The sequence below is a fragment of the Microcoleus sp. BROC3 genome, from assembly GCF_036702515.1.
Taxonomy (GTDB): Bacteria; Cyanobacteriota; Cyanobacteriia; order Cyanobacteriales; family Microcoleaceae; genus Microcoleus.
In genome coordinates, this window is record NZ_JAUBTQ010000002.1 from 238,896 (window position 1) to 279,805 (window position 40,910).

Here is a 40,910-nt window from a genome sequence, read left to right on the forward strand (position 1 = left end):
CTATCGCCCGCGAAATTAAAGACCGCCAAGGAGAAGGTAGGGCACTGGGCAATTTGGGATTCACTTACCTCGATCTGGGCGACTCGGCCAAAGCCATTGAGTATGCACAGCAAAGTTTAGCGATTGCCCGTGAAATTAAAGACCGCCAAAGTGAGGGTATGGCACTGGGTAATTTGGGAGTTGCTTACATCGCTCTGGGAAACTCGGCCAAAACCATTGAGTATTCACAGCAGTGGTTAGCTATCGCCCGCGAAATTAAAGACCGCTCAGCGGAGGCTGCGTCACTGGGCAATTTGGGAATCGCTTACCTCTATCTGGAAAACTATGCCAAAGCCATTGAGTATTCACAGCAACAGTTAGCCATCGCCCGCGAAATTAAAGACCGCCGGGCGGAGGGTATAGCACTCAACAACCTCGGAGTGGCGTTCTTGAGAGCTGGCAAGCTTACAGAAGCCGAAAAAATGCTCGTCAATGGGATTCAAGTTTTGGAATCGAGGCGGCAAATGCTCGGCTCCAACGACGCGAATAAAGTCTCCATCTTTGAAGGACAAGCTATAACTTATAGCCTTCTACAACAAGTTCGAGTGGCTCAGAATAACCCGATCGCCGCTTTAGAAATTGCCGAACGGGGACGTGCTCGTGCCTTTGTCGATCTCCTGACAGAGCGCTTATCAACTGGTGATGCCAATCCGGTCATCGCCTCTGCTCCCAACGGCGAGCAAATCCGCCAAATCGCCAAAGCACAGAATGCCACTTTGGTCCAGTATTCGATCGTCTACGACGAGTTTCAGATTCAGGGCAAACAAGTATGGCGAGAATCCGCGCTCTACATTTGGGTGATTCAACCTACGGGCGAAATTACCTTCCGGCAGGTTGACCTCAAACCTCTCTGGCAGAAACACAACGCCTCTCTAGACAGCTTAATCGCGGGCAATCAAGAATTCCTCGCCGTCCGCAGTCGCAGCAGTCTTGGCTCCACCCAACCCCAACCAGACTTACCGACACTGCATCAACTGCTGATCGATCCCATTGCCAGCCTCCTACCCAAAGACCCTAATGCCCACGTCATTTTCATTCCTCAACGATCGCTTTTCCAGGTACCCTTTGGGGCCCTGCAAGACTCTGGCGGCACTTACTTAATCGAAAAACACACGATTCTTACCGCCCCCTCGATTCAAGTATTGGATTTGACTCGACAACAACGACAGAAGTTAGCACAGAAGCCAGTCAACAGCAGCAGGGCTCTAGTATTGGGCAATCCCACCATGCCAAGCGTGTCTCTCTCTCTGGGAGAGCCCAAACAGCAATTGTCTCCTCTACCTGGAGCCGAAGCTGAAGCTAGAGCGATCGCCCCTCTGCTCAACACTCAAGCCATCACAGGCGCACAAGGTACAAAAGCTGCGATCGTCCAAAAAATGCCCAAAGCATCGATTATTCACTTAGCAACGCATGGATTGCTGGATGATGTGCGCGGATTGGGAAGTGCGATCGCCCTGGCTCCTTCTGGTAGCGATGACGGCTTATTGACCGCAGAAGAGATTTTCGATATGAAACTGCAAGCAAATTTAGTCGTTTTGAGTGCTTGCAACACTGGAGAAGGCCGAATTACCGGGGATGGGGTGATTGGTTTGTCGCGCGCTTTGATTTCGGCAGGAGTGCCGAGTGTGATTGTTTCTTTATGGGCGGTTCCCGATGCGCCGACATCCGAATTGATGCAGGCATTTTATCAAAATTTGCAAAATAATCCCGACAAAGCACAGGCACTTCGGCAGGCAATGTTAACCACGATGAAAACTCATCCCCAGCCGCGAAATTGGGCAGCGTTCACGTTAATTGGGGAGGCAGAGTAAGGACGATCGCTCTAATCTGCTTGTCGCGATCGATCTGGTATATGTTGTGCATTGAAATTGTATATTTCAATCCCATATCAAAAATTGTCAAATCCTCTCCCCGTCTCCCCTTCTCCCCCTCTCCCCCTCTTCCCCTCTAATACCATAGACAATCTAGATCCACGACAGCTTACTGCCCCTATCGCGAAACGGGCGGTAGCAAAACTTTAGCATCCTTTGCTATTTCCGCTGACTCCAAAATCGGCTCTAAAACCGGAGAAGGAATCGGCACTTCTTCAACTACCTGATGCTTTTCCAAAGTCAAACGAGACTGGGACGAACCCGACAATCTTTTCAACAATTTTGGTGTCGGATCGTACAGCAAATAAATAATTCGATCGCCTGCTTGCCAAATCTGGGTCGCCGACACTACTTGCAAGTATCCTTGCCTTTCCAGCAGCAGCGGCGCCAACTCCCCAGCCTGAACCAAAGCTTGCAAGTGAGCAATCTGAAACTGCAATCCCTCACTTTTTAACTCAGTTTCCCCCAATTTCACTTCGCCGTCGCTCAGATATTCGTTCCAATCCTTCAGCGACAAATCGGATACAAAAGCTTGATTGATTTTAGCCTGATTTGCAGGCGTATTTGCTTGCGGATCTTTGGGGAATATTGCCAAAACCCTCGGCGGTGCAAACTCTTCGGCCGCCCGTTGAGCTAACACTAAGTTTACCTCGCCGTTGTTAGTCATTGCCAAAAAAGTTCCCATCGAATCCAGTCCGGCTTCTTCTAACACGCTGTGGTCGAGAGCACTGCTCAAAAACACCCGCAAACCTTCTCGTTCTGCTTGTGCGCAAGCTTCCGGGTTTGTGTCGATAATTGCCACAGATTCTCCGCGTTCTTGAAACAAGCGAGCAATTAATCTGCTCAAAGGATTTGACCCTACAATTGCTGCACCGGTTACAGATTTTGAGGTGATGCCCAAAAGTTGAGCCATCCATCCGGCCGTCAGCCCCTGCACGAAAACTGTCATAATAATTGTTAGGAAAACTAAGGCTTTAATCGAGTCGCCGCCGTTGATTCCCCGCTGAGTGAGCAAAATTGCAAATAAAGAGGCGATCGACGCTGAGACAATTCCCCTCGGCGCGACCCAACAAACAAATAATTTCTGCCGCCAATTCAGTCCGCTGTTCCAAGTACACAACCAAACATTGATCGGCCGCACTATCCACATTAAAGCTAAAACTGTAAACACACTTCCCCAACCGAGGGCGACCACACTAGCGAGGGATAAATCGGCCGCTAGCAGCACGAACAGCACAGAAATAGCAAGGACTGTGAGTTGACCTTTAAACCTCCTCAGCAGCCTTTCTTCCGGGACAGCAGCGGCTCTGAGGACGATGCCGGATAGGACTGTTGCCATCAGTCCCGATTCGCTGCGGATTTCTTCTGCTAAGCCGAAAAATCCCCACAAACCGGCTAAAACTACTAAGTTTTTGAGGTCTTCTGAGAGAAATTGCGATCGCTTGAGAATGAATCCCAGCAGCCAACCGCCGGCAACTCCGACGACTGCGCCAACGAAAAGCCGCACGATTAAATCTCGGAACAAAATCAGCAAATCAGGATTGCCGTTTAAAATAATATTCAGCACCAATACCGCCAGAATTGCTCCGACAGGATCGATTAAAACGCCTTCAGCTTCTAGCAAAGCGGCGACTTGTTTGTCAACGGATACTTGTTTGAGTAAAGGGCCGATTACTGTCGGGCCAGTAACGACTACTAGAGAAGCATACAGAAATGCGATCGGCCAGGGAAATTCCCCCAACCAGTGTGCGGCCATTCCGCCGCCAATTAGCGTAATTAAAGTGCCTACCGTAACTAAATTGCGGATGCTGCCGGAAACTTTGCCCAAATCTCGCAATTCCAAATTCAAGCCGCCTTCAAACAGAATTAACGCTACGCAAAGCGATACCATAACTTCCAAACCGCTGCCCAACAGATTGGGGTGCAGGACTCCCAAGCCGTCTGGGCCTGCTAAAATGCCGAACAGCAGCAAAAATACGATCGCCGGAACTTTCAGATAAGCGGCGAGAACTTGAGCGCTGATACCACAGGTGACGGTCATGACCATCAACAGGGTGATGTTAAAGGGGATTTCCATAGATACAATTGTTACAGGCTGCCCGCTTAGTTTTAAATGTTCGATCGCGGGTAAGTTGAGTGCAGGCGCTATTTTCGGCGCAGCTTACAAACTCGGCACGGCCCTAGATTTTTGCAAATAAGATTAAAAAACCTTGATATTGGCTCTAACTTTATCAGATAATTCTCTTGGCGTCAAAGACGGGAGTAAGCTGTAGCTAAGCAAGAGATTGTCTGTTAGGTTCGATAGTCCGATGGCATAGGGGTCCAGAGGGAGAGGATGGGACGAATTTTGATGGGGAGTCAATCTCAAATCTCAAATCCCAAATAACAAGATTTGCCGGCTTTCCAATGATAGAGTTCTTCTACCCCCAGATTCATCTGTAGAGTCAATATCCAATCTAAAATCTCACATTTCAAATCGATCGCCCCCAGACTCATCTTTAGAGTAGATTTCCAATCTAAATTCTCAAATCGCAATATTCATCTGTAGAGTCAATCTAAAATCTCCCATCTAAAATTTACAATCGATTGGCATTCTGCCACCTGCGAAAAAACTCCGAGAGAATTGCCGGCGAAATTCGCCCTTCCAGCCAATCTAAAGCCTGGTTTTGGTTGGGTGCTGCCCGATAAAATTTGCACGCATCTATCAGCCGAATCGGAGAATTAGTGACAGTAGATTGAGAGCGCCACTTTTTCGCAAACTCGGAAATCACAGCCTGAGAAATTTGTTGTTGCAGCCAATCTAAAGCTTGGTCTTGTTCAGCTAAACCTCGATAAAATTTGCCGACATCTATCAATCGCAAATTAGTGTCTTGAGGTAAGGTAGTTGCCCGCCATTTTTGAGCAAATTCCCCTAAAACAGAGGTAGAAACTTGGCTTTGCAGCCAAATTAAGGCAGTATCTTGGCTAGCGCTAGCTTGATAAGACGAGAATACCTGAGTCAGCCGCACGGCTGATATGGGAGTGGGAGTGGGAGTCGGAACAGGAGTCGGTCGGGGGGCGGGTGTCGGGGCTGGAGGGGGGACAACTACTTTGGGAGATTTTCGCATCAAAGCGGCCCAGGTTTTGATGCCTGCAATGCCGTCGGGATTGAGACCTTGAGATTTCTGAAACGAGATGAGCGCCGCTGTGGTGGTGGCTCCAAATTTACCGTCCATCGCGCCTTGATAGAAACCTTTAATTCTTAATTCCTTCTGGATGTCTGCAACTTTATAACTTTGGGCACCTTCTCGGACACTTTCAAAAATATTGGTATCTACATTGCCCGAGACGCCGGACACGCTGCCGGTGTCGCTGTACTGCCAAAAAGTCCAAGTTTTCCAGCCCCCGGGAACCCAAGGTTCCTCAGCAGTGGTATAGTGAGCAATCCACAGCGGGTAATCGGCAAACCGTTTTGTCCCCAAGTTGTCCCAGAAACCCGGGTAAGTGTAGATAATCGGCCGCATCAAGGTGGCTTTTTCGACTGCTTCTAACCAAATTGCGGCTCGATCGCACAATTGAGTCACACTCAAACCGCCTGTAGTTTCCAAATCCAAGACTGCCGGCAAATCCCCCGCTTCGAGTTTTACAGTTTTCAAGAACAAATCTATTTGTCCTTGAATGCTGCTTGCAGGTCGAAAAAAGTGGTAAGCACCGCGTTGAATCCCCGCCGCTTTCATAGCTGCCCAATTGCGGGCAAAAGTTTGGGAAACTAAAGTTGCACCCTCCGTCGATTTGACAAAAGCGAAGACTATGCCTCCCCGGGCAACTGCTTGCCAATTGACATTGGGCTGGTAGTCGGAAACATCTATACCGCGAATACTCATATTACGAAGAGTTGAGAAAAGCTGGTTTGGTCTGAAGCAGCGACTCGATTAAGGGTACATTAAATTGTAATGCTAAGTCGCTAAGTGTTTTTTTTTGCAGGGGAGATGATGCAAATGAACTTCGATCGAATAGATCCCGGCCCCGGTCAAGAGTCTGTTTGGGATTACCCGCGTCCCCCTCGTCTGGAGGAATCGACCAAACACGTACAGATAATTTTTAATGGAGTGACGATCGCCGACACGCGCCGTCCTCAGCGGGTATTGGAGACAAGTCACCCTCCTGCCTACTATATCTGCCCTGAGGACATCAAAATGGAATATTTGCACAAAACTTTACGGGGCTCTTGGTGCGAGTGGAAGGGACAAGCCGGTTATTACACTGTGACGGTGGGAGAAAAGGAAGTAGTAAATGCTGCTTGGTTTTATCCCAATCCCACCCAAGTCTTTGAGGCTATTAAAGATTATGTAGCTTTTTATCCGAGCAAGATGGATGCCTGTTATGTGGACGGGGAATTAGTGCAATCTCAACCAGGGGATTTTTACGGCGGCTGGATTACCAAAGATATTGTCGGCCCGTTTAAGGGAGGGTCAGGAACTTGGGGGTGGTGAGGGAGTTTTGAGTTTTGAGTTGAGGACAGGGGCAGACACCGCGTTTTTTTACGCAAAACCTCGTTACAGCCTCTACCCCGGTTTAACAATCAGGTTTTTTGAGTTTGTGTGCACCGTCAATGAGTTGAGCAATGGCACCGAAATCTGTTTTTTTACGCCGTAAAAAACCAAGAGTCAAAAATTGAGTAATAATTCAATAAATCTATAATTGAGTGAGGACGAATTAATGCAATGCAGGCACGGCAGAAACTAGCGCAGCTTAAATAAATAGTTTAGTAAAGAATACGGCCGCTGGTAATAAATAAATAATTATATAATTTAAGAGCTGACACTAGCTTTGTTGCTGGTTTATTGTTTATTCGGATCTGCGCTGTGTCTGTTGAATTTATTGATCCTTCTAACTCCCCAGAAAACTCATCAAAAAATTTATCTTTAGAGTCTACTCTTAAGGAGCTGGCTCTATTCAATTTTCAGGTTGACTCCTCATATCTCGCCAAAGAAATAGCGCGGTTTTTTCAAGCTCACCCGCTGCTTCCGGGAGTTATCTTGACCGTAAATGGCGAATTTTTAGGGATGATATCGCGTCGGCGATTTATGGAACGCATGAGCCGCCCCTACGGAGTAGATATATTTGCTTGCAGACCGATTATAGCCTTGTATCAAATAGCTAAAACCGATATTTTGATTTTACCAGGAGTAGCCCTAATTGTCCTGGCAGCTCAGCGAGCCGTGCAGCGACCGCCTGAACTACTTTACGAGCCAATTGTTGTGCAGTTAGAACCTCAAGTTTACCGATTGTTAGACGTGCATCAACTGTGGGTAGCTTTATCCCAAATTCACCAACAAGCTACTTGGTCTATGAGCGAACTTTATTACAACTTATCGCTCACGAAATGCGAGCTAGAAGCAGCTAATTCTCAATTAAAAGCAGCTAATTCCGAATTGTATCGCCTTGCCAACTTAGATGGCTTAACTCAGGTTGCCAACCGCCACTGTTTTAACGAATACTTAGAGAAAAAATGGCAAGAATTGGGAGAAGCAGCAGCAGAACTATCTTTAATTTTATGCGATGTTGACTTTTTTAAGAAATACAATGATACTTACGGACATCAGGCAGGAGATGCTTGCTTGCAGCAGGTAGCCCAAGCTATTTTGGCAGCCGTAAATTACTCAACAGGCGAAGTTTCGGGGGGGACTCTGGTAGCCCGTTACGGAGGCGAAGAATTTGCAGTAATTTTGCCTCGGACTTCGCCTGAAATAGCTGTCTGGATTGCACAGAAAATTCGAGTGTGGATCAAAGAACTAGAAATCGAGCACATTAATTCGGAGGTGTGTTCTCTCGTGACGCTGAGTTTGGGGGTAGCGAGTACGTTTCCCCAATCGTCCGCGACACAAAAAAACTTGATTGCAGCGGCAGACCGCGCGCTTTATCAAGCTAAAGACAAAGGGCGCGATCGAGTAATTTTAGATTTTAGATTTTAGATTGGAAAAAGTGATCCACGGATTTATCCGTGGGCTTGTTTAATGGTTTCGATCACAGATTGTCTGGCAAGTCCCCGATCGACCTCCCGATGCTAGACAGCAATTTCTCCAAAGCTTTCATCTGCTTGACGGTGAACGTGGGTACGTTCTTTCCCAACTCCCAACGGCTGATGGTTTGCGACGAAACGCCAAGCTCTCGCGCCAAATCTTCCTGACTCATCTCCAGTTCTTCCCTGAGCTTCTTCAAATGCGACTCTTCATCTTCAGGTCGCGGAACGGGCTTTTTCGGCATATCCTCGATCGCACATTTTTTCTATAAGATGCTTAAGCATCTTGACTAAACAATAAATTGATTAGACAATATGTTTAATAGCCAGCCCAGAACCGTGGAAAGTACAAGGACTGGCTCTAAAACCCCTTTGGAAAGGAGCATGAATCGATTATGCCTTACAAACAGCGTCTGAATTCCTGGATTATTGTTCGCCTGCTTCCCAATTTACAAAGAAGCGTTGTGGGTCGGTTTCGCAGTTGGTCGGATGCAGACGGTCAGATCCGCATTTTGCTGCAGTTACTGCCGGAGGCTCGCCTAATAGTCGTGTTCGATCCGGGCGATCGCTGGTAGAGCAGTTTTGAGTTTGGAAGCGATCGTGCAACGGTACGGCCCATTGCTGGAAAGGCGCGATCGCTCCTATTATCCTTTGAAATTTTATCGGGCGATCGTCCCCAGTCTACAAAGACTCGCACCAAGCACGTTCTACCGTCCAGTGTCTGTCTGAAGATTCATAAATCCTCAACCCATCCAACCCGGCATTTTCGATCATCTGCTCAACTTCATCCAGCGTAAATGCTGCTTGCAACGAATCGCTGAATAACTGTTTCTGATGCGCGTTGCAATCTCCCGCATACAGATTGACTAAATTATCCCTGATTTCCGCTTTTTCCGGCCGCAGCAAATCCCGCAAAAAAATTGCTCCCTGCGGCTTCAACACCCGCTTGACTTCCTGCAAAAACGGCAGCGGATCGGGCAAATGGTGGATAATGCTGTTGGAAATCACCATGTCAAAATAACTGTCAGGGTAAGGCATTGCCTTAGCATCAATTAATTCGAGATTAATTTGCGATCGCGCGCCGGCCTTTTCCACATTTTGGGCCCCGACTTTCAGCATATTTGCCGACAAATCGATGCCAGTCAATTTCCATGCTGGCCGGAGTTGAGAAATTGCGATCGGAATTCTCGCCGTACCCGTCCCCGCATCCAAAACGTTTCCAAAAACCGGCCCCAACGCCGCAGCACTATTAGCAAAAGCAGCATTAACCTCAGTAAAGTCCATCGAATCGTATTCGATCGCCTCTGCCAAGGAATCCATCACTTCCGGTTCCAAAACTCGCTGCATAAAATTTATCTCGTTATCTGGCATTTCCATATAGAGGTTCAGTTTCGCCTGCAAAAGCTCGACTAACTCCGGTTCCATATATTGGTAATTGTCCGGGATTTGCAGGCAAATAACTTTCTTGCCTTCGAGACTTTCGGGAAATTTGCTGCGAAGTCGATCGCCATGCTTCTTCTCCATCACAAATATCAAATCCGCCCAACCGACCAGACCCTCAGTGACTCTAATTCTTGCACCTTTTTCCGTTCCAGCCGATCGCACGCTGTAGCCGCTAACCTTCTGGCATATTTTCTCGGCAGTCAAACTTCTCCACTTATTCTGACTGCACACAAACAATATCTTGATTTTATCCATTCAGACACAAATACAAAATTCTATTTTATCTGCGTTCATCCGCGTTAATCCGCCCACATCTGCGGTTAAAAATCTCAATCCAATTTTCCCCCGATCGCACCTTACATACCACAACTACTGTATTTTGTCAAACTCGCCCAAATCTCCGTTACAATTCTTAAACCATAAAATGCGGATTTTGCATAAACAATTGTAGTTATTACATTTGCAGAGTTCGTTATTTTTACGATTTTAAAAGCTTTCAGCGTTAAAAACTTAAATTTGTCATAATGCCCCTGGATTGTGAAAATCGTACCACAAGCCTCAAAGCAAGTAAATAGGTAAAATAATTGAGAATGAAGTCAATAATTTTGGTCATCTTTAGATTTGCTTAAGAATTGAGAGACCAAAATAGATCGAACATTTAAAACTAAATCGACTTTTAGATTGTTTTTGCTTATTAAAGTAGCTGGAATTGCCCCGAAGACCGATCGACCCTCAAAAATAGATACAGATGCTCGATCGCCCAATGGCATCCAACCAAACTCGATCGAACTCTGCTAGAATTAGTAAAGCGAAGTCGTTATGAGTTTAAGTAAATAGCTATGACCAACGAAACCGTAGAAAACCTAGTAATTATCGGCTCAGGGCCCGCAGGCTATACAGCAGCAATCTATGCCGGGAGGGCCAACCTGAAACCCGTAGTGTTTGAAGGCTACCAAGCCGGAGGCGTCCCCGGCGGTCAACTGATGACCACCACAGAAGTAGAAAACTTCCCCGGTTTCCCCGAAGGCATCACCGGCCCGGAACTCATGGATCGGATGAAAGCTCAAGCAGCGCGCTGGGGTGCAGAATTATACACAGAAGATGTAATTTCGGTGGATTTGACCCAGCGGCCGTTTACAGTGCGCTCAGAAGACAGAGAAATCAAAACCCACACGATAGTAATCGCTACAGGCGCGACGGCGAAAAGGCTGGGGCTGCCTAGCGAACACGTATTTTGGAGTCACGGCATTTCTGCCTGTGCTATTTGTGACGGCGCTACCCCTATTTTTAAAGGCGTAGATTTAGCTGTCATCGGCGCGGGCGACACCGCAGCCGAAGAATCTATTTATTTGACAAAATACGGCTCTCACGTACATATGCTGGTGCGGCGCGATCGGATGCGCGCCAGCAAAGCCATGCAAGACCGAGTGCTGAGCAATCCCAAAATTACCGTGCACTGGAACACCGAAGCAGTGGATATCTTGGGCGAACCGGGCGGCAAAATGGACGGGGTGAGAATTAGAAATATCGAGACGGGTGCCGAAAGCGATTTGCTGGTGAAAGGATTGTTTTACGCGATCGGTCACACTCCCAACACTCAACTGTTCCAAGGTCAGCTAGAACTCGACGAAGTAGGCTATATCGCCACCAAACACGGTTCGGTAGAAACCAGCGTCGAGGGAGTTTACGCTGTCGGCGACGTGCAAGACCACGAGTTTCGCCAAGCCATCACCGCAGCCGGTAGCGGTTGTATGGGTGCGATGCTGGCAGAACGTTGGCTTTCAGTTAACGGTTTAACGCAGGAATTCCATCAAACCGAGGAATCCGAGCAACCCACAGCAGCGCCGGAAGCTCAAAAAGTGCGCAAAACCAGCGAGAACTTCGATCTCAAAGACACGCGCCACGAAGGAGGTTATGCTTTGCGGAAGTTGTTCCACGATAGCGATCGGCTGATTGTGGTCAAATATTCTGCTCCGACTTGCGGCCCTTGTCACAGCCTCAAGCCGATTTTGAGCAAAGTAGTAGATGAGTTCGAGGGCAAAATTCACTACGTGGAAATTGACATCGAAGAAGATCCAGAAATTGCTGAAAATGCTGGCGTGATTGGTACGCCGACGATTCAGTATTTCAAAGACAAAGATTTGGTGGCTGAGCTCAAGGGAGTTAAGCCGAAAAGCCAGTACCGCGAGTTAATTGCCAGTAATTTGTAGGACATTCGATCGATTTTAGATTTGAGATTCGCCCAGGGAGATTTAACCTAAACTCGACTTGCGTCCCGCCTGCCAAAAACACGGTTTCTCCCCTGTACGAAACTAACGCGCAGGGAAGAAATCGGTTTTTTTTAGCCACATCCCTCGAAAAAACCTAGTTTCTCGCGAGTGTTTGGCGGATAAGGGAAAGAATTTTTGATTGTTCCCGGTTTTTTAGCCTGAGTGCTACTAAAATCGAAAAGTCTCATATTTGTCGATCGTCATTATGGCTCAAAGCCGCCTCCGACTGCCGCGATTTCTCAACAGTACCTCACCGTCAAGCCTGTCCATGAAAATGATGTGGGCAGGTTTGACAATAACTGCCGTGTTTATATTGGTAGCCACCTTGTCTCCAGCTATGCAAGCTTGGGGATGGCTGCAAAATCCTACGGAGGCTTTGATTAACCCCATTCACGAACCGCCGTCGGCGAATTATTGGTTCGGTACTAGCCGCAGCGGCTACGATGTGTTTTCCCGCACGCTGTTTGCTTCTCGCGCGGCTTGGCAAGTGGTAATTTTAGCCACTGCTTTGAGTTTGTTTATCGGTGTGCCGCTGGGTTTGGTTAGCGGTTATTTGGGCGGCAAGCTCGATCGAGTGTTGTTATTTTTAATGGATACAATTTATACTTTGCCGGGGCTGCTGCTTTCTTTGACGCTAGCGTTTGTAGTGGGAAAAGGAGTTTTAAATGCTGCGATCGCCCTGAGCATTTCCTACATCCCTCAATACTACCGCGTCGTCAGGAATCACACCGTCAGCGTCAAAACCGAATTATTTGTCGAAGCCGCCCGAGCAATGGGTGCTGATACTTGGACAGTGCTTTCGCGCTACCTGTTTCTGAATGTGATTCAGAGCGTACCGGTGCTGTTTGCGCTCAACGCTGCCGATGCAATATTAACATTAGGAGGTTTGGGATTTCTCGGATTAGGACTTCCCGAAGCAACTCCCGAATGGGGACACGACTTGCGTTTAGCTTTAGATGCGCTACCTACTGGCATTTGGTGGACGGCTTTGTTTCCCGGTTTGGCGATGACTTTAATGGTGGTGGGATTATCTTTGGTGGGAGAAGGATTAAACGAGTTTGTTAACCCTCGGCTGCGGAATCAGCAGTAATTTGTCTCGCGGTCAAATTAAGTTCGCAGTCAGGACTTTAGTCTTTATTCACCAATATAAACAAAATGAAGTTCTGATTACAAACACGCCCTATAAAGAGAGGGTAATATCTGGCAGATTAATTACTAAATCTTTCTGTCACCAAAGTTAATTATGTCTAATAAACTTTTTTTGTTGTCAATTTATATACAGGTAGCGGAAATTTTTTCTGCTAGCTTCATCTCCTAACGGTCAACCCAGATAATTTAAACCAGACTAGAGGATAAAGGCGGGATAGGCGTTTTCTGAGGACACGCTCTCAATCAACTTAACACAATTTTTAGCGATCGCACTAGCGTCCTACCCCTCCACATCTTTAAGCGCATCCTGCAGCTTATGCCAGGGAGCATCTCATATTTGTTGTAAAAATACTTCTTTTGGCTCCTTCCTTTTTTCTCTTTCCTTCTGCCTCCTGCCTCAAAACTCCAATTTATAGCTGGGATGCAAAAGTGAGATGCTCCCTTATGCCTTCTCCAACAATAACAACCACATCGCTAATAGGGTAAATTTTCCTTCCTTTGGGGATTTATCATCTGTCGGCAGTTGCAGCAACGTCGGCTGTGGCTTTTGTTCCGTCTGCTTGAAATTATCAAGACAATTTGGGAATGCTACCTAAAATTGATGGAAGGGGTTTATTGAATCTTTACACTGTCACGATATATTTAAAGGAATCGTGAAGTTATACTTCCGGAAGATGGCAAATTGTGTTCTTTGTGAGATTGTGCGATCGCGCAAGTGCAAGCCGAAAGCCAACAAATTTTAGAGAAGTCTGCAGCCGGGAGTTGCGCACCGGGTTAACTCTCAGTAGAATTTATCCGGGTGGTTTTTGCCGCTGACGCGACAAACTCGTGTCAAACTGCTTAAATAAGAAAGTGACGTTAAGAACTTAATGTGATTTAACGTCAAAATTAAACCCAATTTCTGAGATTTGAGCTAACTTAACAATGAAAGCCCCTGTTGCACTACTAAACCCGCAACGCTTCATTTGGGGTCATCGTCGGTCTCTAATCCAGAGTTGCCGGCTTTACAACTAAAGCTACGAGCTTTATTCAATCGCAGATTGCGTATGATTCAATTCAGGGAAACAGGGTAAAGATGGGTGCATCTACACGGATTGTATTGGTCTCAATTCCGGCAAGTCAAAAATTGTCTGCTAACTGTCTGGCCAACTACGTCGCAGCCGTTCACCCAGATATGCGCAGAAAACAGCGCCGTTCGATCGTGCCAAAGTTTTTGCTGGGCATTCTCAGGATTTAGCAGAGCCGGAAATGAGTTAGTATTGTCAAGCTAAGCTGACAAAGTTTTCCTAGTTCTTGACAAAAAACGGAAAACAACTTCCATTTTTTGTGAGAAAGGCTACAATCGGAAAGGTCTTTGCAAGATCCGATTCTCACCCTTAGGTACTTCGACCCTCTGTTGTTGCATTTGAGGCAGCAGACCCGCATCCAAGGTGGCGAAAATTAGCCGTGCAACTGTGACGTCTGACAACCAGAGTGAAAGCAGCAGGCGAATCAAAAGTTCGACACCTCAAACACAAAAGTTAGAGGGTTCAGTGCCGGAAAACTTGTACGGGTAAAAGCTCGAAGTACCGAGTAAAAAAGCCACTATTTTTGAAGGTGCGATCGCTCGCATCTCTGGGTTCGCTTCTCAGGGCAAGGTATCGCAGATGATGCGGTAACTCGCTGCGAAAGAAAAAGCCCCACGCTCAATTCGAGGTCGCGACGTTCAAGTCAGCGATTAATTGAAGGCGCTCGCTCATTCAAACCAGAACTCAAACTTTGACTCGTAAAACTGGTGCAGTTTCGGTAACAGATTCAGTTAGCAGACCGAAAATCCCACTATTTTTTGCTGCGGGAATGCCAATATTGGCTAACTTGTCTAAACTACAAACAGACACTATTCCACTGTTATTTATTCTTCAATTCAGGAGCATGAGGAAGGCGGCATGATCCAGGCTAATACCGTACTCGAAACCACACTTAAACCCGAAATGGAAACAATCGAGTTGCTTCGGAACGCCGAAAGCGTTCTACCAGAAAACGAGTTGGAACTCTTTATCGACGAAGAAGACGATCGAGAAGATTTTCTAGACTCTCAATCTGAGGAAGACGACACTAAATCTGGCAAAGGCGTCAAAGCCCGCCGTCGGGCTCAGGCAAAGAAAAAGCATTATACTGAAGACTCTATTCGTCTTTACCTGCAAGAAATCGGTCGGATTAGACTGCTGCGAGCTGACGAAGAGATTGAACTAGCGCGCAAGATTGCAGATTTGCTGGAATTAGAGCGAGTTCGAGAACAACTGCTCGAAGAGTATAACCGCGAACCCAAAGACAGCGAATGGGCGAATGCTGTAGATATGGCACTACCTGCATTCCGTCACCGACTCCACGTCGGCCGTCGGGCCAAGGAGAAAATGGTGCAATCAAACCTGCGTTTGGTGGTGTCGATCGCCAAAAAATACATGAATCGCGGTTTGTCTTTCCAAGATTTAATTCAGGAAGGATCTTTGGGTCTGATCCGGGCCGCTGAAAAATTCGATCACGAAAAAGGCTACAAGTTTTCTACCTACGCAACTTGGTGGATACGTCAAGCCATTACCCGGGCAATTGCCGACCAATCCCGGACTATCCGCCTGCCGGTTCACCTTTACGAAACCATCTCGCGGATCAAGAAAACTACCAAACTCCTGTCTCAGGAAATGGGTCGCAAGCCTACGGAAGAAGAAATTGCTACCCGCATGGAGATGACGATCGAGAAGTTGCGGTTCATTGCTAAGTCCGCACAGTTGCCCATCTCTCTAGAAACTCCGATCGGCAAAGAGGAAGACTCGCGTCTGGGAGACTTTATTGAATCTGACGGGGAAACGCCAGAAGATCAAGTCTCGAAAAACTTGCTCAGGGAAGACTTGGAAAGCGTTTTGGATACTCTCAGCCCCCGCGAACGGGATGTACTGCGGCTGCGTTACGGCTTAGATGACGGACGGATGAAGACCTTGGAGGAAATTGGTCAAATCTTTAACGTCACCCGCGAGCGGATTCGCCAAATCGAGGCTAAAGCTCTGCGGAAGTTGCGCCATCCCAACCGGAACAGCATCTTAAAAGAATATATCCGCTAGAGTAATTTGCTAGCATCACCCAAAAGAGTGATTCGCACTCTTTTGGGGGGGGAACCCCCCGCCCCGGTGTGAGCTATAGCTGTTACATTTTGTGCTGGTAACTGCACGGAGCAAGTGGCTATTGGCTGCTCAAATCGCGCTGCTAAAATTTAGGGAGTCCGTTACGGAACTCCCAAGCTTTGCAGTTTCACAAAAGTCTTAATTAGAAAATTACATCAGGCCCCAAAAGTGCAGCAGGCCTTGACCGGAAACCAATTCGATGATGACAGCGGCAGAAAAACCAATCATCGCCAAACGACCGTTCCAATTTTCGGCTCCTTCGCTGAAGCCCCAGTTCCAAGCGTTGCGTTTTTGTTCTTGCATAGTGCGAACTCCTTTCGTTAACTTGTGTAAGGCTTATGTGAATAAATATAACATTCCTCGCTCAAAATGCAAGCTTGTGATTAGTGATATCGGTCATAACGGTCGATCGACCTTGATGATTTTACCTAACAGGAAAAATAGCCAACTCGGTATCGGGGTCAAACAAGTGAATTTTGTCATGGGCGATGGCCAACCAAAGCTCCTCGCCAACTCGGATCGATCGCTCAGGAGGAACCCGCACCTGCATCCGCACCGCCGGAGCATCCGTCAAACAAACCCCCAAATAAGTTTCGTGTCCCAAAGCCTCTACAATTTCCACTTGTACCGAAAGATTTTTGGTAGCCGGAGGGTTAATGCTCAGATGTTCCGGCCGAATGCCCAAAATTAGCCCTCGCCCGTCATATTGTTGTAGACTTTTTGCCCAAATATCGGGTAAAGTAAAGCGAAATTGCGGGTGAGAAATCAACAGCGGAGCACTAAATTCCACCGACAAGAAATTCATCGGCGGAGAACCGATAAACTCAGCAACAAACAAATTAGCCGGCTTGTTGTAAAGCTCTAGAGGTTGAGCTACCTGCTGAAGCTGGCCTCTATTCATAATAGCAATCCGATCACCCATAGTCATCGCCTCAGTTTGGTCGTGAGTCACATAAATAGTTGTAGTTCCCAACTGTCGCTGCAACTGCACAATTTGCGATCGAGTTTCCGCCCTCAATTTCGCATCAAGATTCGATAGCGGTTCGTCCATCAAAAACACCTCAGGATTTCGAGCCATCGCCCTACCCAAAGCTACCCGCTGCTTTTGCCCTCCCGAAAGTTGTTTCGGCAAGCGATTTAAAAGAGATTCTATTTGCAATAATTCAGCTACCTTCAGGACTCGTTCTCCTACTGCCTTTTCCCGTTCCGATAAATAGCGCAAACCCGGAGGCAGCTTGCGAGTTACTCCTCCTAAAAAGTCTTCAAACAAAGGATAGACTTGATGATTATTTAAAGAATTAGAAGCTAAATAATTAATAACTTCTTCTACCTGCTTGCGGATTCCTTTCGCATTCTGGCTTCTGCCTTCTCCTCCTCCTTCTGCCTTCTGCCTAAGGTCTTCCTTCTTCCGTTTTTCGTCTTCCTTCTTCCTTCTTCCTTCTGCCTTCTTCCTTCTTTCGTCTTTCTCCCTTTCGGAGCGGCGCAATCCAAAGGCGAGATTATCGTAAACTGTTAAGTGAGGATAGAGAGCATAATTTTGAAATACCATAGCGATATTTCGGTCTTTAGGAGGCAAATCGTTAAGGAGCCGATCGCCAAGCCAAATATTGCCGGCCGTCAAAACTTCCAAACCGGCGATCGAGCGCAGCAAAGTGCTTTTTCCGCAGCCAGAAGGCCCCACCAGCACCATGAATTCCCCATCTTCGACCGTCAGGTTAATGCGGCGCAAAACGCTGTTAGACGAAGGGCGATCGGCCACAGACGAGACACTTTCTGCGACGGTGTTTGCTTCTTTTTCCTGTTCACCTTGGCGGAGCGGAAAACTTTTGTAGATATTTTCTAATACAACTTGCGCCATCAAACAATTTTAGATTTGAGATTTGAGATTGGGGAATTGGAGGCAGAGCCTCCGGGTATGTATTCCCAGGCAGAGCCTGGGAACAAGGCTGAATGGGGAATGGAATTGGACGTAGACGCTCGAAGGCAACAAAGCCAAGCTTTAAATTGACTCACAGCGCATAATGACACAATTAATGACTCATGACCCATGACCGATGACTGAGGACTATTGACTGCTGATAACTTTGATAATTTTTTCACCCGGATTGAGGTCAAAAACTCGATCGCCCGCAGCATCTTTCCCCCAAAAAGCTATTGCATCAATAGCCGATCGCAGCAGGCGGCCAGAATTAGTAAAAAGTTTGACATCCGTACCCGGAACAGCCTGCAGCAAGCCAACTAAAGCATCTTTAGGCTCTGAGAAACGAAAAGCTTGAGTGCCAATTTCGCCCCGGTTAGTAAGTCTGACAGAACCTGCAGGCATTCGTTTTGCCCAACCCAACTCGGAAAATAGCACCAGACTGTCGTTCGGGTCGAGAGTGATGCAACCCACCAACTCTTCCTGCTTCCGCAACCTGGTTACTTGAGAACCCTGGGCGGCGCGGCCCATTGGCGGCAGTTGTTCATCATCAATCTCAAACCGGAGGACTCGGCCTCCTGAAGTTGCGATCGCCACTTGCTCGCCGACTTTACCCAGACTCGCACAGCGCAGCCGATCGTCCTCCTTGAGTTTAACAACAGTAACGCCGCGATTAGTCAAATCAGCAAATTCCTGCATCGGCAAGCGCTTAATTTTCCCTTGCTGAGTCAAAGTTACTAAATCTGCAGCTTCCAAATTTTCCGGCAAAATAAAGTGTGCAACTGTGATTTCCGACAAAGCGCGACCGGCACTTTCTTTAGTAGCACTCGGCGACAACAAACTAACGATCGGCGTTCCCCGGTCTTTGGCGCTACTACTAGGAATATCGGCCACTTTCAGCGGGTAAGCTTTGCCGTTAGGAGTTAAGACGACCAAAGTGCGATCGGTTTTCGTCAGATTTGCCGTCACAATAAAATCTTCATTTTTTTCTAAAGCTGAAACCGATTTTTCGCGACTTTTCGAGCGTGGCTTTTCCCCAGTCGGCAAGCGGCGCACGTACTGCTTGTGCGAAAATTCAACAATAGTTTCCTCAGCCTCTAGAACGGGCAATAAGTTAGGCTGAATCGTTGCCGGCGACAACTGCTTCACCGCAGAATTTTTCTTACCAGAAAATTGTGGTTCGGCTTTGGCTGCGCGTCCGGTTCCATTGGCGAATTTAGTGCGGCGGGGGTCAGCGTACTTGCGTTTGAGCGATCGAAATTCCTTCTTTAAAGCCTTCAAAAGTTCGCGCCTGTCGCTCAACAACCGCTGCAATTCTTGAATATTAGCCATCAACTCATCAAACTCAGACTGCAAATTTTGCCTTTCCAAACCAGTCAGCCTCCGCATAGGCATCGCCAAAATCGCATCAGCTTGACTTTCGCTCAAATTGAGGCGAACTTGCAAAGTTTGCTTAGCAGTAGATCCGTCAGGAGAATTTCTGAGAATGTCGATCGCGGTATCGAGATTTGTCAAAGCCAACATTAAGCCTTGGACAATATGACAGCGACGTTCCGCAGCCTGCAACTCGTAATTGTAGCGGCGGGTAAGAGTCACTTCCCGGAAATCCAGAAATTCCTGCAACAATTGTCTGAGCGTCAACTGTCGCGGTTGACCGTTAACAATTGCCAGCAAAATCGCGCCAAAATTTGTTTGCAGGTCAGTTTGTTGGTAAAGGCGAGCGAGAACCGCTTCTGGGGTAAATTCCCGCTTGAGTTCAATCACAACTCGAATGCCTTCGCGATCGCTCTCGTCACGCAAATCAGAAATACCGTCGAGGCGGCCAGCATTGACCAACTCCGCCACCTTTTCAATCCAAGCCGCCTTATTTACCTGAAACGGAAACTCCGTCACCACGATCGCCGTTTTAGTACGCACCTTGCGATTACCAGGCACCTCTTCCACCCCGGCCACACCCCTGACCGCAATGCTGCCTCGACCCTTAGTGTAGGCGTCAACAATGCCCTCTGTGGCGACGATTTCCCCTCCGGTTGGAAAATCCGGGCCCGGAATCAGTTCTATCAACTTCTCGTCGGATAGTTCCGGGTTTTCAATCAAAGCAATTAAACCGTCTACCACCTCCCCCAAATTGTGCGGCGGGATATTAGTTGCCATCCCCACAGCAATGCCCGTACAGCCGTTGAGTAACAGAAACGGCAACTGAGCAGGCAATGCCGTCGGTTCCTGCTGCGAATTGTCAAAGTTACCAGTAAAATCAACAGTTGCCTCGCCGACTTGGGTTAGCATAGCTTCGTGGGCGATCGGTGCCAGCCGAGTTTCCGTGTAGCGCATAGCAGCAGCCGGGTCATTGTCCACCGAACCGAAATTGCCGTGACCCGCCAGCAAAGGATAGCGGCTCGAAAACTCCTGAACCATGCGCACCAGAGCGTCGTAAACCGATTGGTCGCCGTGGGGGTGATATTTTCCCAAAACATCTCCAACGACCCGGGCGCACTTGCGGTAAGGTCGGTCAGGCGTCAGACCGAGTTCGTGCATCGCGTACAAAATTCGACGGTGAACCGGTTTTAAACCGTCGCGGACATCAGGCAAAGCTCGCCCGACGATCACACTCATGGCATATTCGAGGTACGATTGCTGCATCTCGGCGTGCAGAGGCGTAGAAATTACTTGCCCGGAAAGTAGGTTGAGTTGTTTAGCCATGAGTCCTTGTGTCCGTTAATTCCTGAGTGAAGACAGCCTAGGTCAATAATGCTGAGGTTGCCTGTCTCGAGTGAAAAGCGTTTGCCGCAGGCAAACCGAAAGTTCGACAAAACCGCCCAGCGGGAGGATAAAAATAAACTTAATTTGTCAAAGCAGAATCAGAGTGCCGAAGACGGGCAACACTTGCCTCTTACTCTCCACTCTTACCCTAACCTCTATGTTGCCTTCATTTGTGCCTACCTGTTTATTTACCTTCAGCCGTGAGTAAGGTTGATTCACAGTCCTGCTTTTCCTTATAATCGCTCACAAATGCCGATCGTTAAGAATTCAGCAGTCAAAAGCTCTCCTCGGCAGAAGGAGAGTCAGACCGCACCTCGATCGACGGAAGCCTAGATCTTTTCAGCCGTCTCGATGCTCAAAACTGAGAATTGGGAATCCCCCAAAATCCCCTGCTATATTCGCTACTCCGAATGCAGCAGCGGGAGTATATAAATAAACATTGCTTTATTCTAAGAGTATGAAAGAAAATAATTGTCACACATCCCGGACTCTCAGCCGGAGGCTTGACCGAAAGAGAGGATACTAGAAACCTGTTACCTGGGAATCTTGAGCCTCTGGCAGTGTCAGGTCTCATTCTAAAAAACAACTAAACTGTCTGTGTGTAGTAGTCTAAATGATGGTACAGGATGCTTCAGGGCATCTGTACACCCTCTCACGGCTAGTACCTCAAGGATATAAATACGGGTTTTGCAGGGTTCCCGGCTGATGGCGCTAAAAACTCTGCATTTTTGACGGGGAATGTAGTCCCCGTGCGGTGTTCTTCTTTGGACTAAAGTCGCAAAGTTTCCATACTTCCCATATTTATTTATGAAAACCGTTCTGATTGTAGAGGACGATTTGGTTAATGCTCGGGTTTTTTCCAAAATTCTGACTAAGCGGGGGGGCTTAGCCGTGAAGCACACGGAAAATGTTGAAGAGGTGATGCAGATTGCTGCGAACGGCGAAGCTGATTTGATTTTAATGGATGTGTCTCTTTCGCGGAGCGTGTACCAGGGAAAAGCTGTTGACGGCATCAAGATTACTCAACTGCTTAAAGCTGACCCGCAAACGGCCTCGCTGCCGATTATTTTAGTAACAGCTCACGCGATGGCCGGTGATAGAGAAACCTTTCTGGATCAAAGCGGTGCCGACGGTTACATCTCTAAACCTGTGGTAGATCATCAAGAGTTTGTCAATCAAATCAAGGCTTTGCTCCCTGACTGAGCGAACCGAAGGAAGAAGAAAGAAGAAAGAAGAAAGAAGGAAGAAGGAAGAAGGAACAAAGAGTTTTTTGTTTGAACTAACAAACCATTAAAACTCTTGAATTATAAATTATTCTCGAATTCTGACTTATGCCTTCTGACGAATACTTCCTACCTTATTCCTTCTTCTTTTGGATGTGCCGATGGCACAATGCTATGACTTCTGATTTTTAAGTTTTGAGAAAAAGAATTTAAAATTTTTCAACTCATGCTCTCGGGGCGTGCGATCGCGAAGAACCAAAAAATCTCCGCGCAGCTCACTCTGATTGTTTGCTGCGCGGCAATCTCAAAACACGAGATTAGTCTTCGTCCTCGTCGAAGTCGTAACCGATATCATCATCGTCATCGACCACTTCCCCTAAGGAATCATCATCAGTCTCAGGGACAAAATCGTCCTCATCAACCTCAACCTCCTCAAAATCCTCATCGGGTTCCATGTCAGACCCGCGCCCAATCTCAAAACCGCTCTCGATCGTATAAGCGCGGCGCGCAGTGCGATCGTCGAGCACCACATCCTCCTGCAAATCGTGGATTTCGTCATCAAACACAGCACCATCAAAAGCCGCATCCTGAACCCCAGCATCCTCATAGGCATTGAACCCAGTCCCCGCAGGAATCAGGCGGCCGATGATCACATTTTCCTTCAAACCGCGCAACCAGTCGGACTTACCCTCGATCGCAGCCTCAGTCAGCACCCGGGTAGTCTCCTGGAACGAAGCAGCGGAAATAAAGCTATCTGTATTCAGCGAAGCCTTAGTAATCCCCAGCAGCACCGGAGTATAATCAGCCGGAGCCCCGCCAGTAATCGACATCGCCTCATTCACCTGCTCAACTTGCCGCAATTCCACCAACTCGCCCGGGAGCATAGTAGTATCGCCGCCGTCCTCCATCCGCACCTTGTTGGTCATCTGGCGGACGATCACCTCGATGTGCTTGTCAGAAATATCCACACCCTGAGACTGGTAAACCGACTGCACCTCATTCACCAAAAAGGTCTGCACCTGTTGGAAACTCTCTAAAGCTGCCTCAAAAGTAGGCTGCCGCTCCTTGAGCACGTGGAAGAACACCTCCAGAATTTCGTGAGGATTAGCAGGCCCGTCCGTCAAAGCTTCGGCGACGCCGACGCGCTGGCCGTCGGAAACGATCGGGTTTTGACCGGGTAACAAAGGATACTCCTCAATCCGGCCGTCATCCTCAATCACCGCCAGCTCGACAACATCGTCATCCGTAACCACCCGAGCCGTCCCCGGCCGCTTGGCTAAAATACAAGCTTCCTTGGGTTTGCGCGCCTCCAGAAGTTCCTCGATTCTCGGCAAACCCTGAATGATATCCCCGGTTTTTGCCCGCTCGAACACCAGAATCACCAAATTGTCGCCCCGCTGTACCAAATCGCCGTCCTCTACGTGCAGCACCGCACCCCCGGAAACCCGGTAAGGGCGAGCCACCCTGAGCACAATTTTTGCCGATTCCTCCCCGCTTGCTGGTATAACCTTCACAACTTGACCCGACTCTTCCAAAATAATTCCCGGAGCTACTTCGGTACCTGCAACCAGCAGTTGACCGGGACTGACAGCAGGCTCAAGAGCCACAGAAATCGAAATAGAATCGGCATCGCGCATCACCAGCAGGCGGCGCACCGGTTCGTTGTGCCCTTCGCGGATGCCCCGGACGATGCCCGCTTCTTTGCAGAGAATCTCCGTGCGGGCCACGACTGCGCCAGGGGCGATCGACTGGCCGTCTTCCACCAACAGCCGCGTGTGAGTGCTGCCCTGAGTGGGGTCGGCGGACACGTCCCGCCGAATTACTAGCGATTCCAAAATCACCAACTGCAAGCGGAAAATCCTGGACGGAGGGGAGTTCTCGTCATCAAGAGGCAGGGCCAGTTCTTGCGATGCCACAACCGGCTCCTGCGAAGCCCAAGCAGGCCCGGAACCGTCTGCTCCAAAAGCCAGAGCCTCGGCCTCATCCGGCAGCAGCTCGATATCTGCGGCGAGTTGCGGAGCTCCGGAACCGATTTCCAAAATAAGCTGAGTCCGCAGCAATTCCAATCCCTCCACCGACTTGACGCGCTCCCCGTCCTTGTATGGCAGCCGCTGGACTGCTTTGAGGGAGATCGACTCGTTGAGCGCCGTCTGAGAAGGTACGGGCGGCTTGTCGGGCACTGGAAATTCCACGACCGGCCGCAGCAGCAAAGCGGGGCCTTCGGGAGTTTCGATATATTCTGCATAGCCCAATTTGTCGGCAACCAAGCCGGGGAAAATTTCCTGACCGGCGCTGACAATTTGACCTTCCCCAAAAGTCAGGGGCGGGCGATCGACTGCGTGGAGTTCCCCGGGCTTGATGACAATCTCGCGCAAGATGTCGTTTTTCTGAGTGACTTCTACCGCCCCGCTGGTTTGGCAGAAAATATCCTTAACTACTTCGGTACCGGCCTCGACGTACTGGCCGTCTTCCACCAGCAGCAGGGAAATATCTTTGTTGACCTCGTGGCACTCTTCGGGTATCCACAGCAGGGTGCCGCCTTTGACTACTTCGTAGCCGAGTTTTGCCTTGCCCCGCTTGTGGACTTCCACTCCCGCGTACTTGACAATGCCTCCGGTAGCGGTGCGGTAGCTGTCGTCGAGCAATTCCGCGACTACTTCGCCGTTGATGACTTTGCTCCCGGGGGCTGTTTTGAGCGAAAACCGCTGGTTAGAAGCCGTTTCGATCGTGTAGTGGTCGCGGCCGCCCGCGCTTTCGGCGCGCACGATTGCTTGGTCGAGCAGGACTTGGGCGGTGATAATTTCGATCTCTCTGGGGTCAGCGATGCGGACTACGCCGCCGTGTTCGGAGATGAGTTTAGTTTCGGCGATGACGCTTTCGGCGGGAATCCGATCGCCGTTTTTGACCGCAGGTTCGGCACCCGGGGGCAAGTTGTAGACTTCTCCCGAGAGAATCCAAATCAGCCCGCCTTTGCTGGCGGTGCGGGTAGTGTTGCCCTGGCGGTCGGTTTTTTCCTCCGGCACCAAGTCAGCAAATTTGGCTTCTCCCGCCAAGTCGGACGCTACGTCGGTAGTGACTTTTTCTGTGGTTTTGCGGGCGGCGCGGCCGGCGATGGGCACTTCGGCCAAAACTTGACCGGGAATTGCCCGCTGTCCGTCTTTGACCATCAAAGTAGAACCTTGGGCGATCGCCAGCTCAATCTTGAGTTTTTGATTTTTTGCCCCGGATTTGCCTTCTTCAAAGCCCTCGCCTTCAAATACGAGCTTGCCGTTGTTTTCTGCTACCAGTGCTTCTTCGCCGTGTCTGGTGCGGAAAGAGCGGGTGCGCAAGTTCTTAAACTTGACTGTGCCCGGGAAAGGTGCTCGTTCTTGTTTGGCGACTTCTCCGGTGAATACACCGCCGGTGTGGAAAGTACGCATCGTGAGCTGAGTTCCCGGTTCCCCGATCGACTGAGCCGCAATAATCCCGATCGCCTCTCCCATGTCCACCATTTGCAAGTGGGCGAGACTCCAGCCGTAGCAGTGCTGGCAAACCGAGCGCGTAGATTCGCAAGTCAGGGGCGATCGTAAATACACCTCTGCCACCCCTGCTTTACCAATTTCCGCCGCCAACTCCTCTGTAATCGGCTGATTTCGGACGGCTTTTTCGCTGCCGTAAGCCACGATTTCCCCAGTTTTGGGGTGCACCGCATCTCGGGCAAAAACGCGTCCCAGCAACCGTTCTTTTAGGGGAATCAGCACGGTAGCTCCGTCTGTCATCGCTCGTACCCGGATTCCCCGCTGAGTACCGCAGTCTACTTCGCGCACGATTACGTCTTGGGACACGTCCACGAGTCGGCGAGTCAAATAGCCGGAGTCTGCGGTGCGCAGGGCTGTATCTACCAAGCCTTTGCGCGCTCCGTAGGAGGAAATAATGTATTCGGTGACTGTCAGTCCTTCGCGGAAGTTGGTTTTAATGGGCAAGTCGATGATTTCTCCTTGGGGGTCAGCCATCAATCCGCGCATTCCCACCAACTGCCGCACTTGAGAAATGTTCCCCCGCGCGCCGGAGAAGGCCATCATGTAGACCGAGTTGAGGGGGTCTGTGGCTCGGAAGTTTTTTACTACTTCGTCTTTGAGGTCTTCTGAGGTACTGTTCCAGGTATCGATTACTTTTTGGAAGCGTTCGACTTCGGTGATTTCGCCTCTGGTGTATTTTTGTTCGGTAATGCGGATTTCTTCTTCGGCGGCATCTAGGAGCGATCGTTTTGACGGCGGCACTTGCAGGTCGTCTACGCTAATGCTGACTCCGGCTTTTGTGGCGTAGCGGAAACCCAAGTCTTTGAGTTTGTCGGCCATTTGGGCTGTACGGGCCGTTCCGTAGTGCATGAAAGACCAAGAGATTAATTTTTTGAGCTGACCTTTGTCAACAACTCGATTGCGAAAAACAATTTCCTTATTTTCTGTCATTTCTCTGGTGTTGGTAATTGGTAATGCGTAATTGGTAATCCCTAATTCATAATTCGTAATTGGCAATCTGTAATTCGTAATTGGTAGTTTTCCCTGATTCGGATGCTATTACTTTTTAGCTATTCTTTGTCAGTTATTACCAATTACCAATTACCGATTACCAATTACCAATTTCTAATTGTTAATTACCGATTCGATCGTTTGGTGATAGATAATTCTGCCCGGAGTAGTGCGAATAAACTGATTGATCAACTTGCCCTCTCCGTCTTCCCGAACCCGGCGGAACTTGTATTCTTTTGTCACTATACCGTCGGCCGAGCGTTCCACCTTCAGCGGTTCTCCTTCTGCTTCTATGTTTTCTATGGCACCTTGAAACCTCACCCACACGTAGGAGTGCAAGTCAACGACTCCTTGTTCGTAAGCTACAACCGCGTCGGTAAGGTTGGAGAAATAGTGACCGGCTCCTTTTTGAGCGTCAAGATTTTCGGCTGTCAAGTAATAGCAACCGAGCACCATATCTTGAGAAGGAGTGACGATCGGCCTTCCGGTTGCCGGCGACATAATGTTATTGGAAGCCAGCATCAGCAAGCGCGCTTCCGCCTGAGATTCCAGAGACAAAGGCACGTGTACGGCCATTTGGTCTCCGTCAAAGTCAGCGTTAAAAGCCGGACAGACTAGCGGGTGAAGCTGAATCGCCCTCCCGTCTACCAAAATCGGCTCAAAGGCTTGAATCCCCAAACGGTGGAGGGTCGGCGCGCGGTTCAGCATTACCGGGTGTCCTTCAATCACCTCCTGAAGCACGTCCCAAACGCTGGGATCGTTGCGCTGAATCAGTTTTTTCGCAGCTTTGATATTGTTGACCAATCCTTGGCGGATCAAGCGGTGGATGACGAAAGGCTGGAAAAGCTCGATCGCCATTTCCCTCGGCAAACCGCACTGATGAATTTTCAGTTTCGGCCCCACCACAATCACCGAACGCCCGGAGTAGTCAACCCGTTTCCCCAGCAAGTTTTGCCGGAAGCGACCTTGTTTCCCTTCAATGATGTCCGACAGCGACTTCAGCGGGCGGTTGTTTGCCCCCACCACTGTCCGGCCCCGGCGACCGTTGTCAATCAGCGCATCCACAGCTTCTTGCAGCATCCGCTTTTCGTTGCGGATGATAATCTCCGGTGCCAGAATTTCTTGGAGTCTCGCCAAGCGGTTATTGCGGTTGATGACTCTCCGATAAAGATCGTTGAGGTCACTGGTTGCAAAACGCCCGCCGTCTAGCTGCACCATCGGCCGCAAGTCCGGGGGAATCACCGGAATCACGTTGAGCACCATCCAATCTGGTTGAGATCCCGTAGCGATGAAGTTGTCAATAACCCGCAAGCGTTTAATTAACTTTGCCCGTTTTTGACCTTTAGCATTAGCAATATCTTCCCGCAACTTTTCCGCTTCGCTTTCTAGCGGAATATTTTGCAGCAAAACTTGCAAAGCTTCAGCACCAATCCCCACTTCTACGCCCGTCAGCGTGGAATCTTCGCTGTAAAGTTCGTCTTCTATTTCCAGCCAAGCATCTTCCGTGAGCAATTGCTTGTATTGCAGCTTTTCTGCATTACCTGCATTTAGGACAACGTAGGCGTTGAAATAGACGATTTGTTCGACATCTCGCAGGGGCATATCTAACAGAATTGCCATGTAACTCGGGATGCCTTTGAGATACCAAACGTGAGCTACTGGAGCTGCTAATTTGATAAAGCCCATGCGATGGCGGCGGACGCGAGATTCAGTGACTTCAACACCGCATCTTTCGCAAACAATGCCTCTATGGCGAACTCGTTTGTACTTCCCACAATGACATTCCCAATCTTTTGCAGGCCCAAAAATGCGCTCGCAAAACAAGCCATCCATTTCAGGTTTTAATGTCCGGTAATTTATTGTTTCGGGTTTTGTCACTTCGCCGGTTATCTGACCGTTGGGTAAAGTTCTCTCTCCCCACTGTCGAATTCTTTCTGGTGAAGCTAACCCTATCTTGACGTAATCAAAGCGTTGTTCTATCTTAGCCATTTTGACTCCAATTGATGATTTACAGTCGATTATTTGTGGTAATTTATCTTTTTTGTTAGCTTGTTTTGCGGCTTAAATCAATTTTATTCTCCTCTATATGTGACATTCCTTTTGATATCAGAAATGATATTTCTGGATACTCCAAATTCCTGAGCAATTTTAGCAATGGATTCTCCGGCTTGAATTCGTTCTCTGATTTCAAGAGCTTGAGCAAAAGTAAATTTGCGCTCGACATATCCACCCATGCGAGGAAGTGGAACCTGTTGACCTGCTTCCTTCCAAGTGACGTGATATTTAATATCGTGTATGGTTTTGCGGCCGACACTGTATTCCTGTGCTACATCTTTCATCCTCTTTCCTGCTGCTAGCTTTTGCCGAATTTCTCGCACCTTTTCCCAGTCTAATTTGGCATTGGAAAGGGGATGACTTTTGCCTTGGGTGCGTCCTTTCTTGGAAGCATCTAATGAATTTTGGGAGCGAGTACCAGCCCAAAGGTGTTCTGGATTGATGCAACTGGGATTATCGCAGGTATGACAAGCATCCATCAAAGCCGGAAGTTCGTATCCTAATTTCTCTGCTAAAATAGCACGAGTCACTGATTTTGATTTTCCATTTTTCAAGTACCTGCCATAACCTGGACCGTCTTTTGAACCTTGGAAAATGATGCAGCCGCTGTCTTTAATTTCTCCTAAAAAATTGGGTGAAACTGTAGTGAAGTTATCGGGAATATTTGTCTGAAGTATCTTAGTAATAGTTTCATGTTGTAATCCATACTCTTTTGCTAGGTGGTTCTTGATGGTTCCAGATAAATATTTAGTCTGAATTTCCCGTAGTTGTGCGATCGACAATATGCCAATACCGGGAATACTTTTGCGTCTGGGAGTTTTGCGATCGCGCCCAATCATCTGCCCGGTATTCTCAGCAGCAGTACCTACTACCAGATGTGCCGGGTTGATGCAGCTTCGATTGTCGCAGGTATGGCAACCAAAATAACCGGAACCGAGGAACCCTGCTATTTTCGATTCGAGGACTAAACGGTGGACTAATACTGTTTTGCCATCGATCCACTTGCGCGCGTAACCGTTGCCAAACTTGCTCCCTTGCCAATTAATACAGCCAGTCTTCAGGTCAACTTCTCCTTGAATTCCTGGGACAACTGTTACAATATTCATGTTCAGCGTCTCTCCTGTTTAGAGCGTTGATTCGCCTCAGCAGTGTTCGTACCACTGCTGAGGCATTTTAATTTGAGATTGTCGATTAAAGATTAAAGAATTGAATGCTGTCAAAAAATCTTTAATCTTTAATCTTTAATGCCTAATCCTCGTCAAGTTCGTCACGAGAAAGGGATTCGTAAGTAGGCCGGGAGGGCGATCGCTTGCCCCCAGCATCTGCCATCAAATCCACCTCAACGTGCTCGCTGCCCTCGTCGGACGTATTCACCTTGTGCACAGCAATATCCAAGCACAAAGACTGTAACTCCCGCATCAGCACCTTGAAAGATTCCGGCGTACCGGGGCGCGGAATAGCTTTGCCTTTGACGATCGCATTCAGCGCTTCATTCCGTCCCTGCATATCGTCCGACTTCACAGTCAGCAACTCTTGCAAGGTGTAAGCTGCGCCGAACGCTTCCAGAGCCCAGACTTCCATTTCTCCGAACCGCTGACCCCCCTGCTGCGCTTTGCCGCCCAAAGGCTGCTGCGTTACTAGCGAGTAAGGGCCTGTGCTGCGGGCGTGGATCTTATCGTCTACTAAGTGCACCAGCTTCAGCATATAGGCGATGCCGACTGTGATCGGGCGATCGAACGGTTCCCCAGTTCTGCCATCGTAGACAATCGTCTTGCCGGGGTGCTTTTCGTTAAATACCCACGGCTTGCCCGTTTTTTCGCGCGCCTCCTGTAACTTGCCGTGTACGGTTTCGCGAGACTTTTCAGCGCCGTGCATTTCATCAAAAGGCACCATCTTGAAGCGCATCGACAGATTTTCGCCGGCCCATCCGAGCAAACACTCAAAGATTTGACCTACGTTCATCCGCGACGGCACGCCCAAGGGATTGAGCACCAAATCAACCGGAGTCCCGTCTGGCAAGTAGGGCATATCTTCCATCGGCAGAATCCGGGACACGATGCCTTTATTCCCGTGGCGGCCGGCCATTTTGTCGCCGACTTGAATCTTGCGCTTTTGAGCTACGTAGACGCGGACGACCATATTTGCGCCGGGGGGCAGTTCGTCGCCCTGTTCGCGGGTGAAAACCCGCACGTCCACCACGCGGCCTTTTTCGCCGTTAGGAACTCGCAGGGAATTGTCGCGCACGTCGCGGGCTTTTTCGCCGAAGATTGCCCTCAGCAGTTTTTCTTCCGGCGGTTGGTCGGATTCGCCTTTGGGGGTGACTTTGCCTACTAGGATGTCGCTGGCTTCTACCCAAGCACCTTTGCGGATGATGCCCTGTTCGTCTAGTTGGCGCAGCGCATCTTCGCCGACGTTAGGAATTTCGCGGGTGATTTCTTCGGGGCCGAGTTTAGTTTGGCGGGCTTCGATTTCGTATTTTTCAATGTGGATCGAAGTGTAGACATCTTCGTACACCAAGCGCTCGCTAATGAGCATCGCGTCTTCGTAGTTGTAGCCTTCCCAGGGCATATAAGCTACCAGGATGTTGTGGCCCAGAGCCAGTTCTGCTCCTTCAGTGGAGGAACCGTCGGCGAGCACTTGACCTGCTACGACTCGATCGCCCTCATAAATCAGCGGACGTTGATTTAAGCAAGTATCCTGGTTAGAACGCTGATATTTTTGCAGTTCGTGTTCGATGCAGCCAGCGTATTTTTGCTTCCAAACCGAGGGCTGCTTGACTTTGAGTTCGTCGTATTCCCGAATCAGGAAATGTTCCTCGCTGGAACTCGACTCGGCATCGTTGGCCAGGGGTTTGACAATAATCCGGGTGGCGTCGATGTAAATCACCTCGCCGTTAATCCGGGAAACTACAACCATCCCGGAATCTCGGGCGGCCTGAGCTTCCAAGCCCGTACCGACTAGGGGCCGTTCCGGTTTCAGCAGCGGCACAGCTTGCCGCTGCATGTTCGAGCCCATCAGAGCTCGGTTGGCGTCGTCGTGTTCCAGGAACGGAATCAGCGATGTAGCGACGGAGACGATTTGCACCGGCGAAATCGCCATGTAGTCCACCTGCATCGGCGTAGTCGTCGTAAATTCTTGGCGGTAGCGGACGGCTACGGTTTCGCCCAAGAGGTTGTTGTTTTCGTCGAGGCTGATGTCTCCGGGGGCGACGCGCAAATCGTCTTCTTCGTCGGCTGTCATGTAAACGGGGGCTTTGTCGCGCAGCACCCGTCCTTTTTCTACTGGGTAAAAAGGAGTTTCAATGAACCCGTAGGGGTTGACTCGGGCGTGGGTTGCCAAGGAACCGATCAGGCCGGCGTTGGGGCCTTCTGGTGTTTCGATCGGGCAAATCCGGCCGTAGTGGGACGGGTGAATGTCGCGCACCGCAAACCCGGCGCGTTCCCGAGTCAGACCTCCAGGGCCCAAGGCGGAAAGCCGGCGTTTGTGCGTCAGTTCTGCCAGAGGATTCGTTTGATCCATGAACTGCGATAGCTGGGAGGAACCGAAGAATTCCTTGATTGCTGCTACCAGCGGTTTGGGGTTGACCAGAGAAGCCGGGCTGAGGGAGTCGGCATCCGAGACGGTCATTCTTTCACGGATGATCCGTTCTAAGCGGTTGAGACCGACGCGCACTTGATTTTGCAGCAGTTCTCCGACGCTGCGGACCCGACGGTTGCCTAAGTGGTCGATGTCGTCTGTCGAGCCGATGTCGAATTCGAGGTTTATAAGATAGTCGATCGCCGTCAAGATATCTTGCGATGTCAGCACCCGCATCGTATCGGGGACGGACAGCCGCAGTTTTTTGTTGAGTTTGTAGCGGCCGACCCTCCCCAAATCGTAGCGTTTGGGGTCGAAAAAGCGGGAGTTGAGGAGCTGTTCTCCCCCCGCGACGGTGGGGGGTTCGCCCGGGCGGAGTTTGCGGTAGAGCTCCATCAGAGCTTCTTCTTCGCCGAATTGTCCTTCTTTCTCGATCGTTTTCTGGAAGTATTCCGGGTGGCGGAGTGAGTCGTAGATTTCGCCGTCTGTGAGTCCGAGGGCTTTGAGCAGCACCTGAGCCGATAGTTTGCGGGTTTTGTCGATTCTGACCCAGACTAAATCGTTTTTGTCTGTTTCAAATTTCAGCCAAGCACCGCGGTTGGGGATCAGACTGGCGTTGTAGGAACGGCGACCGTTTTTGTCGGTTTCCGATTTGTAGTACACGCCTGGGGAACGCACGATTTGGTTGACAATCACCCGTTCCGCGCCGTTGATGATGAAAGTTCCGCGCTCGGTCATCAAGGGCAAGTCGCCGATGAAGACTTCTTGTTCTTTGATTTCCCCTGTTTCTTTGTTAATCAGGCGGGTGGGTACGTACATTTGCACCGAGTAGGTGCTGTCCCTGCGCTTGGCTTCGTCCACGTCGTATTTGGGGCGCTTTAGTTTGAAGTCTTTGCCCATGAAGTGGAGTTCCAGCTTGCCCGTGTAGTCTGTAATTGGGGAGAAGCTGTCGAGTTCTTCGATCAGTCCAGCTTCTAGGAACCAGCGGAAACTTGCCCGCTGGATTTCGATCAGGTCGGGCAAGGTGAAGGCGAATTCTGTGTAATCTTTAGTGGTCATGGGTGTCCTTTTTCCGCAGTGGCTCTAGCTTTTTACATGGCGTCAAGGCTTGGCTTTTTTTAGCTTGTTACCTTGTTGCGTTTTTTTGATGGATTGTGTGAGAGAATTTATATGATGTTTTCGATCGCCTACCAACTGCTGCAACGGTTATTTTTGCGGGTTGCTCGCAGTATTTTTGTGCGGATTTTGGTTTCGATCGAGATGCTTTTAGCTCCGATCTCGTGGTTTTCCTGGGTAAATCCCCTACACTTTTGACTCCTAAAATTGACTTGACAGCTATTGCCAAATTGCTGAGGTTCCAAGTTTCTTCTGATGTGTAAGTTTGAGTGTGTAAGTTTGAGGTATTTCGTGAAGTTGTGACCTATCCCGAAGGTTAGCGTACTCGCGTTGTGTTGGCCTCAAGCGGGCGACATCGCAGGATCGGATACTAAGCCAACGCCCGATGGTCGGTTCTTTTTATTATAGGACGCAAATCCGATCGCAACAGGCAACGCCAAAAGAATCTCCAATAAAGGATGAATCCGGTTTTTCTGGCAGGATAGAAATGGGATTGTCCCTATCGCTAGGCCCTAAATCGACCTGTTTTCCTCGTTTCTTTGTTCGGAATAAGCTAAACTGAAAAACCGAATAGCTGACAGGCATTTTCGGTTGTCTGCTGGGACAAAGTTAAGAGAGAAACTCCTCTCAATTTAGCAACTTGCTCGGCTACGTAGTAGACGTAGGCTGGTTCGTTGCGTTTTCCCCGCTGGGGTACGGGGGCGAGAAAAGGGCAATCTGTCTCGACCAGGATGCGATCGCTATTTACCATACAAGCTGATTCTTGTATTTGCAAGGCTTTTTTAAAGGTGACTGTTCCGCTAAAACTGATGTAGAAACCTAGGTCTAAAAACCACTGGGTTTCTTCGGGTGTGCCTCCCCAGCAGTGCATGACCCCGCGCACTGGCCCGCGTGTTTGCCAAAAGTTCCTCAGCATTTGGGCCATTGGGGCGGCGGCGTCGCGACAGTGGATAATGACTGGTTTGTCAAGTTCCTGGGCGATTGCAAGCTGTGCCTCAAACACTTTAAACTGGTGTTCTCGATCGTCAGCTTTATAAAAGTCCAGTCCGGTTTCGCCGATCGCCACTACCCTAGAGTCCGAATTCGCTAATTCCCTAATCTGGCTAGCAGTCTCGTCTTTCCACTTGTCGGCATCTAGGGGGTGGAGTCCAACCGCAAACGAAACTTCTGCAAACTGATTGGCGATTGCTTGAATGTCGGCAAACTCTTCTGGCTCTACACAAGAATGAACCAGCCGAACTACACCAGCTTCGCGCCAGCGTTCTCGAATGGCTTCTAACTCAGATTTGTAGGTCTCAAAGTTGATATGAACGTGAGTGTCGATGAGCTGCATGGGGGAAGCAGATTAGAGGTGATACGGGAGAGTCTTGGTGGGATAGGGCGAGGGGGGAGTGAGAGAGTCTGGGAGTGGGAGTGGCAGAGAGTGTATGGGAAAAATCTTCCGTCTTCTTTCTTCCTTCTTCCTTCTTCCTGCTTCACGCTTGACTTCTTCACGCTTGACTTCTTCCCTCAACATCCATCCCTTCAATCTTGTACACTGCTTCGTTGCCGAACTTTCTGCTTCCTTAAGATGCTACCGATACTTCGTGCGGCTTGAGGGTTCTTGCCAAGCGGGACTTTTTGCGAGCGCCGTTGTTGCGGTGGAGTACACCTTTTTTGACAGCTTTGTCAATTTTGCTGTAGGCCTCAGACATTCGCTGCTGGACTTCTTGCATTAATTCAGGACTCGGAGCTGCGGCGTACTTGTCAACGGCAGCGAAATACTTCTTCATCAAAGTTTTGACCGCTGACTTGTAAGATTTGTTGTACAAGCGGTTACGTTCGGCGATTTTGACTCGTTTGACTGCGGACTTAATATTTGCCATAGTTCAGTTGCTGGAAGTAGGTATTCATTGATACACCCTAGTCTCAAGAAAGTCTCAAGACGGGGGGATTTTGAAGGACAACCTTTTCGGGATCGATCCGCAAAAAGCTTGATATTAAAAGGCTGATTCAGACAGCCACTCTCCACTCGCTCAGATCGATCTGAGTCTGTGGCTATTTTTTGGCGATCGCCCGCGCAATAATTTTTTATTGACTCATTTAACTGCCTGTTTTTTACCCCTGACGATACCCAAAGGTATGACAGTGGTGTTACGGAGGCGTCTTGCGGTGTTTCCACCGTCACGAGTTAAAGTCACGGTTTCTTGCGCGCAATTTTCAAGTATACAATAATTTGGCGTTTTTTATAAAAAAATTATCAGGTGTTGGAAAAACTAATATAGCATTTATTCTGCTTAAAATCCCATTCCCTGAAAAATCCAAGTTAAGCTATAACAAAGAATACGGGTTATTTGGGCTTCTTGCCGAAGCACTGAGCGAAGGTAGAAGGTAGAAGGCACTTATGTAGAAGGTAGAAGGCAGCCGGATCAGAAGGTAGAAGGTAGAAGGCAGAATCAAAATTCTCCCGCTCGAACAATCTCCCTCTCGGATAATCTCTGGCTCGGACACTCTCCCCCTCTGCCTTCGGACCCTATCTCTTTGCACCCGGTTCTCTGGCGGGCAATTCCTAGAGAAGGTTGTGACTTGTCCTCAGTGTTGCAAAATCTTCGACAGAGATTTAAACGCTGCACTGAAGCCTTTGAAAATCCCGCGAGTATAGCGGTTTAAGCTTGTGGACTGGTGGTGGCCTACTTCTCTAGGAAAACCCCCACAAAAATCCCCAATTGTCAAGCAAATGTTAGTGAATTTATAGACGGCATTCCTAATCTCCATGCTGCGAATCATTACTCAGTGGGTTGAGGCACAAGCTGAACTGCGACGGATCTGCGATCGCACCCATGACGAACTTGTCGTTCACAAAGAAGCCACCGTGCGGGAGGTGCTGCAAGCTGTAAGGCGCAGAGGCGATCAGGCTGTGCTGCACTACACTGCTGAATTTGACCGCATGACCCTAAATGTGGAAGATTTACGGGTCAGCGGCGCCGAATTGGATGCTGCTTACCAGCAGGTGTCGAAAGAATTATTAAATGCCATCCGGCTGGCTTGCAAACAGGTAGAGGCGTTTCACCGACAGCGCGTACCCAAGTCTTGGGTGCAGTTTGGCGATGACGAGATTGTTTTGGGCAAGCGCTACACGCCGGTCGATCGAGCGGGAATCTACATTCCAGGCGGTCAGGCGTCCTATCCGAGCTCGGTGATCATGAATGCGGTTCCTGCGAAGGTCGCCAAGGTTCCGAGACTGGTGATGTGTACTCCCCCCGGACAGGAGAAGAAAATGAATCCTGCGGTGCTCGTAGCGGCTCAGGAAGCGGGAGTTGATGAGATTTATCGGGTAGGCGGGGCGCAGGCGATCGCGGCTTTGGCCTACGGTACGGAAACTATTCCGAAGGTGGATTTAATTACTGGGCCGGGGAATATTTACGTCACCCTGGCTAAAAAACTGGTTTACGGGACTGTGGGGATCGATTCTCTGGCTGGCCCGTCGGAAGTGTTGATTATTGCGGATGGTTCGGCGAATCCTGTGCACGTGGCTGCGGATATGTTGGCTCAAGCTGAGCACGATTCGATGGCGTCGGCAATTTTGCTGACGGCGGATTCGGTGCTGGCTAGGAAGGTGGTGGCTGAGGTAGACAGACAGTTGGCAAATCACCCGCGCCGAACTTTAACAGAAAAGGCGATCGCCAACTATGGTTTAGTCGTAGTAGTTGACTCGCTCAAAGCGGCGGCGGAACTCTCTAACGAGTTTGCGCCCGAACACTTGGAATTGCAAGTTGCAGATCCTTGGGCTTTGCTCGACCAAATTCGCCACGCTGGGGCGATTTTCTTGGGCGGCTCGACGCCGGAAGCTGTAGGTGATTATTTGGCTGGCCCGAATCACACTTTGCCGACTTCTGGGGCTCCGCGCTATGCGTCGCCGCTGGGTGTCGAAACTTTTATGAAGCATTCGAGTTTGATTCAATATTCGCCTGCTGCACTTAAAAAGGTGAGTAGGGCTATTAATGTTTTGGCAGAAGCAGAGGGGCTTCCTTCTCACGCTGATTCGGTGCGGCTGCGGACTGAAAATGAGGGAAAGGGTGAGTTTTAGATGGTAAATTTGAGATTGGCGATCGAGATGTAAGTAGATGATCGGCAAAATACATAGGTAGTCAAAAGTCAGTGAAATGCAGTGAAACGAAGCACTTCTCTTGCGATTATGGTAGCTTTACATTCTGTGACAAGCGACCCAGTTTATTTGCGCCTACCTACTTACGCAATGCGGGCTTAAGAAACCCGGTTTCTTCAAGTATCTTGCTTAAAAGACGCAATTATGTTAAGAAACCGGGTTTCTGGGTAGGTAATAATGATGTTGGTGGGAAGCGCGGAATTGTAGAAAGTAGGCGACAATCATCGAAAAATTTAAAGTCTAAATATCTGAAATTTAAAGGTGCATGGTATTGAATACTGTTTTGGTAGCGATCGACAATTCAGAGTTAGCGACTCAGGTATTGCAAGTTGTAGGACAATTTCAGCTAGAACCGACGGCAAAGGTGATTCTAGTTCATGTTGTGAGTTCTGGTACGTCGGATTTTGACGCGGTTGTCGATCGACCTCACGCTCAGGGAGATGAGATTGCTTACCGAGAGGTGGAGAAGTTGCTGCAATCTTATCAGGAAAAGTTGCCTTGCCAGAGCGAATTGGAAATTGTGTCCGGGGAGCCAGCGCCGGAAATTTTGCGTTTGGCTCATATCTATAAGGCGGATTTAATTGCGATCGGCTGTCGGGGTTTGACTGGTTTAAAGCGAATTTTGGAGGGTTCGGTGAGTGCTGAGGTTGTCGCTGAGGCTCCTTGTTCGGTGTTGGTGGTGCGGGCTAAGTAGGGGGAATTGAACCGCAGGGATGGACAGGCGAGACGCCTGTTCCACGGAGATTCACAGGCGAGACGCCTGTTCCACAGAGATTCAAAGTAGCTAAAACTTGTAGGGTGTGTCAGCCAAGAGTTATTGAAGCCGCAGATAATATAACGAGAGCTGACGCACCCAAATATAAATTTTTGTTTATTGAGAATGTTAATTGTTGTATAGATTTAAGACTCGTTTTGAAACAGCCGTTATGCTGTCAGCAGTATAAATGTTTGATGGGACAGTGGCTTGAGTCTCTGGAAGACACATGAGCGATCGTCTGGTAGATGTCGATCGCCTGTTAGGTATGTCTCGCAAAATCAACATTGACCTCATCAAAGGGTTGTGTAGTAATATCCGCCAATAGTTCTACACTCTTTGTTTTATTACGATATTTTGATAATTTCAAACACTCAGATATAATTGGGCGTAGTTTTTTAAACCGTTAAAAAAGCACTTTCATTAAAAGTCACTAACTGCAAAGGCTATGACTAAAAAACCGCATCGCTTGATTCCGCAAGTTCTGGCTGCTGGTTTGACCCTGTTTGGGGCGGCGGGTTGTTCCCCTGTCTATTTCAGTCAAGGACTTGCTCGCGCAAATCAAGGCGATTTCAAGGGTGCTGTAGCTGATAATAATCAGAAAATTGAATTTAATCCCAACTATGCTATTACCTACCGTTGGAGTGAGATGGAATATGAATTACGGGGAGGTCAATTACGGAAAAAAGAAGACTGGAGCATAGATTATTATAGGTCGCTCGCCACTTCTACATTAGGCTTTTTGATAGTCTTTTCGAGCCTGTTTGGGCTAATAGCTGGTTTAGCTGTCTATTACAATCAACATGATACCGACGCTGAAACCTACTTAAATCAGGGTAATGCCAACTATAACCAAGGAAAAATAGAAGAGGCGATCTCCGATTATAATCGGGCGATCGATCTCAAGCCCAACTATTCTGATGCCTACGTCTATCGGGGCGCTGCCAATCATGCCTTAGGGAAAATAGAAGAAGCGCTCGCAGATTATAATAAAGCGATTGACCTTAATCCCAAATATGCTGATGCCTACGTCAATCGAGCCGCTGCCAATAATGCCTTAGGGAAAATAGAAGAAGCGCTCGCAGATTCTAATAAAGCGATCGACCTTAATCCCAGAAATACTAAAGCCTACGTCAATCGGGGTGCTGCCAATTATGTCTTAGGGAAAATAGAAGAAGCGCTCGCAGATTTTAATAAAGAGATCGACCTTAATCCCAACCATGCTGATGCCTACTACAATCGGGGCGTTGTTAATAATGCCTTAGGGAAAATAGAAGAAGCGCTCGTAGATTATAATAAAGCGATCGACCTCAATCCCAAATATGCTGCTGCCTACGTCAATCGGGCCTGTGCCAATAAGGCCTTAGGGAAAATAGAAGAAGCGCTCGCAGATTTTAATAAAGCGATCGACCTCAATCCCAAATTAGCTGTTGCCTATGTCAATCGGGGTGTTGCCAAGTATGAGCTTGGGCATAAAGCAGAGGCAATCTCCGATTATAATCAGGCGATCGACCTCGATCCCAAATTAGCTGTTGCCTATGTCAATCGGGGTAGTGCCAAGTATGAGCTTGGGCACAAAGCAGAGGCAATCTCCGATTATAATCAGGCGATCGAGCTCGCTCCCAAATTAGCTGTTGCCTACGTCGAGCGGGGTTATGTCAAGTACGATCTTGGAGAAAAAGAAGAGGCGATCTCCGATTATAATCAGGCGATCGAGCTAAACCTCAATTATTCTGATGCCTACTACACTCGGGGTTTAGCTAACTCTGCCCTAGGAAAAACAGAAGAGGCCATCGCAGATCATACGAAGGCGATCGAACTTAACCCCAACTATGCTGATGCCTACTACACTCGGAGTTTAACTAACTCTGCCCTAGGGACAACAGAAGAAGTCCTCGTAGATTATACTCAGGCGATTGACCTTAATTTCAACGCTGCTAATGCCTACTTCAATCGGGGTAATGCCAAGTCTGACCTAGGGAAAAAAGAAGAAGTGCTCGTAGATTATACTCAGGCGATTGACCTAAATCCCAATGATGCTGTTGCCTACTTAAATCGGGGTTTAGCAAAGTATAAATTAGGGGAAAAAGAAGAAGCGATCGCAGATTACAATCAGGCGCTCGACCTTGATTCCTATTATGCTGATGCTTACTATAGTCGGGGTTTAGCCAAGTCCGCCCTAGGAAGAAAAGAAGAGGCTATCGTAGATTACAATCAAGCGCTCGAACTTTATTCTTATTATGCTGAGGCCTACTTAAATCGTGATTTAGCCAAGTATGAAATAGAAAAAAAACAGGCGCTTGCAGATTATAATCAGGCTATCAACCTTAATTTAAAATTAGCTGTTGCCTACGTCAGCCGCGGTTTAGCCAAGTCTGATTTAGGGCAAAAAGCAGAGGCGCTCGCAGATTATACTAAGGCGATTGGCCTTGATTCCTACTATGCTGATGCGTACTTAAATCGCGGGTTAGCCAAGTCTGCCCTAGGGCAAAAAGCAGAGGCGCTCACTGATTATACTAAGGCGATTGACCTTGATTCCTACTATGCTGATGCCTATTACAATCGGCGTAATGTCAAGTCTGCTGTGGGGGAAGAAGCAGAGGCGCTTGCAGATTATAATCAGGCGATCGAGCTGAATCCCAAACTAGCTGTTGCCTACAATAATCGCGGTAATGTCAAGTCTGCTCTAGGTGAAAAAACAGAGGCACTCACAGATTATACTAAGGCGATCGAGCTTAATTACTACAACCCTCATCCCTACTACAATCGGGGTTTGACTAAGTATAATCTAGGGGAAAAAGAAGCAGCGATCGCAGATTATAGTAAGGTAATCGAGCTTAGTTACTATAATAGACATCTCCCAAAAAGAAATAGTTGGTCGATCGCTCTTACATTATAATGGAAGTTTACCTAAAAAATATGAGTCAG

The 40,910-nt window shown here is 48.6% G+C and carries 27 protein-coding genes (1 of these 27 only partly in view); 13 read left to right on the forward strand and 14 right to left on the reverse strand.

The features are described 5' to 3' along the window. A protein-coding gene (locus QUB30_RS02380) for a tetratricopeptide repeat protein (protein ID WP_333328500.1) crosses the window boundary here: on the forward strand, positions 1-1,850 show its 3' portion. 1,357 nt of this gene lie to the left of the window's left edge; 1,850 of the gene's 3,207 nt are visible here — the last part of the coding sequence; the start codon falls outside the window, past its left edge; the stop codon is at positions 1,848-1,850. 178 nt (positions 1,851-2,028) lie between these two features. Here the strand turns inward: QUB30_RS02380 and QUB30_RS02385 are convergent, their stop codons facing one another. Both QUB30_RS02385 and QUB30_RS02390 read right to left on the reverse strand, forming a co-directional pair. Further along, on the reverse strand, positions 2,029-3,987 hold the full coding sequence (locus tag QUB30_RS02385; protein ID WP_333328503.1) for a cation:proton antiporter domain-containing protein: 1,959 nt from the start codon (positions 3,985-3,987) through the stop codon (positions 2,029-2,031). Positions 3,988-4,486: 499 nt separating this feature from the next. After that, positions 4,487-5,773 carry a GH25 family lysozyme gene (locus tag QUB30_RS02390; protein ID WP_333328505.1) on the reverse strand — a complete coding sequence of 429 codons (1,287 nt, stop codon included), beginning with the start codon at positions 5,771-5,773 and terminating at the stop codon, positions 4,487-4,489. Between the two features lie 114 nt (positions 5,774-5,887). Here QUB30_RS02390 and QUB30_RS02395 point away from each other — a divergent pair, with 114 nt between their 5' ends. Together QUB30_RS02395 and QUB30_RS02400 are read left to right on the forward strand one after the other, a co-directional pair. Next, positions 5,888-6,382 carry a DUF427 domain-containing protein gene (locus QUB30_RS02395; protein WP_333328508.1) on the forward strand — a complete coding sequence of 165 codons (495 nt, stop codon included), beginning with the start codon at positions 5,888-5,890 and terminating at the stop codon, positions 6,380-6,382. A gap of 372 nt (positions 6,383-6,754) precedes the next feature. Beyond that, a complete protein-coding gene (locus QUB30_RS02400; protein WP_333328511.1) occupies positions 6,755-7,864 on the forward strand; it encodes a diguanylate cyclase in 1,110 nt (369 codons plus the stop codon). 52 nt (positions 7,865-7,916) lie between these two features. Here QUB30_RS02400 and QUB30_RS02405 read toward each other — a convergent pair whose 3' ends face one another. After that, entirely contained in the window at positions 7,917-8,156 is a 240-nt protein-coding gene (locus tag QUB30_RS02405; protein WP_333041566.1) for a helix-turn-helix transcriptional regulator, read from the reverse strand. Between the two features lie 150 nt (positions 8,157-8,306). Here QUB30_RS02405 and QUB30_RS02410 point away from each other — a divergent pair, with 150 nt between their 5' ends. Then, the gene (locus tag QUB30_RS02410) at positions 8,307-8,486 is read left to right on the forward strand and encodes a hypothetical protein (protein ID WP_333328514.1); all 180 of its coding nucleotides are present in this window, start codon (positions 8,307-8,309) and stop codon (positions 8,484-8,486) included. Positions 8,487-8,592: 106 nt separating this feature from the next. On the opposite strand, the gene QUB30_RS02415 is transcribed toward QUB30_RS02410, so the two are convergent. Beyond that, a complete protein-coding gene (locus QUB30_RS02415) occupies positions 8,593-9,609 on the reverse strand; it encodes a methyltransferase domain-containing protein (RefSeq protein ID WP_333328517.1) in 1,017 nt (338 codons plus the stop codon). Between the two features lie 584 nt (positions 9,610-10,193). Between QUB30_RS02415 and trxB the strand changes: the two genes are divergently transcribed. From trxB to rpoD, 4 genes are all read left to right on the forward strand, one after another. Further along, positions 10,194-11,564: a thioredoxin-disulfide reductase gene (gene trxB, locus QUB30_RS02420; RefSeq protein ID WP_333328520.1), complete on the forward strand. Its 1,371-nt coding sequence runs from the start codon at positions 10,194-10,196 to the stop codon at positions 11,562-11,564. 265 nt (positions 11,565-11,829) lie between these two features. Continuing rightward, positions 11,830-12,714: an ABC transporter permease gene (locus QUB30_RS02425; RefSeq protein WP_333328522.1), complete on the forward strand. Its 885-nt coding sequence runs from the start codon at positions 11,830-11,832 to the stop codon at positions 12,712-12,714. A gap of 1,134 nt (positions 12,715-13,848) precedes the next feature. Next, positions 13,849-14,010: a hypothetical protein gene (locus tag QUB30_RS02430; RefSeq protein ID WP_333328525.1), complete on the forward strand. Its 162-nt coding sequence runs from the start codon at positions 13,849-13,851 to the stop codon at positions 14,008-14,010. Between the two features lie 688 nt (positions 14,011-14,698). Beyond that, positions 14,699-15,868: an RNA polymerase sigma factor RpoD gene (gene rpoD, locus QUB30_RS02435; protein ID WP_333328528.1), complete on the forward strand. Its 1,170-nt coding sequence runs from the start codon at positions 14,699-14,701 to the stop codon at positions 15,866-15,868. Positions 15,869-16,078: 210 nt separating this feature from the next. On the opposite strand, the gene QUB30_RS02440 is transcribed toward rpoD, so the two are convergent. The 3 genes from QUB30_RS02440 to QUB30_RS02450 form a co-directional block, all read right to left on the reverse strand. Further along, entirely contained in the window at positions 16,079-16,231 is a 153-nt protein-coding gene (locus tag QUB30_RS02440; protein WP_172186457.1) for a chlorophyll A-B binding protein, read from the reverse strand. A 121-nt stretch (positions 16,232-16,352) separates the two neighbouring features. Then, positions 16,353-17,786, reverse strand: a complete 1,434-nt coding sequence (locus QUB30_RS02445) for an ABC transporter ATP-binding protein (protein WP_333328531.1) — start codon at positions 17,784-17,786, stop codon at positions 16,353-16,355. Between the two features lie 207 nt (positions 17,787-17,993). After that, positions 17,994-20,546 carry a DNA topoisomerase (ATP-hydrolyzing) gene (locus QUB30_RS02450; protein ID WP_333328534.1) on the reverse strand — a complete coding sequence of 851 codons (2,553 nt, stop codon included), beginning with the start codon at positions 20,544-20,546 and terminating at the stop codon, positions 17,994-17,996. An 867-nt stretch (positions 20,547-21,413) separates the two neighbouring features. Here QUB30_RS02450 and QUB30_RS02455 point away from each other — a divergent pair. Then, positions 21,414-21,809, forward strand: coding sequence for a response regulator (locus QUB30_RS02455; protein WP_333241348.1), 396 nt, complete (start codon positions 21,414-21,416; stop codon positions 21,807-21,809). Between the two features lie 337 nt (positions 21,810-22,146). Here QUB30_RS02455 and QUB30_RS02460 read toward each other — a convergent pair whose 3' ends face one another. From QUB30_RS02460 to rpoB, 4 genes are all read right to left on the reverse strand, one after another. Further along, on the reverse strand, positions 22,147-26,295 hold the full coding sequence (locus tag QUB30_RS02460) for a DNA-directed RNA polymerase subunit beta'' (RefSeq protein ID WP_333328575.1): 4,149 nt from the start codon (positions 26,293-26,295) through the stop codon (positions 22,147-22,149). 156 nt (positions 26,296-26,451) lie between these two features. After that, positions 26,452-28,326, reverse strand: a complete 1,875-nt coding sequence (locus tag QUB30_RS02465; RefSeq protein ID WP_333328537.1) for a DNA-directed RNA polymerase subunit gamma — start codon at positions 28,324-28,326, stop codon at positions 26,452-26,454. An 83-nt stretch (positions 28,327-28,409) separates the two neighbouring features. Continuing rightward, a complete protein-coding gene (locus QUB30_RS02470; RefSeq protein ID WP_333328540.1) occupies positions 28,410-29,498 on the reverse strand; it encodes an HNH endonuclease in 1,089 nt (362 codons plus the stop codon). 142 nt (positions 29,499-29,640) lie between these two features. Next, complete coding sequence (gene rpoB, locus QUB30_RS02475; RefSeq protein WP_333328543.1) at positions 29,641-33,027, reverse strand: DNA-directed RNA polymerase subunit beta; 3,387 nt, start codon at positions 33,025-33,027, stop codon at positions 29,641-29,643. Between the two features lie 111 nt (positions 33,028-33,138). Here rpoB and QUB30_RS02480 point away from each other — a divergent pair, with 111 nt between their 5' ends. Then, entirely contained in the window at positions 33,139-33,282 is a 144-nt protein-coding gene (locus QUB30_RS02480) for a hypothetical protein (RefSeq protein ID WP_333140470.1), read from the forward strand. A 355-nt stretch (positions 33,283-33,637) separates the two neighbouring features. Here the strand turns inward: QUB30_RS02480 and QUB30_RS02485 are convergent, their stop codons facing one another. From QUB30_RS02485 to rpsT, 3 genes are read right to left on the reverse strand one after another with little or no spacing between them, the layout of a single operon-like run. Continuing rightward, a complete protein-coding gene (locus QUB30_RS02485; RefSeq protein WP_333328546.1) occupies positions 33,638-34,417 on the reverse strand; it encodes a TatD family hydrolase in 780 nt (259 codons plus the stop codon). A gap of 12 nt (positions 34,418-34,429) precedes the next feature. Beyond that, positions 34,430-34,600 (reverse strand): hypothetical protein, encoded by a 171-nt coding sequence (locus QUB30_RS02490; RefSeq protein ID WP_333328549.1) that lies wholly within the window; start codon positions 34,598-34,600, stop codon positions 34,430-34,432. Between the two features lie 49 nt (positions 34,601-34,649). Next, positions 34,650-34,949 (reverse strand): 30S ribosomal protein S20, encoded by a 300-nt coding sequence (gene rpsT / locus QUB30_RS02495; protein ID WP_006632886.1) that lies wholly within the window; start codon positions 34,947-34,949, stop codon positions 34,650-34,652. An 887-nt stretch (positions 34,950-35,836) separates the two neighbouring features. Here rpsT and hisD point away from each other — a divergent pair. The 3 genes from hisD (at position 35,837) to QUB30_RS02510 (ending at position 40,881) form a co-directional block, all read left to right on the forward strand. Beyond that, the gene (hisD, locus tag QUB30_RS02500) at positions 35,837-37,150 is read left to right on the forward strand and encodes a histidinol dehydrogenase (protein WP_333328552.1); all 1,314 of its coding nucleotides are present in this window, start codon (positions 35,837-35,839) and stop codon (positions 37,148-37,150) included. Between the two features lie 343 nt (positions 37,151-37,493). Then, positions 37,494-37,922, forward strand: a complete 429-nt coding sequence (locus QUB30_RS02505; protein ID WP_333328556.1) for a universal stress protein — start codon at positions 37,494-37,496, stop codon at positions 37,920-37,922. Between the two features lie 508 nt (positions 37,923-38,430). Beyond that, a complete protein-coding gene (locus tag QUB30_RS02510; RefSeq protein WP_333328560.1) occupies positions 38,431-40,881 on the forward strand; it encodes a tetratricopeptide repeat protein in 2,451 nt (816 codons plus the stop codon). The last annotated feature ends 29 nt before the right edge of the window (positions 40,882-40,910 follow it).

What these genes read in the sequence shown, in the direction of transcription:
- QUB30_RS02450 (WP_333328534.1), bottom strand. Translation starts at nt 20,546, where the DNA reads ATGGCTAAACAACTCAACCTACTTTCCGGGCAAGTAATTTCTACGCCT.
- rpoB (WP_333328543.1), bottom strand. Translation starts at nt 33,027, where the DNA reads ATGACCACTAAAGATTACACAGAATTCGCCTTCACCTTGCCCGACCTG.
- QUB30_RS02410 (WP_333328514.1), top strand. Translation starts at nt 8,307, where the DNA reads ATGCCTTACAAACAGCGTCTGAATTCCTGGATTATTGTTCGCCTGCTT.
- QUB30_RS02430 (WP_333328525.1), top strand. Translation starts at nt 13,849, where the DNA reads ATGGGTGCATCTACACGGATTGTATTGGTCTCAATTCCGGCAAGTCAA.
- QUB30_RS02415 (WP_333328517.1), bottom strand. Translation starts at nt 9,609, where the DNA reads ATGGATAAAATCAAGATATTGTTTGTGTGCAGTCAGAATAAGTGGAGA.
- QUB30_RS02485 (WP_333328546.1), bottom strand. Translation starts at nt 34,417, where the DNA reads ATGCAGCTCATCGACACTCACGTTCATATCAACTTTGAGACCTACAAA.
- QUB30_RS02440 (WP_172186457.1), bottom strand. Translation starts at nt 16,231, where the DNA reads ATGCAAGAACAAAAACGCAACGCTTGGAACTGGGGCTTCAGCGAAGGA.
- QUB30_RS02390 (WP_333328505.1), bottom strand. Translation starts at nt 5,773, where the DNA reads ATGAGTATTCGCGGTATAGATGTTTCCGACTACCAGCCCAATGTCAAT.
- QUB30_RS02395 (WP_333328508.1), top strand. Translation starts at nt 5,888, where the DNA reads ATGAACTTCGATCGAATAGATCCCGGCCCCGGTCAAGAGTCTGTTTGG.
- rpsT (WP_006632886.1), bottom strand. Translation starts at nt 34,949, where the DNA reads ATGGCAAATATTAAGTCCGCAGTCAAACGAGTCAAAATCGCCGAACGT.
- QUB30_RS02490 (WP_333328549.1), bottom strand. Translation starts at nt 34,600, where the DNA reads ATGTTGAGGGAAGAAGTCAAGCGTGAAGAAGTCAAGCGTGAAGCAGGA.
- QUB30_RS02385 (WP_333328503.1), bottom strand. Translation starts at nt 3,987, where the DNA reads ATGGAAATCCCCTTTAACATCACCCTGTTGATGGTCATGACCGTCACC.
- QUB30_RS02470 (WP_333328540.1), bottom strand. Translation starts at nt 29,498, where the DNA reads ATGAATATTGTAACAGTTGTCCCAGGAATTCAAGGAGAAGTTGACCTG.
- QUB30_RS02505 (WP_333328556.1), top strand. Translation starts at nt 37,494, where the DNA reads ATGGTATTGAATACTGTTTTGGTAGCGATCGACAATTCAGAGTTAGCG.
- QUB30_RS02405 (WP_333041566.1), bottom strand. Translation starts at nt 8,156, where the DNA reads ATGCCGAAAAAGCCCGTTCCGCGACCTGAAGATGAAGAGTCGCATTTG.
- rpoD (WP_333328528.1), top strand. Translation starts at nt 14,699, where the DNA reads ATGATCCAGGCTAATACCGTACTCGAAACCACACTTAAACCCGAAATG.
- QUB30_RS02445 (WP_333328531.1), bottom strand. Translation starts at nt 17,786, where the DNA reads ATGGCGCAAGTTGTATTAGAAAATATCTACAAAAGTTTTCCGCTCCGC.
- QUB30_RS02465 (WP_333328537.1), bottom strand. Translation starts at nt 28,326, where the DNA reads ATGGCTAAGATAGAACAACGCTTTGATTACGTCAAGATAGGGTTAGCT.
- QUB30_RS02480 (WP_333140470.1), top strand. Translation starts at nt 33,139, where the DNA reads ATGATGTTTTCGATCGCCTACCAACTGCTGCAACGGTTATTTTTGCGG.
- hisD (WP_333328552.1), top strand. Translation starts at nt 35,837, where the DNA reads ATGCTGCGAATCATTACTCAGTGGGTTGAGGCACAAGCTGAACTGCGA.
- QUB30_RS02510 (WP_333328560.1), top strand. Translation starts at nt 38,431, where the DNA reads ATGACTAAAAAACCGCATCGCTTGATTCCGCAAGTTCTGGCTGCTGGT.
- trxB (WP_333328520.1), top strand. Translation starts at nt 10,194, where the DNA reads ATGACCAACGAAACCGTAGAAAACCTAGTAATTATCGGCTCAGGGCCC.
- QUB30_RS02455 (WP_333241348.1), top strand. Translation starts at nt 21,414, where the DNA reads ATGAAAACCGTTCTGATTGTAGAGGACGATTTGGTTAATGCTCGGGTT.
- QUB30_RS02425 (WP_333328522.1), top strand. Translation starts at nt 11,830, where the DNA reads ATGGCTCAAAGCCGCCTCCGACTGCCGCGATTTCTCAACAGTACCTCA.